A 56,091-nucleotide genomic window follows, 5' to 3' on the forward strand; every position below is an offset into this window, starting at 1 on the left:
TCGTGCTGGCCCTCGTGGCCGCCCCGCTGCTGTTGCCTGACCTGCGCCGCAAACACTTCACCGCGCCGCTGTTCAGCTGGTTCCAGAAAACCCTGCCACCGATGTCGCAGACCGAACGCGACGCGATCGACGCCGGCACGGTGTGGTGGGACGGCGAACTGTTCAGTGGCCGTCCGGACTGGGACAAGCTGCTGTCCTATCCCAAGGCGCAGTTGAGCGACGAGGAACAGGCGTTCATCGACGGCCCGACCGAAGAGCTCTGCGCGATGGTTACCGACTGGCAGATCGGCCAATCGATGGACCTTCCACCCGAAGCGTGGACTCACATCAAGGAACACGGTTTCTTCGCCCTGATCATTCCCAAGGAGTTCGGCGGCAAGGGATTCTCTGCCTACGCCCACTCCCAGGTGGCGATGAAACTGGCGACCCGCAGCGGCGACCTCGCCTCCACCGTGATGGTGCCCAACTCCCTCGGCCCGGCCGAACTGCTGCTGCATTACGGCACCGACGAACAACGTAATCATTACCTGCCGCGACTGGCCCGGGGCGACGATATTCCGTGCTTCGCGCTGACCGGTCCGCTCGCCGGCTCCGATGCCGGCGCCATGCCTGACACCGGGATCATCTGCAAAGGCCAGTGGGAAGGCCAGGAAACCCTCGGCCTGCGCCTGAACTGGGAAAAACGCTACATCACCCTCGGCCCGGTCGCGACCTTGCTTGGCCTCGCCTTCAAGGCCTATGACCCGGATCACCTGCTCGGCGACAAGGAAGACCTGGGCATCAGCCTGGCATTGATTCCGACCGATACTCCCGGCGTGGAAATCGGTCGTCGCCACTTGCCGCTGGGTGCGGCGTTCATGAACGGCCCGAACTCCGGCAAGGACGTGTTCATCCCGCTGGATTTCCTCATCGGCGGCCAGGACATGCTCGGCAAAGGCTGGATGATGCTGATGAACTGCCTGTCGGTCGGGCGCTCGATTTCCTTGCCGGCAGTGGGCACCGGCGCGGCCAAGTTCACCAGTCTGGTGACCGGGCAGTACGCGCAGATTCGTGAGCAATTCAACGTTCCACTGTCCGCGTTCGAAGGCATTCAGGAAGCCATGGCACGCATCGGTGGCAACGCCTGGATGATGGACGCCGCACGGATGCTGACCGCCAACGCAGTGGATCTGGGCGAGAAGCCTTCGGTGCTGTCGGCAATCCTCAAGTACCACCTCACCGAACGCGGTCGCGAGTGCATCAGCCACGCCATGGATGTGCACGGTGGCAAGGCGATCATCATGGGCCCGAACAACTACCTGGGTCGCAGCTGGAACGGCGCACCGATCTTCATCACGGTGGAGGGCGCGAACATTCTTTCGCGCAACCTGATGATCTTCGGCCAGGGCGCGATCCGCTGCCATCCGTTCGTGCTCAAGGAAATGGCCCTCGCCGGGCGTGAAGACAAGGATCAGGCACTCAAGGAGTTCGATGGCCTGCTGCTCAAGCACATCGGATTTGCCGTGAGCAACGCTGCCAGCACGCTGGTATTGAACCTTGGTTTCGGCCACTTCGAACACGCTCCGGGAGACAAGCTCAGCCAGGGATATTTCCGCGCGCTCAACCGTCAGGCTGCCGCGTTTGCCATGCTCGCCGACCTGAGCATGATGCTGCTGGGCGGCGAGCTGAAACGCCGCGAACGGCTGTCGGCCCGTCTGGGCGATGTGCTGAGCAACCTGTATCTCGCCTCCGCAGCGCTCAAGCGCTATCACGACCTTGATTCCCCGGCGTACATGGAACCGCTGTTCACCTGGGCCATGGAAGAAAGCCTCGGCCAGTCGGAAAAGGCACTCGATGAACTGCTGACCAACTTCCCGAACCGGGTCTTCGGCTGTCTGTTGCGGGTGATCGTGTTCCCGTTCGGTCGCCGCCACAAAGGCCCGTCAGACAGACTCGGTGCCGAAGTGGCCGCAGTCATCGGTCGGGCCAAGGGCGATCCGGCGCTGGAAGAACTGCTTGCCGGCTGCTATCGCCCACAATCGGCGGATGACGCAGTCGGTGCGCTGCAACACGCCTGCGATCAGTTGAGCGCTGCGCAACCGCTGCACAAAAAACTGCACACGTCGCTCAAGAGCGGTCAGGTCAAACCGGTCGCCGGCGAACACGCCATCGATGCGGCACTGGAAGCCGGCGTGCTGCAAGCCGTGGAAGCCCAGACCCTGCGTGATGCCGAAGCAGCGCGGCGCAAGGTGATCGATGTCGATGACTTTGACAAAGAGGAACTGAAACCGGCGCAAGGGAAAGTCCGCTGATCCCTTCAATCAGTGAAAAACGGGCGCAGGGGCTTTATACTCCCGCGCCCGTTTTGCTCTTGAGGACTTATCTCGTGTCCAATGTCGTTGCCGATCATCTGGTTTTGCTCGACCACCTGCGCAGTATCCTGGTCGCCGTAGGTGAGGCCGATCAGGTTCCCGAAGAAAGCCATGCCCTGTTCCTGGAGCGTTTCGACGAACTGCTGGCGTCACTGCCGATCGAGCCGATCGAAAGCCAATACCTGGGCCAGGACATCCTGACTCAAGTGATTACCCGCTATCCGCAAATTGCCCACCTGATCCCGCGGGATCTGTTGTGGTTCTTCGCCGGCGACTGCCTGCACTACCTGTCCGACGAAGAAATCGACCTGTATCAGACGCTGGAAGAGCGCCGTTACGAAGCCGAACAGAACGACGAACCGTTCGACTGGAACCAGGAAAAACAGCTGCTGGCGATGTCCGCCCAGGACAGCAAGCACTGATTTTCGCCCGATAAAAAAAGGCCCGCATGGTGATCCATGCGGGCCTTTTTCATGTAGTCAAAGCAGCCCTTCACTTTCAGGCAGTTCGTACTCGGCCAAGGCTTTTGAAACGGTGGATTTTCCCGGTTTGCTCAATGTCGGCTCTTTCTCCAGACACTCCACCAGATAATCAATGAACACCCGCAGCTTCGGTGGCAGATAGCGTGTCGGCGAGTGCAGCAACCATAACCCACCGTGATAAGACGCCAGGAATGTCCAGTCCGGCAGGACTTGCACGACCAGCCCCTGTTCCAAGGCATAACGAGCCGTGAAATACGGCAGGCTGCCGATACCGATGTGCTGCAGAACAGCCCCCAGGCGCACGCCGGTGTGATTGGCGGCATACCGGCCACGCACGCCGACCGTCACGGCTTTGCTGCCCTTCTTGAATTTCCAGCGCGCATCGCTCGGGGTTTCGCCCAGATAGATGCAGCTGTGATTGAGCAAGTCATGGGGATGAGTCGGTGTGCCATGTTCGGCCAGGTATTGCGGGGTCGCGCAGAGCAAATGGTCGATGGTCAGCAACTGTCGCCCGACCAGCCCTGCCGGCGGCCGCTCCGTAATCCGAATCGCCAGATCGACATGATCGTCGATCAGGTCCACTTGTCGGTCTTCCAGCAGCAATTCCACATCGACCTTTGGATAGCGACGAAGAAACTCCGGCATGTGCGGATGAATCACGAAGCGCCCGACCGCTTTCGGCACGCTGACCCGCACCAGTCCCTCGGCTTCGTGGGTGAACTGACCGCTGATTTCCATCACCGACCGGGCCGCGCTGACCATTTCCTGACAGCGCTTGAACACTTCTTCTCCGCCATCGCTCAAGCGCAATTTGCGTGTGGTGCGTTGCAGCAACCGTGTGGCCAATGCCTTCTCCAGCCGGGAAATGCTGCGACTGACCGCCGAGGGCGACGAGCCCAGTTGGCGAGCGGCTTCAGAGAAGCTGCCGGTCTCCACGACCTTGACGAAGATCGCCATTTCACCGAGCAACGGCAGAGGGAGATTTATGCTCACAGCGCAACAGTCCTTTGATGTTTGAACGGATTATCACGTTATTGCACGATTCATATAATTAAAAAAGAAACTTTAATAAGGGCATGGAATATGACGCTCCGCCTCTTTTTCCATAGTGATGACCTCAAGGCCAATGTGGAAGTCCTCGACTGCACGCCCCACGAGAACGAATTCGCCGTGGTGCTGCGCGCCACGTTGTTTCATCCGCAAGGGGGCGGGCAGCCTTGCGATACCGGCTGGATTGGCGATGCACAAGTCCTGCGAGTCGTACAGGAACCGGACCGGATCATTCACTTCGTCGACCAGCCGGTGCCACTGGGCATGACCCAAATCCGCATCGATGAAGAGCGTCGTCGCTTCAACACCCGTATGCATTCCGCCGGTCATCTGATCGGCCATTTCGTTCAAGCCATGGGCTGGATGCCGATCAAAGGGCACCATTGGCCTGACGAAGGGCGTGTGCAATTCAAGCCCGGGGATTCGGCTCAGGAAGTCGACGCGCAAACCGTCCAATACGGCATCGGGCAATGGATCGAACACGATCTGCCACGCCTGACGTCCCTGCGCGAAGGCGCGCGGGAAATCGGCTTCGGTGAACTGCCAGCCTATGGTTGCGGTGGCACCCATGTACGCAGCCTGAAGGATCTGGGCACAGTCACGATCGCGTCCCTTTCGCAGAAGAAGGGCACGTTGTCCGTCCACTACAACGTGGATTGAGGATTTCGGGCGCTGCCAGATGCAGCGTCCGACGCCGGGGGAACCGCTCTCGCCGGTTCCGTTGACTACTCGTTAGATGGACCTGAAACCATGATGCTTGACGTCGAGCGTCTCGATGAGACGTGCATAAAAAAACTGGCCAACGAAGAAGTCCTCGCCATCCGCGTCAAAGGCTTCTTGCCTGAAGACCAGGCGATCCGGATTGGCGACAAGATCCTCGCCCCCGGCTTCGAAGGGTATATCAACGCCCCCAGCATCGGCCGCATCGGCATGGCGTTCTACGAGGCGGAAAACCAGCCGCTGCTGATCGAGGACTACTTCGAGCGCGCCACCAGCAACATTGCCGAACTGCGCAACCGCTGCGCACCCTACTCCTCGCCGATCGACACCCTGCGCTGCATGCTCGACGAATCCTGGCCGGCGGGCGCCCATCTGGAAAACCTGTACGGGCGCAAGATGTATGTCGGCCTGTCACGGGTGGTCAAACCTGGCGTCTGCTTCCTCGCCCACCACGACATCTTCGCCAAGGATGCGCCGGAGAGTTTCCAGGCCCGTAGCCTGGAGGCGCAATTCGCCTGCAACGTCTACCTGAACATGCCGACCGAGGGTGGCGCGTTGCAGATGTGGGAAGACGACATTTCACCGGACCGCTTCGACGAAATGCGCGGCGACAGCTATGGCATCGACCCGGTGCTGCTTGGCCCGCCAGCCCTCGAAGTACGCCCGGAACCGGGGGATTTCATCATGTTCAATTCGCGTCGCATGCACTCGGTAACACCGGGTGTGGCAGACCCGCGCTTGAGCCTTTCTTTTTTTGTCGGCTATCGCGGCAATGCATCACCCCTGACTTTCTGGAGCTGAAATGACATCGAATTATCTGGGCGAATTTCTGGCACTGGCTACCATTCACTTTCTGGCCGTGGTCGCTCCCGGCCCGGACTTCGCCGTGACCATCCGCCAGAGTGTGCGTTTCGGTCGACTGGTCGGCATCTGCACGGCACTGGGCATCGGCGCAGGGATTTCCGTGCACGTGCTGTACACCCTGCTGGGTGTCGGCGCCTTGATGCACACCACGCCCTGGCTGCTGACGGTGGCCAAGATCGTGGGCGGTGCCTACATTTTTTACCTCGGCATCAGCCTGATCCGCAGCCAACCCAAGACAACACTCGAAGGCGAAAAGACAACCGATGAACCGCTGGTCGAGCAATCGCTGTTCAAGGCGTTCTCCACCGGTTTCCTGACCAACGCCACCAACCCCAAGGCCACACTGTTTTTCCTGGCGATCTTCACCACGATCATCAGCGCCAGCACACCGTTGGAGATCCAGGCCTTGTACGGATTGTGGATGTGCGGCGTGAACGCGTTGTGGTTTGTGATCGTCGCGCTGTTCTTTTCAAGCAGCAAAGTGCGGGTGCTGTTCATGCGCATGGGGCATTGGTTCGAGCGCAGCATGGGCGTGATCCTGATCCTGTTCGCCGGGCGACTGGTGTTGTCGATGTAAATACGCAGCTCGAAGAAGCCCGGCCCAGACAGATTGGACGGGCTTTTACGATTCTGCGCCGCTTTTGCATTTCTGTGCGACGCGTCCCACTTCGGGGGCTCCCCTATCACTTGCTTGTGGTGTTAGTTTGCGAAACCGTCTGACACATCGATCAGATACTTCCTACTCACCACCTGCAAAGGAATGCCCTTAGCAATGGACTTTTCGCTCAAGCAACTGGCCGCATCGACCCTGATTCTGGCCAGCCTTTCGTGCGTAACACTGCCAGCCCACGCCAACATCACACCGCAGCAAAGCGCGACCATCCTCAAGACATTCAGTGATACCAAGGTTAGCGATTTCCGCCAGTTCCTCGGCGAATTGGCCAAGAGCGATCTAAGCAAGACCGACGACCTGCGCCCCTCCATCAGCGCCTTTCTCGACAACAAGCCCCTGACCGCCGAACAGCAAAACGAAATCTATCGCCTGCTCGGCCTCTACACTCGAGCGAAATACGGCAAGGCCGCTCTGGAAACCCTGCGCGAACTGGTGGAGATCCCGACGGATCGCAAAGAGGGTGTTGCCCAGCACGAAAATCCTGAATTCATCAAGATCGCCGCCAAGATCAAAAGCCTCGCCGAGTCTTTCGGCCTGAACTACCGCAACATCGACAACCGCGTCTACGAAATCTCCCTCGACGGCAGCGGCAAAGAAGTCGTGGGCATTCACGCGCACGCCGACGTTGTACCGGTGACACCGGAAAACTGGGTGCTGAAGGACGGCACCAAGCTCGACCCGTTCAAGGTCACGCTGATCGGCGACCGCATGTACGGCCGCGGCACCGAGGACGATAAAAACGGCATCGTCGTGACGCTGTATGCCATGAAGGTGATCAAGGAAGAGAAGCTGCCACTGGCGCGCAATTTCAAACTGCTGGTAGACACCACCGAAGAAACCACCGGCGACGCGATTCCTTACTACTTCGAGCGCAACCCGACGCCTGAGTACAACCTTGCACTGGATGGCGGCTACCCGGTGGTGATTGCCGAAAAAGGTTACGGCACGGTCATGGCCAAGTTCGCCAAACGCAAGGCCGAGGGCAAAGGCGCGGAAATCATCTCGATGACTGGCGGTATGGCGACCAACCAGATTCCATCGGTTTCGCTCATCACCCTGGTGACAGACAAACCTGCCGAACTGGCCGCCAGCTTGCAAAAGGCTGGCACTGAATACGCCAAACAACATGGCGGCGATTTCGAAGTGAATGCCAAGGTCGATGGCAAAGACGTGAAACTCAGCGTAACCGGCGTTTCTGCGCACTCCTCCGAGCCTGAATCCGGTGTCAACCCGGTCGCCCGCATGCTGGACTTCATCCACAGCGTGGATGGCAAAATCGCGTTCAAACACAACCACATCACCGATGCTGCCCGTTACGCCGCCGACAACTGGGGTCTGGACTACAAGGGTAGCAAGCTGGGCGTCGGTTTCGCCGATGACTTCATGGGCCCGTTGACCACCTCGCTGACGTACGTCGGCATGGATGACAAGACCTTCAAACTTGCGGTCAACCTGCGTGTGCCGAAGGGCAAGTCGCCGGAAGTGCTCAAGACCGAAATCGCCGACAAACTGGCGGCCTGGAGCAAGAAAACCCACGTCGCGGTCAACTTCGATTACTCAATCGCCGAGCCGATGTACCGCAACCCTGAAGGCGAGTGGGTCAAGGCGCTGCTGGCCGTGGCCACCGAAAACCTGGGCATGAAACACGAATTCGGTACGTCGGCCGGCGCCACCTCGGTGCATGAACTGCCTAACGGCGTGCAATTCGGCCTGGCACGACCTGAGGTCAAGTACACCGGTCACACCGACGGCGAGTTCAAGACCGTTGACCAGTTCCTGCTGGACCTGCAGATCGTCACCGAAATGATGGGACGCATCGGGCAGCTGCCGAAGCTCTGATCGCGTATCGGGTCCGCCACATGGGCGGGCCCAAAAAAAAGGACCTCGCGGTCCTTTTTTATTGCGCGACAAAAAACGCACAAACAAAAACGCCGCTCATCACTGAGCGGCGTTTTTGTTGAATATGGAGCGGGAAACGAGACTCGAACTCGCGACCCCGACCTTGGCAAGGTCGTGCTCTACCAACTGAGCTATTCCCGCAATGGCGTCCCCTAGGGGACTCGAACCCCTGTTACCGCCGTGAAAGGGCGGTGTCCTAGGCCACTAGACGAAGGGGACAGGCTACAACTTTCACTAATAAAAACGCCGCTCTTTGCAAAGCGGCGCTTTTTGAATTTGGAGCGGGAAACGAGACTCGAACTCGCGACCCCGACCTTGGCAAGGTCGTGCTCTACCAACTGAGCTATTCCCGCAAATGGCGTCCCCTAGGGGACTCGAACCCCTGTTACCGCCGTGAAAGGGCGGTGTCCTAGGCCACTAGACGAAGGGGACACGCTACCCGGAACACATGGTGTGTGTTTCGGTGTCCAGATCCGCATCCGAAGACTTGGTTCTGGTTTCACTCAGCACCGCCCGAAAGCACTGCCGTTTAAAATTGGAGCGGGAAACGAGACTCGAACTCGCGACCCCGACCTTGGCAAGGTCGTGCTCTACCAACTGAGCTATTCCCGCATTGGCGTCCCCTAGGGGACTCGAACCCCTGTTACCGCCGTGAAAGGGCGGTGTCCTAGGCCACTAGACGAAGGGGACACACTACAACATTCACTCCCTGCCGCGTTTCGCTGTGAGCTTTACGCTGCAAGTGGCGCGCATTCTATGGATGGATTGGAAGGTCGTCAACCCCCTGATATAAATTTATTTAAATCAATGACTTCGAACCGCTTTGCAGGCCGAATCGGACTTTTCCGCTGCCCGACGATTGACGCCTATATTCCGACACTCGCCAAGGCGCTATAGTCCACGGCACAGGTGATGGCAATCTGCACCCCAAGGGCCAGCATTTATATAAGCAGGCCTGCGGCCGATACAGATGAAGCTTCGCTGATCCAACCCGTCGAGCGGCGCTAGGCTCCTATATGCCAAGCCACTACACTCGCACGTGAACCCTATAAAGAGGTCTTACCGGTGACACCACTCATGATCACCCTGCTAGTCATAGCCGGGATTGCAATCTTGATCGCCATTGGCTACATGAACCATGTGGTGGAAAACACCAAACTGGAGAAGGCCCGCACCAAGGTCGAACTCAACGACCGCCTGCGCCGTTGTGGCGAGCTGACCGAAACCTTCCCCGGCCAGTTCATGACCCCGGCCCTCAAGCTTTTGATGACCCGCCTGGAACTGAACGTCTGCCAGCGCCTGCTGAACCTGGAAAAAACCAGCGCTACCGTCAAGGCCCGCATCACCGAACTGAGCGCTCTGGTCGCCCAGGGCGAATCGATCCCGGTCAACAACCCACCGGCGCCGATCCAGACCGAAGCCAAGGCCAAGGACGTCCGCTTCCTGCTCGAAGCCCTGCACGGCCAGATCACCCGCGCCGCCCAGGACGGTTTCCTGCCACCGAACGAAGCCAAGCACTGGATTCGCGAAGTCCGCCATATCCTGGTGCTGCTGCACATCGAGTTCTTCAACAACCTCGGCCAGCACGCCCTGCAACAAAACCAGCCAGGCCAGGCCCGCCTCGCCTTCGAACGCGGCGTGCAGTACCTGCGCAAACAGCAGGACCCGCAGATCTACGCCGAACAACTGCAATACCTGGAAAAACTGCTGGCCCGCGCCAACGCCCAGGTCATGGACAAGATTGCCCCGGTCGAAGGCGAAGAAAACCAACTGACTGCCGGCCTCAAAGATGTCGAGGCTGATGCGGACTGGAAGAAGAAAGTGATTTACGACTGAGTGCAGATGTTGAGAGAAGCCACCGAGAGGTGGCTTTTTTATTGGCCGCTGGAAAGATCAAAATCAAAAGCGCCCTCACCCTAACCCTCTCCCGGAGGGAGAGGGGACTGACCGAGGTGTTTGGGAGAGGTACGCCGACGTGAGATACCGAGTCGAACTCGGTTTTTGAAACGCATGCAACTCGACTCCTGCTTTGGCTTTGGCTTTGCCTTTCACCACTCAACACGATGAGCGTTAGCTCGAGTACCGCTTTTGACGTGCCGGCCCCTTCGGCAGGCTGAGTGGAGGGATTTATCCGGGGGTGGGAGCGCAGCGACCGTGCGGCGAAGCCGCATGCATCGAGAGGAGGTGCAGCGAAGCAAACCGTAGGCGATGCCCCCGGATGAATCCCGGAACGAAGGGACCCCGAGCCTCAGCGAGGGGCCGAACGCCGGGGCCCAGCCTTTTGGTTCCTTTTTGGCGTTTGAAAAAGGGACTCGCCGTAAGGGCGAAACCGCCAGCGGCAGCACCCAAAGAAACGGATATTCACACCAAACAACCAGCAACCTGGTCGGCCCAAAGGCCGCCAAGGTCAAATCCAAATCAAAGCCGAAAGTGCCCCACCATCCCCTTGAGCTCACTCCCCAACTGCGCCAGCTCAACACTCGAAGCCGCATTCCCGCGCATCGCAATCGACGACTGATCCGCACTCGCCCGAATACTGGTCACACTGCGATTGATCTCCTCGGCCACCGAACTCTGCTCCTCGGCCGCCGCCGCAATTTGCTGGTTCATCTGCTGAATCAACGAAACCGCCGCCGCAATACTCCCCAGCGCACTTTCGGTCTGCAGCGCATCGCTCACCGCCAGCTTCACCAGCTCGCCACTGCTCTGGATCTGCTGCACCGACGAATGGGCTGCCGAACGCAAGGCACTGACCAGCCGCTCAATCTCTTCGGTCGATTGCTGCGTACGCCGTGCCAGCGCCCGTACCTCGTCGGCAACCACCGCAAACCCCCTGCCCTGCTCGCCCGCCCGCGCCGCTTCAATCGCAGCGTTGAGTGCCAGCAGATTGGTCTGTTCGGCGACGCTCTTGATCACTTCGAGCACCGTGCCGATGTTCTGGATTTCCGCACTCAGGCTTTCGATGCTCGAGCTGGCCGACGTCGCCGAATCCGCCAACTGCTCGATCCGCGTCATGCTCTGACGCACCACCTGCTGACCGCTCTCGACCTTGCCGTCGGCGGTCTGCGCCGCAAGCGCCGCTTCCTCGGCATTGCGTGCCACGTCGTGGACGGTGGCGGTCATCTGGTTCATGGCCGTGGCGACCTGCTCGGTCTCCTCTTTCTGGCTGCTGACTTCGAGGTTGGTCTGCTCGGTCACAGCCGACAGCGATTGGGCCGAGCTGGCCAACTGCTCAATGCCCGCCTGCAACCCGCTGACAATGCGGCTCAGGCCCGCGCCCATCTGCTGCATGGACAGCATCAATTGACCGATTTCGTCACGACGGGTGACTTCCACCGTCGCACTCAAGTCGCCGTCGGCAATCCGCTGAGCGACCCGCATCACGCTGCGCAACGGCGCGACGATCAGCCGGGTGATCAACCAGGCCGCAATCAGCCCGACCAGAAGCGCCAGCGCCGACGAGCCGATGATCAGCACCGAGTTCTTTTTCAACTCGGCCTGCATCGCGACATCTTGGGCGACATACGCCTGATCGACTCGCTCCACCACCTGCGCAGCACGCTGGTGCAATTGTTCGGACACGGTTTTTTCTTGAGCGAGCAGTCCGGTGTACTCGGCGAGCTTGTCATTGAAACCGGCGATGTGGCCTGACACCTCATTGAGGACCGTCAGATAGCCCTCATCCTTGACCGTGGATTTCAATTGTTCGGCTTGCGTCTGGGCCTGGGCGGCCTGTTCGATATTGCCCTTGGCGCTGTCGTCGCCCTTGCGGCTCTGATCCAGGCGCACCCGTGCTTCATTCATGGCCTGAAGCATCAGACGCGAAACCTGGCTGACCTGGCTGGCCTGCTCGATGAACTGCGCCCCATCCTTGCCTTCGCTGTCTTTCAGGGTATAGGCGCCATCATCGGCGAGCCCGGCCTGCAGGACGTCAAGGTTGTTGGCGACGCTGGAAACCGACCAACTGGCCATTTCCAGCGCCAGATCCTTGGCCTGGGTCAGCGAAACAAATTCATCGAACGCCTTGCGGTACGCACCCAACGACTGCTGGACGTCATTCATGCCCGATTCATTGCCCGGCGACAAAGCCTTGAGTTGGTCGGCCATGGCGATCAGGCCATCCACACCTTCATGCAGGGCATCGACCGTTTTCGGGTTGCCGTGCAGGGCGTAGTCCCGCTCCAGCAAGCGCACATTGAGCAGACCGCTATTGAGCGAGGACATCTGCTTGAGCCCGCCGAAGCGCTGGCTGATGGTTTGCAGGGACCAGACGCCAATGGCCGCCACCAGCGCGGTCAAAAGCAAAACCAGCACAAACCCGATACCCAGTTTTTTCGCCATACCGAGGTTGGCAAAACGTCCTTGCACGGCCGAAATCATTGCGCGTAGTCCTCTGCCAAAGTCTGTTGCCGAAGAGTCGCAATGGCCATGAACCAGCACAAGACTCTGGCGTCGGAATAATGGCAAAAAGCTAGGTCCGCGTCGTTTTCAGAACACTTGAGGTCGATCCACGACTGTACTGCGAAAGAACTGCCGTGCCCTCGGATCACAGGCATAGGCGATATTGATCCGCTGCCAATCGCAGGCTTCGCCACCGGGCCTGAACGATGCTCCGCAGGACAATTGCACGCCAAAGTGCAAGGCCTGCCTGCGCAAGTGCTCTTCATTTGCCAACGGCGAACGGGCCCAGATGAACAGGCCGCCCGTCGGCTTGCCGAACACTTCCCAATCGGCATCCTCCAGCGCCTGAAGGGCTGCGGCACGATCGGTATTGAGCCGCTGACGCTGGCGCTGCACCAGCTTGCGATAGGCGCCACTGGCCAGCAGCGTTGCCAGTACTGCCTCGCTGAACCTCGAGGTGCCCATGCAACTGATCATCTTGATCCGTGCCAGTTGCTCGATCACCTCGAAACCGGCCAGCACGAAGCCTACCCGTAACGAGCTGCTGAGTGTCTTGGAAAAACTGCCGACATAGATCACCCGCCCTTCATCGTCCAGCGCAGCCAGTCGCGTGCCGCTGCCATTGTGCAGATCGGCAAAGACGTCATCTTCGATCAGCCGCAGGTCGTAGGTTTTGCTCAATTGCAGAATGCGGCGCGCGACCGCCGGCGTCAGACAACTTCCGGTGGGATTGTGGTGATGACTGTTGATGAACATCGCCGCCGGCCGGAACTGCCGCAGCAGAATCTCGAGCGCTTCGATGTCCGGCCCGCTGGGTGTGCGGCTGACCTCCAGCATGCGCACGCCGTGCAGCCGCAGGAGATCGAACAGCGGTGCGTAACCCGGTGTCTCGACCACCACACAATCGCCGGCCCGAAACAGGGTCCGCACGATCAGGTCAAGCGCGTGGCTGGCACCGGTCGTGGTCAGCACGCGATCGTCATCAGCCTGGATTTCCAGCAACCCGAGGCGTTTGACGATTTGTTCGCGCAACGCGGGCAGCCCCAGGGGCGTGTTGTAGTTGAACAGACTGAACATGTCGGCGCGGGCCACCTGACGGATCGCGTAGCTGAGATCGTCAGGTTCTCGCCAGCTCTGCGGCAAGACACCATCACCCAGTTTCAGGCCTGCACGCCATTGCGGATCCGTATCACCGCCGCGGTGTTCGCCCGCGAAAGCCGGACTGTCAAAGGCCTTGCAACACACTGGCAACGCGCTTGCGACCATGAAACCGGCACCCTGCCGTGAGGCGAGAACGCCCTGCGCTACCAGACGCTCGCAGGCTTCCACGACATTCGACTGGCTGAGCAGATTCGATCGCGCGATTTGCCGTACTGAAGGCAGGCGCGTCGTCGGCGGTACCTGACCCCGCACGATCCACTCGGTCAATCCATCAACAATCTGCTGTACGACCGGCACCATTGCCTGTCGGTCAATTCTCAATTCCATGAGTGGCCAAACTCCTGTCCGTTTTACTCGCGGCAGTAAATCACAGCCGCGTCGGTCAGGCTGTGCGACAACGCCGTCAAAAGCCACCGTTCTAACCATTTGAAACACAATGTTTATCAATCACATGGAGCCGGGCGCAGGCGAAAAAAAAACCGCGAGCGGGCGGGTCTTTTTCCTGCAACAACGGATGCCTTTTCAGAACGCGGTCACACCCCCGTCCACGGCCAGTGAATGGCCGGTGGTGAACGCTGCACCATCGCTGCACAGGTACAGCACGGCACTGGCGATTTCCTCGACCTTGCCGATACGGCCGACGGGGTGCATGGCGTTGGCGAATTCGCCTTTCTTCGGGTCGGCCTCATAGGCGCGACGGAACATGTCGGTATCGATCACTGCCGGGCATACGGCGTTGACGCGGATTTTCTTCTTGGCATATTCGATAGCAGCCGATTTGGTCAGGCCGATCACCGCATGCTTGGAGGCGGCGTAGATGCTCATCTTCGGCGCAGCGCCCAGTCCGGCCACCGACGCGGTGTTGACGATCGCCCCGCCCCCCTGAGCCAGCAGCAACGGCAGCTGATACTTCATGCACAACCAGACGCCCTTGACGTTGACGCCCATGATTGCATCGAACTCATCCATAGAGCCCTCAGCCAGCTTGCCCTTCTCGATCTCGATCCCGGCGTTGTTGAAGGCATAGTCGAGACGGCCGTAGGTCTTGATCACCTCGTCCATCAGATTTTTCACTTCGCTCTCGACGGTCACATTACAACGCACGAAGGTCGCTTCCCCTCCGGCTGTACGAATCAGCGCCACGGTGCCCTCGCCCCCGGCCGCATCCAGATCGGCCACCACCACTTTCAGACCTTCGGCAGCGAATGCCTGGGCCGTCGCGCGGCCGATGCCGTTGGCCGCGCCGGTGACGACGGCGACCTGACCGGAAAACGTCATGCTCATTGTTATGTCCTCGAATGCGGGGGAATTGATGAAGGCAGCATAGCCACAGGGGCCTGAGTGACGTCAGCACTATCAAAAGGCCGGTTAGCCTTTCATGAATCGCAGTGATGAAACCCCGCCGGGGACTATCACCGTACTGGATCAACCTGCATTCGCCCCGTGAGCCAACCTTGCGGCATCGCCCATGAAGGTCTATCAACAAGGCTTCATTCAATTCGAGTGCCTGTCATGACCAACCAGACCAATCGCCAGTTCCTGCTCGCCAAACGCCCGGTGGGCGCCGCCACCCGCGAGACCTTCACCTATCAGGAAGTACCGGTCGGCGAACCGGCGGCGGGGCAGATTCTGGTCAAGAACGAATACCTGTCCCTCGACCCGGCCATGCGCGGCTGGATGAACGAAGGCAAATCCTACATCCCGCCGGTGGGTCTGGGTGAAGTCATGCGCGCGCTGGGCGTAGGCAAAGTCATCGCGTCAAACAATCCGGGGTTCGCGGTCGGGGACTACGTCAACGGTGCCTTGGGCGTGCAGGATTATTTCCTCGGTGAGCCGAGAGGTTTCTACAAGGTCGATCCGAAACTGGCACCGCTGCCGGTTTACCTGTCCGCACTGGGCATGACCGGTATGACCGCCTACTTCGCCCTGCTCGATGTCGGCGCACCGAAGGCCGGCGACACCGTGGTGTTGTCCGGCGCTGCGGGCGCGGTCGGCAGCATTGCCGGGCAGATTGCCAAGATCAAAGGTTGCCGGGTGGTCGGGATTGCCGGCGGCGCGGACAAGTGCAAGTTCCTGATCGATGAACTGGGTTTTGACGGCGCCATCGACTACAAGAGCGAAGACGTACTCGCCGGACTCAAGCGCGAATGCCCGAAAGGCGTGGACGTGTATTTCGACAACGTCGGCGGCGACATCCTCGACGCCGTACTCAGCCGTATCAACCTGAAAGCACGCGTGGTGATCTGCGGCGCGATCAGCCAGTACAACAACAAGGAAGCGGTCAAAGGCCCGGCCAACTACCTGTCGCTGCTGGTCAACCGCGCGCGGATGGAAGGTTTCGTGGTGATGGATTACGCCGCGCAGTACGCCAGCGCCGCCCAGGAAATGGCCGGCTGGATGGCCAAGGGTCAACTCAAGAGCAAGGAAGACATCGTCGAAGGCCTGGAAACCTTTCCGGAAACCCTGGGCAAACTGTTCAGCGGAGAGAACTTCGGCAAGCTGGTATTGAAAGTCTGAAAACAAGGAAGGGAGCCATCGGGCTCCCTTCCTTGATACTTCAGCTGTTCGCTCAGGCCAGTTCGGCAACCACCGAGGCCAGCGCCTTGGCCGGATCCGCTGCCTGGCTGATCGGACGGCCGATCACCAGATAATCGGAACCGGCATCCAGCGCCTGACGCGGGGTCAGGATGCGACGCTGGTCGTCCTGGGCGCTGCCGGCCGGACGAATCCCCGGAGTCACCAGTTGCAGCGACGGGTGCGCGGTTTTCAGCGCGGTGGCTTCCAGCGCCGAGCACACCAGACCGTCCATCCCGGCCTTCTCGGCCAGTGCCGCCAGACGCAGCACCTGCTCCTGCGGCTCGATGTCCAGACCGATACCCGCCAGATCCTCACGCTCCATGCTGGTCAGCACGGTCACGCCGATCAGCAGGGGTTGCGGGCCGCTGCGCTTGTCCAGCTCTTCACGGCAGGCCGCCATCATGCGCAGGCCGCCGGAGCAGTGAACGTTGACCATCCACACCCCCATCTCGGCAGCGGCCTTGACCGCCATTGCGGTGGTGTTGGGAATGTCGTGGAATTTCAGGTCGAGAAACACTTCAAAACCCTTGTCACGCAGGGTGCCGACGATTTCCGAGGCACAGCTGGTGAACAGTTCCTTGCCCACTTTGACCCGGCACAGTTTCGGGTCCAACTGGTCGGCCAGCTTCAGTGCGGCGTCACGGGTGGGGAAATCCAGGGCGACGATGATAGGAGTCTGGCAGGCGGACATGGATGGGCTCTCAGGCAAGTCGAAATCGGCGCGCATTGTAGCGGAACCGGCGGCGGCGCGGCACCCGATGATCGGTAAATCGTCGCGCCGGACGTGATCAGCATAGCCTTGCCGGGTATTGTGTCGAAGCCGATACACAACCGACACGCCGACAACATGCGTCCGCGCTAGCCTCGCCAGCCGCAACATGTCCTTACAGCAGCCCTTCCCGCCTCACGGCCGGACGCCTATGCTGAAACCACAACCTCGCAGCCTATCTTTGTGGTTGGCGGCCTACTGGCAGATGAACAGCCTCATGCACAATTCCCAAGCCTCCGTGAATGAAGAGCAGAAAGACGACAAGCGCTGGAGCATCCGGGCCCTGATCGTCGACGATGACGTGCCGATCCGCGAACTGATGATCGACTACCTGGCGCGCTTCAACATTCACGCCAGCGGCGTCACCGACGGCGCGGCCATGCGCCAGGCGATGCAGGCCGAACATTTCGACGTGGTGGTACTCGACCTGATGCTGCCCGGCGAAGACGGCCTGTCGCTGTGCCGCTGGCTGCGCGCAGAGTCTGACATCCCGATCCTGATGCTCACTGCGCGCTGCGAACCGACCGACCGCATCATCGGCCTGGAACTCGGCGCCGATGACTATATGGCCAAACCGTTCGAACCCCGCGAGCTGGTGGCGCGGATCCAGACGATCCTGCGTCGGGTGCGCGACGACCGCACCGAACAGCGTGCGAACATTCGCTTCGACAACTGGCGCCTGAACAGCGTCCTGCGCCAGTTGATCGCCGACGATGGTCTGGTGGTGCCGCTGTCCAACGCCGAATTCCGCCTGCTCTGGGTGTTCATCGAACGTCCGCGCCGGGTGCTCAGCCGCGAACAACTGCTGGACGCCGCCCGTGGCCGTTCGATCGAAGCCTTCGACCGCAGCATCGACCTGCTGGTCTCGCGCCTGCGGCAAAAACTCGGCGACGACCCGAAAGCCCCCCAACTGATCAAGACCGTACGCGGTGAAGGTTACCTGTTCGACGCACGGGACATCGGCTGATGCGGGTGCGCTTCGACACGCTGTTCGGCCGCCTGTTTGGCATGCTGTTTGTGGCGATCGTCCTGGCGCACCTGTTGGCCTTCGCCTGGTTCCACCATTACGGCCCGCCTCCGCCCCCTCCGCCGCCGGAATTTTCCCAAGGCGTCGAAGGACAACGTCCGACACCAGATCCGCGCTTCGCCCATCGACCGCCGCGTCCCTGGTTCGGCGGGCCGCTGGTGCCACTGACCTTTCAGTTCATCTCACTGATGATCGCTGCGTGGTACGGCGCCAAACTCTTGAGCCGGCCGATCCAGCGTCTGAGCGACGCCGCCGAACGCCTCAGCGAAAACCTCGACAGCCCGCCGCTGGATGAATCAGGCCCGCGAGAAGCCCGACAGGCCGCTCACACCTTCAACCTGATGCAACAGCGGATTCGCGAACAGGTTCAGCAACGCGCACGAATGCTCGGCGCCGTCTCCCACGACCTGCGCACGCCACTGTCGCGGCTGAAACTGCGCCTGGAAAAGATCGACGACGACAAGCTCCAGGGCCAGATGCGTCAGGACCTGAACGACATGATCGGCATGCTCGATGCCACCCTCACCTACCTGCACGAACAGCGCACCAGCGAAGCGCTGCAGATGATGGACGTGCAGGCGCTGGTCGAATCACTGTGCGAAAACGCCCAGGATCAAGGCGCCGACGTACAGGTCAGCGGCCACTGCGCGCCCTTGCAAGTGCAGCCGATGGCACTGCGCTCGTGCATCAACAACCTGATGGACAACGCCCTGCGCTACGCCGGCCAAGCTCACATCGAACTGCAGGATCAGCGCGAACACCTGCTGATCCGCGTCATCGACCACGGCCCGGGCATCGCCGCCGACAAGCGCGAAGCGGTGTTCGAACCGTTCTTCCGCCTCGAAGGCTCACGCAACCGCAACTCCGGTGGCGTGGGCCTGGGCATGACCATCGCCCGGGAAGCCGCGCAACGCCAAGGCGGACAACTCAACCTCGAAGAAACTCCCGGCGGCGGCCTCACCGCCGTAATTCGCCTGCCCCGCCACTGAAGCCGACTGTGTACCGCCCGGTACAAAATCCACATACCCACGACACCTCCCGCCTTGACGCTGCATAAGCCGGTACACAAACCGGTTTCCAGCCCAAGGAGAGAGCCCGATGATCAGTAGCGTGAGCAACTACACGAGCTACACCAGCACCAGCAGCACCACCACGCAAAACGCCCGCAGCCAGCAACTGCAAAAAGAACTGTTCGCCAAACTCGACAGCAACGGCGACGGCGCGGTGGATCAGGACGAACTGAGCAGCGCCCTGTCGCAAAAATCCAGTGACGGTTTGCTGGTCAACCTGAGCAAACAATTCGGCGACCTGGACAGCGACAGCAGCGGCAGCCTCAGCGCCGACGAAATGGCCGCCATGGCGCCCCCACCGCCACCCGACCACAACCGGGCCCCCAACACCGACCTGGCCGACGCCCTGATCAAAGCCCTCGACACCGACGGCGACGGCGCCATCAGCGGCGACGAACTGAGCAGCGCGTTGCAGGCCAGCGAAAGCACCTCGTCCTCCAGCAGCGATAGCAGTGCGGCGCTGCTCAAGGTACTGGATAGCGACAGCAGTGGTGGCGTGAGCAGTGACGAGTTGAAGGTGGCGTTACAGGCGGGGCGCCAGCGTCCGGGCGATGAACAGACTGCCAGTACTACTCAAACCACTACCGAAGCGTTGAACCGGATGATTGCCAACTTGAGCAAGCAGTATTCGCTCGATAGTGCGGCGTCGGTGGGCAAGTATTTGAATGTGGCGACTTGAAGTAATGCGGTGAAGTGATCGCTGGGCGATCAGAGCTTGCCGGGTTAGTCGTTTGCCTTCGTTTTGCGGGGTGTCAATGAAAGCCCCCCCCTCACCCTAGCCCTCTCCCATAGGGAGAGGGGACTGACCGAGTTGTTTGGGAGAGGTACGCCGACGTGACATACCGAGGTGAACTCGGGTCTTTAAAAGCACACATCCCGCACCGGCCTCCTCTACCTCTACCTCTACCTCTGCTTCTGCCTTGGCTTTGGCTTTGGCTTCCCACCACTCAACACGATGAGCGTTAGCTCAAGTACCGCTTTTGACGTACCGGCCCCGTTGAGAGGCTGAGTGGAGGGATTTATCCGGGGGTGGGCGCGAAGCGCCGTTTGGCGAAGCCAAACACATCGAGAGGAGGTGCAGCGAAGCAAACCGTAGGCGATGCCCCCGGATGAATCCCGGAGCGAAGGGACGCCGAGCCACAGCGAGGCGCCGAACGTTGGGGCCAAGCCTTTTGGTTCCTTTTTGGCGTCTGAAAAAGGGACTCGCCGTAAGGGCGAAACCGCCAGCCGCAACACCCGAAGAAACGGATATTCACCCAAAACAACCCAAAGCCTGGCCGGCCCGAAGGCCGCCAAGGCTAACCTTCAACGCCGATCCTCAACCCGCCCCTGACTCTTGCTCCAATCCGTCAACAAACTATAAGCAACCGCCAAAAGCGTAGGCCCGATAAACAACCCGATAAACCCAAACGCAATCAACCCGCCAAACACCCCGAGCAACACAATCACCAGCGGCAGATTCCCGCCACGGCTGATCAGATACGGCTTGAGCACGTTATCCACGCCACTGATGATGAACGTCCCCCAGATTCCGAGAAATACCGCCATCCCGTACTCGCCCTTCCAGGCCAGCCAGGCCGTGGCCGGAATCCACACCAGCGGCGGCCCCATCGGAATCAGACTGAGCAGGAACGTCACGATCCCCAGCACTAAAGCCCCCGGCACCCCGGCAATCAAGAAACCGATCAGCGCCAGCACCGCTTGCGCCGCCGCCGTACCGATCACCCCGTTGACCACCCGCTGCACCGTACCGGCCACCAACTCGATGTAATACCCGGCACGATCACCGATCAAGCGCTCCAGCAGACCGTGCACGAACGCCGCCAGCCGCGGCCCGTCACGGTAGAAAAAGAACACGAAGACAATGCTCAGGGTCAGCTCGAGAATCCCGCCGCCGATCTGCGCACTGCGCGCCAGCAGCCAGTTGCCGACCTGCCCCAGATAAGGCTTGAGCGATACCATCAGCGCCGCCCCCTGCTGATCGACGCTGTTCCAGAACCCGACCAGCCGCTCCCCCACCAGCGGAATCGTGCCGAGCCAGGCCGGCGCCTCCGGCAGGCCATCAACCTGCACATCCTTGATGAACACTGTGGCATCGCGCACGTGATCGGCCAGGTTGAACCCCAGCCATACCAGCGGTGCCGCCACCAGCAACATCCAGCCCAGGGTCAGGATGCCTGCCGCCAGTGATTCGCGGCCACCGAGCCAGCGCGTCAGCAGAAGCATCAACGGCCAACTGGCGAACGCCAGCACCGCGCCCCAGAACAGCGCCGACCAGAACGGCGCCATCACCCAGAAACTGGCACCGAACAACACCAGCAACAGGATCTGCACCAGCAGACGATCATTATTGGGCATGTGAAATCTCGAAAAAGTCAGTCAGGCAAAGAGTAGGCGAACACGCCGGGCGTGTCCGCCAGAGACACCTTATCGCAACAGATCGATGCGCAGGCCGGCACCTTCGACATTGCCGGTCTCCATGCGTGCCGCGCGCACACCCTGCGCGATCAGCGCCTGACGCCAGGCTTCGGCTTTGAGCCCGGAAACCGTCACCCGCAAAGTGGTGTCGAGGTTCAGGCCACGAGACAGCAGACGCAACCAGGTGTCATCCGGATCACCGGCCAGTTTCGGCAATTTCAGCTCACCGGTGTCTTTCAACTGGCGCAACAGGGTCGCGGATGTCGGCAGCAGCTCACCCAACGGCGTGGCGGCCTCGAATTGCTCGACGTGCAGATAGGCTTTGCGATTGCCGCGAGTGATGCTGTACAGCGCCACCAGCGTGTTGTCGCGAGGTGCCGCCAGCCTCAGCAGCAGATAGGCCTGCTGCTCGTCGGCTCCGTACAGCTTGGCATTGCCGAATACCTCGTTGGCCCACAGGCTGCTTTCGCCGCAATCCCTGGCCTGACACCAGAACAACAGTTCAGCGTCCTGTTTTTGCAGGGCCTCGCGGGCGACGGTGAAGGCTTCGTTGGCGGAGTGTTCGGGTGGCAGTTCGTAGGTGACCGAGGTGGTCTGCCCCCGGGCGCCGACCTGACCGTCGAAACGCAACTGGCCGCTGATCTTGCGGATCGAGCCCATCGGGTAGATCCGCTCCAGCGTCGCGGACGGGCGATAGTCAACGATCTGCGCATCGGCCAGACGCGGCACGATCGGCAGATCCTGACTGCCCGGCAGGTCGGCAGCGAGCAACACGGGACTGAAACAGCACAGCGCCAGCAGACTGAAAGTTCGCATGGACAGGCTCATCGGATCGGCATGGCCGGAGCGCCTTTCTGGCTATTCGGGTTCGCAGCGGTGTAGAAATCCATTGTGGTTGTCTCCCATTTCAACCCGCCCAGCCTCGACAGTTGCCCGGGGCAAGTCAAGGAATGGCGAAGAACCGATTGAAACAGTCTGCGACAAGGACCGCACCCGACTCGTCGTTCAGGTGCAAATGGTGCCCGCCGGGCAGCTGTTCCCGGCTAAAGGGTAGACGTTCCAGCAGCTCTGGATGCTTGGCCAGCATGCCGTCGGCCGCCACCACCAATTGTGCAGGACAGGCGATCCGCTGGATGAAGGCCATCGCCTGCTCCTGGGTCAGACGCAATGGCGATGGCAGGGTCAGCCGGTTGTCGGTGCGCCAGGTGTAACCGCCGGGCACTGGCATCAGGCCTCGTTGCGCCAGCAGTTCGGCGGCCTCCCGGCTGACCGCCACCAGGCCTTTCATGCGCACTTCGATGGCCCGGTCGAGGGTGGCGTAGACCGGTTTGCGTTTTTCTCGCAAATCAAGCTGCGCCTGCAGGGCCATGCCCATGCGTTCGGCGGCGTTTTCGCCTTTATCCGTGGGAGGAATCACCCCGTCGATCAATGCCAGATGGGTGATGCGCTCCGGCAACGACCCCGCCAGCACCAGTGAAACTACCGCCCCCAGCGAATGGCCGAGCAGGCCGAAGCGCTTCCAGCCCAATTGTTCGGCCACTTGCAGCACGTCATAGGCGTAGTCCCACAACGCGTAACCTGCGCCGACCGGACGATGCCCCGAATGACCGTGGCCGGCCATGTCCAGCGCAACAATGCGCAAGCCTTCAAGCCTGGGCGCAAGGCGGGCGAAGCTGTTGGCATTGTCCAGCCAGCCGTGCAGGGCGATCACCGGCAACCCGTCTTCCGGGCCGAAAATATGCGCCGCCAGTTCGATATGCGGCAGGCTCAGGCGCACTTCCTCGACCACAGGGCTCATGCACAATCCTTTTGCTGGCGGTTTTCCCAGCGACTGAACAGTTTTTTCAGCAGCTGCGCGGTGTCCTGCGGACGTTCAAGGGGAAACATGTGCCCGCCCGGCACTGTGAGCGACTCGCCCTGAGGCAGACGGCCGACGAACCGGGTGTGATGGTTCATCACCACACGACTCTTGTGCCCGCGCACCACCGCCAGCGGCACCTGAAGCTGCCGGGTACGCCCGGGACTGGTGTGCGGCACGCCTCGATAGATGCTGATCTCGGTGGCCGGATCGAAGCGCAGGCGCAACTTGTCACCGACCTTGTGCAAACCGTGTTGCAGGTAGGCGTCGAAGCACTCGGGATCGAAGCCGCGGAACAGGGTCTTGCCGGCAAAGTAGCTGCGGGCACTGTCAAGGTCGGCGAACTCTTCACGCCGCCCCAGGGTGCGACCGGCCGGGGTGAGTTTGTCGATGAAACCAAAGCGTTTGGCAGCGCGGATCACCCATTGATCGGTGCGGGTCAGCACTGGCGAATCGAGCATCACCACCCCGCGATACAGCTCCGGGCAACGCAGTGCGGCGTGCAGATGCAGCATCCCGCCGAAGGAATGGCCAACGCCCCACACCGGCTCCTCCTGCTGTTGCAGGTGATGAATCAGCTCGTCGACCAGGTGGTACCAGTTGTCACCCGCCGGGAAACGCGGATCGTGGGCATGTTGCTCCAGATGCGTCACCCGGAACTCGGGCGCCAGCGCCGAGAACAGCTTGCCGTAGGTGCCCGACGGGAAACCGTTGGCATGAGCGAAAAAGATCGGTTGCGACATACCGGTAAATCCATGAGCGGTAAACAGGCGTTGATTGTCCGCAAGACCGCGTTGCACAGCAATGACCGTAACTGCCAGGAATGATGACAGTCCGGTCAGGGCCATGACGGATCGGTCAGCGTGCGGGTGGCTGTTCGCCCAACGGCACCACCGCCATGGTCAGCCGCGACACGCAACTGGCCTTGCCTTCATCGCTGGTCAGGCGGATGTCCCAGACGTGAGTGGTGCGGCCGATGTGAATCGGCTTGGCCACCGCCGTCACCCGCCCACTGCGCAGGCCCCGCAGGTGGTTGGCGTTGATCTCCAGACCCACGCAATAGAACTTGCTGGCGTCGATGCACAGGTAACTGGCCATCGAACCGACGGTCTCGGCCAGCACCACCGAGGCGCCGCCATGCAGCAAGCCATAAGGCTGGTGGGTGCGATGGTCGATCACCATGCTGGCCGTCAGGGACTCTTCGTCGAAGGACTCGAAACGGATGTCCAGCACTTCGCCGATGGTGTTTTTCTGGATTGCGTTCAACTGCTCGATGTTCGGAGTGGTGCGCCACAAGGTCATCGCAGGCTTTCCTTTGTTGTTTTGATCGTCGCTCAATCCTGCCACAGCACCGCCTCGCTGCGCTCGCTCCATTCTTCGAAGCGCGCGCCGTAGGTGTCTTCGATGACGTTGCGCTTGATTTTCAGGGTCGGCGTGAGGAAGCCGTTCTCCACCGCCCAACTGTCCTTGACCACCACCAGACGGCGCAGCCGCTCATGCTTGTCGAGCGCGGCGTTGACCTCCTCCAGCAGCTTTTCCAGGCTCGAATGCAGTTGTGGCCGTGCGTCTTCATGCCCGGCTGCCGAGATCACACACAGCCCCAGCGGTGCACTCAGACCATCGCCGACCACACAGACCTGCTCGATCCGGGTGTGTACGGCGAGGCGGTTTTCGATCGGCGCCGGGGCGACGTACTTGCCTTTGCTGGTCTTGAAGATTTCCTTGAGCCGCCCGGTCAGGCGCAAACGGCCTTCGGCGTCCTGCTCGCCCTTGTCACCCGTGCGCAGGAAACCGTCGGCGGTCAGGGTTTCGGCGGTTTTCTGCGGTTCCTTGAAATAGCCAAGCATGTTGGCCTGGCTGCGCACCTGCACTTCGCCGGATTCGTCGATTCGCACCTCGACGTCAGGACATGGCCGGCCGATCCAGCCTTCCTTGTATTGCCCCGGCAGGCAGATATGCGAATAGCCGCAGCTCTCGGTCATGCCGTAGACCTCCAGCACGTCGAGCCCGAGCTTCTGATACCAGCGCAACAAGGTCAGCGGCACCGGCGCGGCACCGGACAACGCCACGCGCAAGGCATCCAGCCCCAATCCGACCAACACTTTGTGGCCGATCCGTTTGCCGATAAAGGGCAGACCCAGGAGGAAATCCAGACGTTTCGCCGGGATCTTGCTGTAGACGCCCATCTGGAATTTGGTCCAGATCCGCGGCACGCCAAACATCGCCGTGGGCCGCGCGCGCTTCAGATCGGTGAGAAAGGTATCGAGGCTCTCGGCAAAGAACACCGTCTGCCCGGTATAGATCGACGCCAGTTCGACGAACATTCGCTCGGCGACATGACACAACGGCAGATAGGACAACAGTCGGTCGTTTTCATTGAGGCCGAACAACTGCGTGCCGCGGGTGGTGGCGAAACCGAGATTGGCGAAGCTGTGCATCACGCCTTTAGGCAGGCCGGTGGTGCCGGAGGTGTAGATGATCGTCGCCAGTTGATCGGCGGCGGGACGTGGATCGTCCTGGATCGGGGAATAGCGTTGCAGGTCGCCCCAGTTGAAATCGAAGTCGCCCGGCGGGTGCAGCGGCAGGCTGATGGTCGGCAGATCAGCCGGAACACCGGTCGACATCCCCGGCCAGTCATCCAGTTTGCCGATAAACGCCAGTACGCTTTGCGAGTGAGTGAGTACCTGATTGACCGAGTCGGCCGTGAGATTGGGATAGAGCGGCACCGAAACATGCCCGGCCATCCAGATGGCCAGGTCGGCGATGATCCAGTGGGCGCAGTTTTTCGAGATCAGCGCGATGTGGCTGCCCTGTGGCAACTCCCGGGAGCGCAGCCAGTGTGCGGCACAACGGGCCTGATGACCGACGTCGGCCCAGGTCAGCGTCTCGACCTGCCCGCCGCCGACGGGTTGCACCAGAAAGCGTTGGCGCGGGTGCCGGGCCTCGCGTTCGTAGAACACGTCCAGCGGCAATCGAAAAGCAGCAGACATGCGACTCGCTCCTTTCTTTTTGGGATGGAGCAAGCGTAGTCAACCAAGCAAGTGCTTGGTTGACTATTTCATACAAAAAATTTCACGGATGCTTGAGGCTGTTGAGCGTCATCGACCCGATCAGCAACTCGCTGTGTTCGAGCTCGGCGAGCCCGGCGGTGCTGACCTTTTCCGGCGGATAGCCGGCGCCGTGTTGCAGGTAGCTGAGCAGATGCCCGACCAGCGGATTGTGGCTGACCAGCAGCACATTGCTTACCGACACCAGTTGCTCGGCGACACGGTCCGGATCGACTTCCGGTGTCAGCCATTCGACCGTGCGGATCTCCGGTTCGAAGCCCAGCGCCTCGCGCACCAGCTGTGCGGTCTGCTGCGCCCGCAAGTACGGGCTGGCGTAGATCGCCGTCAGTGGCTGGCCCATCAACCGGGCGGCGCTGCTGAGCACTTCCTTGCGGCCGCGAGCGGTCAGTTCCCGCTCCGAATCGGGGCGTGAGCCATAGGGCTCGGCCTCGCCGTGACGCAATACCCAGAGTTTCATAGCTTGGGTTCCTCATCGCGGGCCGGATGCGGTGCTGGCGCGACAACGTGTGGCGCTTCACCTTCCGGGGTACGCGGCGCCGGCCAGTCGGCGAACGGCCAAGGCTTCTGGTCGCTGTGGAAACTGCCGAACCGGCCGATCTGGGCCAGGAACTGGCTCAGGCTGTCGCCGAAATTCATCAGACCGGCGCTCGGGGCGCCATAGATCAAACGATAGATCAACTGCACCAGCACCACCGCGCCGAGGATGAACTGCGCCACCTGCCAGACCAGGATGTAGACAATCATCCACAACACCCGCAGGAGGATGGATTCATATTTGGCTTCGGTTTTCGGATCGTTCATGGCCTGTTCCCTGCTGAATCAGTTGAAACCACTGGTGGAAATAAAGTCGACATCGGTTTTCGGCTCGGCACGCATCAGCAGACCGATCACCTGCTCAAGCGTGCGCCCTTCGAACAGGATCGCATGCAGTCCGGCGACCAGCGGCATGTACACGCCAACCTCCTGAGCCTTGGCCTTGAGCACTTTCAGGGTGTTGACGCCTTCGGCCACTTCACCCAGGCGCGACACCGCTTCGTCGAGACTCAAGCCCTGACCGAGGGCGAAACCGACCTGGTAGTTGCGGCTCTTGGGCGACGAGCAGGTGACGATCAGATCGCCGACACCGGCCAGACCGAGGAACGTCATCGGGTTGGCACCCTGATTCACCGCAAACCGGGTCATCTCGGCCAGGGCGCGGGTGATCAGCATGCTCTTGGTGTTTTCGCCCATATTCAGTGCCACCGCCATGCCGGCGATGATCGCGTAAACGTTTTTCAGTGCGCCGCCCAGCTCCACGCCGAAGCGGTCGGCGCTGGCGTAAACGCGGAAGGTACGGCCATGCAGCGCGGCCTGCACGGCCTTGCAGAGTTCTTCGTCTTCGCTGGCAACCACCGTGGCGGTCAGCGCGTGCTCGGCGATTTCCCGTGCCAGGTTCGGCCCGGAAAGCACGCCGATGCGCGCCTGGGGGGCGATCTCTTCGAGAATCTGGCTCATCAGTTTGAAGGTGTGGGCTTCGATGCCCTTGGTCAGGCTGACCAACATCTTGCCGCTCAGGCGCTCGGCATGCGGCGCCAAAACCGTGCGCAGCGCGCTGGACGGCAACGCCACGAAACACAAATCGCAGGCATCGAGGGTTTCCTGCAGGTCGGTGACGGCAGTCACGCCCGGCAGAATCTTGATGCCCTTGAGATAACGCGGGTTCTCGCGATTGACCCGGATGGCCTCAGCCTGCTCGGGGTCACGCATCCACTGCCGGACTTGATGGCCGTTCTCGGCCAACAGATTGGCCACGGCGGTACCGAAACTTCCGCCTCCCAGGACCGCAATCGGGCGCTGTTCAGTCATATGTAATCCGTTAATCCATACCAGTGGCGATGCGGGCATTATACGGAGCGGCCCCTTCTCGGACAGCCCCGGCGTCAATTACCCGCACTTGTAGGAAGAAGACCAATAAAACCGAGGAAAATGCCCGCAACGTGACTGGAAAAGTCACTGTCCTCGGTTAACATGCGCGCCAATTCTTTGCTATCAAGGCTGCGTCGTGTTTTCTGGCATTCCCTCCCCGCGTTCGTCCCTGCTGCTGGCGCTGGTGTTCAGCCCGATGCTGCTGGCGGACGACCTGTTTGTCGACAGCGAGGCCTTGCCCCAGATCCTCACGGCCACGCGCCTGAAACAGTCGCCGGCGGAAGTCCCCGGCAGCATGACCGTACTCGACAGCGAACTGATCAACGCCAGCGGCGCCAGGGACATCAGCGAACTGCTGCGCCTGGTGCCGGGGATGATGGTCGGCAACATCAGCGGCAATCAGGCGGTGGTGAACTATCACGGCACCAACGCCACCGAAGCGCGGCGCATGCAAGTGCTGATCGATGGCCGCTCGGTGTACCGCGCCGGCCTGGCCACGGTGGACTGGAGCGACATCCCGGTGGCCATGGAAGACATCGAGCGCATCGAAGTCTTTCGCGGCCCGAACACCGTCAGCTATGGCGCCAACGCGCTGATGGCGGTGGTCAACATCATCACCCGCAACCCCGCCGACAGCCACGGCACACGGCTGAAAATCACCCGTGGCCAGCGTGGCATCAACGATTTCTATGCCAGTCAGGGAACAGGCTGGAATGGCGGCGACCTGCGCCTGTCGCTGTCGGGTCAGGAGGACGACGGCTTCGACAGCGATCGCACCGGCGCCGATTACCGCGACAGCCGCCGTTTGAACCGCTTCAGCCTTGCAGTCAGCCAGACGCTGAGCGACAACCAGAGCGTGGACTGGCAACTCAATGCCAAGGACGGGACCAACCAGCGGCCCTACACCTACCGCCCGGTGTTCTCCGGGATTACCGCTGCCGGAAACAATTCCGACGTGATCGCCAAGGACTACGCCGGCTCGGTGCGCTGGAACCTGGACATCAACCCCGATCACAGCCTTTATGTACAAGGCTCGGCGCAACACTGGGATCGTCAGCAGACCTGGCGCGCCTGCGACGCCGAGGTCTCGTTCAGCCCGCAACTGACGGAGCTGTGGCAACTCAACCCCAATTACACCGAGCAACTGGCGCGCAACATCACCCGCTTCACCGGACCCGGTGCTGCGCCCGGCACACCCGCGGAAATGGCCCTGGCCAATCAGGTGCTCGATCAATGGCGCAATGGCGCCAGCCGTACCCTGTGCGGCGACATCGACCAGAGCGCCCGGGAATCGCGCTATGACCTGGAATTACAGGACACTCTCAGCCTGTCCGACAGCCTGCGTCTGGTCAGCGGTTTGAACTATCGTTACGACCGGGCCGACTCCGAGACCTATTTCAACGGAACGCTGGACGACACCACATGGCGCGCATTCGGCCAACTGGAGTGGCGCGCCAGCGAACACTGGCTGTTGCAGGGCGGCGCCATGTTTGAAAACACTCAACTGATCGGCAGCTCGCTGACGCCCAGGTTTGCCGTCAATTACCTGATCAACCCGCGACACAGCCTGCGCGCGGTGTACTCGGAAGCCATCCGTTCTCCGGACATGTTCGAAAACAACGTCAACTGGAGTTATCAGGTAACCAACCTGCGCCCCTCCGCCTATGGCCAGACATCGGCCCGCTACTTCGTCAAGACCCGGGGCCCCGGCGATCTGGACCAGGAACACATGCGCTCGCGAGAACTGGGCTACAACGGCTTTTTTCCGGAATGGGGCCTGGCGCTGGACGTGAAGCTGTTCTACGACGAAATCACCGGGATGATCAGTGAGCCGCTGCGCAACAATCAGTACATCGCCAGCAACGCCAACGACTCGCGCTTTCGCGGCACCGAAACCCAGGTTGACTGGCGCGTGAGTGCGGCCGATCGACTGCGCCTGACTTACGCCTACGTCGACGCCGAAGCAAGCAACCCGCTGGACCAGCAATTCACCGCGCGCAACAGCGGATCGGCCGGCTGGCTGCGCGATTGGGGCCAGGGCTGGAACAGTGCCCTCTTCTATTACGGCGACAACGCACTCAATGGCTATCGCTTCGAGCGGGTCGACACGCGCATTGCCAAACGTATCCCGCTGGGCAAGGCCCAACTGCAACTGGCCGGGGTGCTGCAGCAGCGTCTGGACAGTGAGCCGACCACCTTCGTCGACAACAATTACGACGAACGCCGGGTGATGTATTTCAGCGCAGAGCTGGAGTTCTAGATGCGATACGCCCTGTCACGGAAGATGCCAACGGCCGGCCAATGGCTGGCCGGGCTGTGTCTGTTCGTGACGGCCTGGCTGCACGGCGTGGCGGTGCAGGCGGCCGACATTCTGCTGACCGGTGCCGAGGAAAGCCCCGGCGTGCAGTCCTTCGTCCAGGCCCTGAGCGAACTGCGCCCCACCGACCGTGTGCATTTCCAGCCGCTGGCGAGCCTGCCGGCGCCGGGCAAGTTGCCGTCCAGCCTGCGCCTGATTCTGCTCGACCTGCCGAGCCTCGACTGGCGCATGCAGGAAAGCCAGGGCCCGGCGACTCTGGTTCTGCGCATCAGCCGATTGCAGGCCCGGCAACGCTTTGGCGCCGCGCAACCGCCGCACTTGAGCCTGCTGTGGAGCGATCCGCCGCTGAGTCGCCAGTTGCAGCTGATCCGACGGATCCTGCCTCAGGCCCGGCGTGTCGGTGTGCTGTTCGATCAGCACAGCGAGTTCCTGCTCAAGGAGCTGCTCGCCGCTGCACAACCAATGAACCTGCACGTGGTCCCGCAACGCTGGGACAACACCCACGACAACCGTCCCTTGCAGACCGTGCTGAAAAACAGTGATGTGCTGCTGGGCCTGGACGACCCTGACCTGTACAACCCGAAAACAGCAAAGAACCTGCTGCTGAGCAGCTATTCACGGCAACTGGCGCTGGTCGGCCCCAACGTCTCGTTCGTGCGCGCCGGCAGCCTCGCCAGTACCTACAGCGATCAGAGCGATTGGCTGGCAGTACTCGACGAACTGCTCGACCGCCCACCGACCGCCTGGCCGCGATCGCTCTACCCCGGGCGCTTCAAAGTCTCAAGCAATGCGCAGGTGGCTCGTTCATTAGGGATAGAGCCGATAAATGAAGCGTCTGTCGCCGCAGAGCTGGCCGAAGGAGAGCGCCGCCCATGATTTTCCGCCGTTGGGACATCAATACCCGCACCCAGTTGATCAGCCTGGGCCCTGCGCTATTGCTGACCTTGCTACTGATCAGCTTTTTCACCTTCGTGCGTATCCAGGATTTGCGCCAGGAGCTGAACCACACTGGCCAACTGATCGCCAACCAGCTCGCGCCCGCTACCGAGTACGGGGTGATTTCCGGCAACAACGAAGTATTGGAAAGCCTGCTCAAAGCCACACTGGCCACGCCCAATGTGCGGTTCCTCGAAATCCAGGACAGCGCCAACCGGATTCTGGCGTATGTCGAACAACCGTCGGACACCCACAAACGCCCGCATCAGGTCGAAGTGTTCCAGTCGCCGGTGCGGCTGCAACGGATTGCCTTGCACAATGATTTCTTTCAGGACGGCAAAAGCACCAACGGCGGTGCCGCCGAGGATTATCTGGGGCGGGTGATCGTCGGCCTGTCCAACGATGCGTTCAGTCAGCGCCAACAGGAGATCCTGCTCAAGGCCGGGATCCTGGCGCTGTTCGCCCTGCTCTTCACCTTTGTCCTCGCACGACGTCTGGCCGGCAGCCTGTCGCAGCCGATCCGCGATATCGGCGATGCGGTCAAGGCGATTCAGGACGGCGACTACAAGACCCCGTTGCCGATTGTCGATGACACCGAATTGGGGGCCTTGTCGCAGCACATCAACAATCTGGCCCAGGCGCTGGAACAGGCCAGTCGTGAACAGCATCAAGCCATGGCGCAACTGATCCAAACCCGCGAAGAGGCGGAGAAGGCCAACAACGCCAAATCGGATTTCCTGGCAATGATGAGCCATGAACTGCGCACCCCGATGAACGGTGTCCTGGGCATGCTGCAACTGCTCGAAACCACCGACATGACCGAGGAGCAGATCGAATACGCGGCGCTGGCTTCCGAGTCCACCGAGCATTTGCTCAAAGTGATCAACGACATTCTGGATTTCTCGCGTATCGAGCGTTCGGAGCTGGAGCTGGAACATATTCCGTTCAACCTCGCCGACCTGATCGGCGCCTGCGCTCAGTCTTTCCAGCACAGCGCGGCACAGCGTGGCCTGGCCCTGCAACTGCGGATTCCCGAAGACCTGCGCGGCTTGCAGGTGCAGGGCGACCCGACGCGAATCCGACAGATTCTGGTCAATCTGGTGGGCAACGCGTTGAAGTTCACCGAACAGGGTCGCGTCAGCATCGAGGCGCAGTGGCAGTCTCTGGATCACGAATTGCTGTGGTTCACCTGCTCGGTGCGCGACAGCGGCATCGGGATTTCTTCGCAAAGCCTGGAATTGATGTTCAACGCGTTCCAGCAGGCCGACAGCTCGATTTCGCGCCGTTATGGCGGCACCGGCCTGGGCCTGCCGATCGCCCGTACCCTGGCCGAACGCATGGGCGGCACCTTGCGCGCGCAAAGCGAAGAAGGTCGCGGCTCGGTGTTTACCCTGGAAATTCCGCTGGCTCTATATAAACAGGCCTTGCCGACACTGGCCGCGCCACGAGCGGCGAATGGCGACGGTCACGGCGAAGGTCGCAACGTGCTGTTGGTGGAAGACAACCCGGTCAACCAGACTGTGATCGAAGCCATGCTGCGCAGCCTGGGCTTTACTGTCAGCGTTGCCACCGATGGCATGCAGGCAGTGCACAGCGCCGGGGGCAATCGGTTCGAGGCGATTCTGATGGACTGCCGTTTGCCGATCATCGACGGTTACGAGGCGACCCGACAGATTCGTCGTCTGCCCGGCTGCGGCCAGGTTCCGATCATCGCCCTGACCGCCAACGCCTTGCAGGGCGACCGGGAAAACTGCCTGTCGGCAGGCATGAACGATTACCTGGCCAAGCCGTTCAAACGTAATGACCTGCAGCAGATTCTGCAGCGCTGGGTGCAGTAGGAAGGCCCTTTCGAGCATCTGCGACTGGCGTGAAAAGCGAAAGTGCGGCAGTCTTAGGCACCCAATCGGGCCTCAAAAGGGGCTTGAATAAAAATTTCAGTGCACAAGTGTACATTCATGTCCTTGGTGCTGTGACTTTCACCACAACGCAATAGTCTATGAGTAGGCTGCCGGTTCGAGGCATGAACGCGTCGATCGGTCGGGAAGATTTGCCCCACCTGCCGCATGGGATTATTGAGGAGCTCGCATGACCAAACAAAACGCCTTTACTCGGGAAGACCTGCTGCGCTGCAGTCGCGGTGAGCTGTTCGGCCCAGGTAACGCGCAACTGCCCGCCCCGAACATGCTGATGGTGGATCGCATCACCCTGATCAGCGAAGAAGGCGGCAAGTACGGCAAAGGTGAATTGGTCGCCGAGCTGGATATCAACCCTGACCTGTGGTTCTTCGCCTGTCACTTCGAAGGCGATCCGGTGATGCCGGGCTGCCTGGGTCTGGATGCCATGTGGCAACTGGTCGGCTTCTTCCTGGGCTGGCAAGGCCTGCCGGGCCGCGGCCGTGCGCTGGGTTCGGGCGAAGTGAAATTCTTCGGCCAGGTCCTGCCGACCGCCAAGAAAGTCACCTACAACATTCATATCAAACGCGTCCTCAAGGGCAAGCTGAACCTGGCCATCGCCGACGGTTCGGTGACTGTCGACGGTCGCGAAATCTACACCGCCGAAGGCCTCCGGGTCGGCGTGTTCACCTCCACTGACAACTTCTAAGGGTTATCCGCATGCGCCGCGTCGTTATCACTGGTCTGGGCATTGTTTCTTGCCTGGGCAATGACAAAGAGACCGTCTCCGCTAACCTGCGTGCAAGCCGCCCTGGCATCCGGTTCAACCCGGAATATGCCGAAATGGGTCTGCGTAGCCAGGTTTCCGGCTCCATCGACCTCAACCTTGAAGAACTGATCGATCGCAAGATCTATCGTTTCGTCGGCCACGCAGCGGCTTACGCCTACCTGGCCATGAAAGACGCCATCGCCGACTCCGGTCTGACCGAAGAGCAGGTGTCCAACCCGCGTACCGGCCTGATCGCAGGTTCCGGTGGTGCGTCGACCCTGAACCAGATGGAAGCGCTGGATATCCTGCGCGAGAAAGGCGTCAAGCGCGTCGGCCCATACCGTGTTACGCGGACCATGAGCAGCACCGTTTCGGCATGCCTGGCCACTCCGTTCAAGATCAAGGGCCTGAACTACTCCATCGCTTCTGCCTGCGCCACCAGTGCTCACTGCATCGGTACCGCCATGGAACAGATCCAGATGGGCAAGCAGGACATCGTGTTCGCCGGTGGCGGTGAAGAGGAACACTGGAGCCAGTCGTTCCTGTTCGACGCAATGGGCGCCTTGTCCAGCAAGCGCAACGACACCCCGGAAAAAGCCTCCCGTGCCTACGACGCCGACCGTGACGGTTTCGTCATCGCAGGCGGTGGCGGCATGGTCGTGGTCGAGGAGCTGGAGCACGCTCTGGCCCGTGGCGCGAAGATCTACGCGGAAATCGTTGGCTACGGCGCGACCTCCGACGGCTACGACATGGTGGCCCCAAGCGGCGAAGGCGCCATCCGCTGCATGCAGATGGCAATGTCCACCGTCGACACCCCGATCGACTACCTGAACACCCACGGCACTTCGACTCCGGTCGGCGACGTCGCGGAAATGAAAGGTGTGCGTGAAGTGTTCGGCGACAAGGCGCCGGCCATCAGCTCCACCAAGAGCCTGTCGGGTCACTCCCTGGGCGCTGCCGGCGTTCACGAAGCGATCTACTGCATGCTGATGATGGAAGGCAACTTCATTGCCGGTTCCGCCAACATCGACGAACTGGACCCTGAAGTGGCCGATCTGCCGGTGCTGACCAAGACCCGCGAAAACGCCACCATCAACACCGTGATGAGCAACAGCTTCGGCTTCGGTGGCACCAACGCCACCCTCGTGCTGAAACGCTGGGAAGGCAAGTAATTCCCTTCCGTTGAGCCGCACATGAAAACGCCCCGACTGGTCCGGGGCGTTTTTTTTCGCCAGCCATAAACACAACCTCCTGTGGGAGCGGGCTTGCTCGCGAAAGCGGTGGGTCAGTCGACAAAAATGTTGAATGTTAAATCGCATTCGCGAGCAAGCCCGCTCCCACAGGGTCGGTGTATTGCTTGAAAATCGCCGTCAGGAACATGAAGCTTTTGTCATGGAACTCAATGCCCTGCGACCGAATGTCGCGTATTTGGCGGGCTCCAGGACTGTTGCAGATTTCGCAAGGATACGTTGCACAAATCAAGCGTTTACTTAGCAGGCTAACAAATTCTATAAAAGAGCCCTGCACACGCCTTGCTGCAGATAACAGAGATTGGAGCTAGCAGATGACTGTAAAAGTAACTGAACGCGACGATTCACACATGTCCCATGAAGGCGTAGCCGCCGGTGTACGGATCTGGGATGTGCATCAACAAGACTTGCTGGTCGGCATGTTCCACAACGAGACAGACGCCCACAACTACAAGGCCGAACTGGAACTGCAAGAGCGGCAGCGGGATCTGAAATCCGCTTGAACCGAAAACCACAGCATTGAAAACGACAAACCCCGCCATGAGCGGGGTTTGTCGTTATCGGGTTTCAGGGCCGCTTCGCAGCTGGCCGCAAGCCGCTTACCACATCAGATCATCAGGGATCACATAGGCCGCGTACGGATCGTCCTCGGCATTGACCTCTTCGACCTTCTCGTTGAGCTGCACGATGCGCTGTGGATCGCGCTCCTGAATCTTCAGGGCCGCCTCACGAGGAATCACTTCGTAGCCGCCGGCATGGTGCACGATCGCCAGCGAGCCGCTGCTGAGCTTGTTGCGCATCAGCGTGTTGACGGAGATGCGCTTGACCTTCTTGTCGTCGACGAAGTTGTAGTAGTCCTCGGTGGTCAGCTTCGGCAACCGCGAGACTTCGATCAACTGCTTGACCTGAGCAGCGCGGGCCTTGGCTTCCGCCTTCTCCTGCTGCTGACGGTTCAGTTCCTGATCGCGCTTGACCTTCTCGGCCATGGCTTCCTGAGCGGCGCGCTGCTGGGAGTCATCCAGTTCGATCTGACCCTTGTGGGCCAGGCGCTGTTGCTTCTGTTTGTCTTTGCTGACCTGCTTGGCCTGCTTTTGGTTGACCAGTCCTGCCTTGAGCAACTGGTCGCGAAGGGAAAGGCTCATTGATGCTTACTCACTTGGGCAACGGCTCAGCCGCAGCTGGGCAAATTCTTTTCCTGACGTTTGGCTTCGCCCCACAGGGCGTCCAACTCTTCGAGGGTGCAATCTTCCATGGGTCGGTGGGTGTCGCGCAATGCCTGTTCGATAAAACGGAAGCGCCGCTCGAACTTGCCGTTGGCGCCACGCAACGCGGTTTCCGGATCGACCTTCAGATGCCGGGCCAGATTGACCACGGAAAACAGCAGATCGCCGATCTCGTCCGCCACCGCTTGCGGGTCATTCTCGGACATGGCTTCGAGCACTTCATCGAGCTCTTCGCGCACCTTGTCCAGCACCGGCAAGGCATCCGGCCAGTCGAAACCGACCTGCCCCGCGCGCTTCTGCAACTTGGCCGAGCGGGACAGTGCCGGCAAAGCGGCCGGCACATCGTCGAGCAGTGACAGTTGCTGCGGCTCGGCGGATTTCTCGGCGCGTTCTTCGGCCTTGATCTCCTCCCAGCGCTGCTTGACCTGCTCTTCGTTCAGACGCGGCACGTCCAGCGGCGCATACAGATCGCCAGTGGGAAACACGTGCGGATGGCGACGGATCAGCTTGCGGGTGATGCTGTCGACCACTCCGGCGAATTCGAACCGTCCCTCCTCCCGCGCCAGCTGACTGTAATACACCACCTGAAACAGCAGATCGCCCAACTCGCCCTGCAAGTGGTCGAAGTCGCCGCGCTCGATGGCGTCGGCGACTTCGTAAGCCTCTTCAAGGGTGTGCGGGACGATGGTCGCGTAAGTCTGCTTGATGTCCCATGGGCAGCCGTACTGCGGGTCGCGCAGACGGTTCATCAGGTGCAGCAGGTCTTCAAGGCTGTAGATCGGTTTCATGGAGTCCGGTTACGCCGTGTCTCGATGATGTTCGGCAACTGGGAAATCCGCCCCAGCAACCGGCCCAGCGCGTCCAGCCCCGGAATCTCGATGGTCAGGGACATCAGCGCCGTGTTGTCCTCCTTGTTCGAGCGGGTGTTGACCGCCAGCACGTTGATCCGCTCGTTGAGCAGCACCTGCGAGACATCACGCAGCAGACCGGAACGGTCATAGGCGCGAATGACGATGTCCACCGGATAGGTGAGCACCGGCACCGGCCCCCAGCTGACCTGGATGATTCGCTCCGGCTCGCGCCCGGCCAGTTGCAGCACCGAGGCGCAGTCCTGACGGTGAATGCTCACGCCGCGGCCCTGGGTGATGTAACCGACAATCGCGTCGCCCGGCAACGGCTGGCAGCAGCCGGCCATCTGGGTCATCAGGTTGCCGACGCCCTGGATCTGGATGTCGCCGCGCTTGCCCGGCTTGTAGCCGGTGGCCTTGCGTGGAATCAGTTCCAGCTGTTCGTTGCCGCGTTCCGGCTCGACCAGTTGCTGGGCCAGATTGACCAGTTGCGCCAGACGCAGGTCGCCGGCCCCGAGGGCGGCGAACATGTCTTCGGCGGTTTTCATGTTGGCCTTGTCGGCCAGCTTGTCGAAATCCACCGCCGGCAGACCGAGGCGATTGAGCTCGCGCTCGATCAGGGTCTTGCCCGCTGCGACGTTCTGGTCGCGAGCCTGCAGCTTGAACCAGTGAACGATCTTCGCCCGCGCCCGGGACGTGGTGACGTACCCCAGGTTCGGGTTCAGCCAGTCACGGCTCGGCGTACCGTGCTTGCTGGTAATGATCTCGACCTGCTCGCCGGTCTGCAGGCTGTAGTTGAGCGGCACGATGCGCCCGTTGATCTTCGCGCCGCGGCAGTTGTGACCGATTTCGGTGTGCACGCGGTAGGCGAAGTCCAGCGGCGTCGCGCCCTTCGGCAAGTCGATGGCGTGACCGTCCGGGGTGAAGATGTAGACCCGGTCCGGTTCGATGTCGACCCGCAGCTGTTCGGCGAGACCACCGATGTCGCCCAGCTCTTCGTGCCACTCGAGCACCTGACGCAGCCAGGAGATTTTCTCTTCGTAGTGATTCGAGCCAGATTTGACGTCGGTACCCTTGTAGCGCCAGTGCGCGCAGACGCCGAGTTCGGCCTCTTCGTGCATCGAATGCGTACGGATCTGGACTTCCAGCACCTTGCCTTCGGGGCCGATCACCGCCGTGTGCAACGAGCGGTAGCCGTTCTCTTTCGGGTTGGCGATGTAGTCGTCGAACTCTTTCGGAATGTGCCGCCACAGGGTGTGGACGATACCGAGCGCGGTGTAGCAGTCGCGCATTTCCGGCACCAGCACGCGCACCGCACGCACGTCGTAGATCTGGCTGAACTCCAGTCCCTTGCGCTGCATCTTGCGCCAGATCGAATAGATGTGTTTGGCCCGGCCGCTGATGTCGGCATCGACGCCGGTGGCCTGCAATTCGTCCTTGAGCTGGGTCATCACGTCGGCGATGAAACGCTCACGGTCGAGCCGCCGCTCGTGCAGCAGCTTGGCGATCTGTTTGTATTGATCGGGCTCAAGGTAACGGAAGGACAGGTCCTCCAGTTCCCATTTGATATGGCCGATGCCGAGACGGTGGGCCAGTGGCGCATAAATGTCGAAGACCTCCCGGGCGACCCGGTTGCGCTTTTCGTCATCGGCGGTCTTCACCGCACGGATCGCACAGGTACGTTCGGCAAGCTTGATCAGCGCGACGCGCACGTCGTCGACCATCGCCACCAGCATCTTGCGCAGGTTTTCCACCTGCCCCTGAGTGCCCATCACCATCGACTGGCGCGGGCTGAGACTGGCGCTGATGGCGGCCATGCGCTGCACGCCGTCAATCAGCTTGGCAACCACCGGCCCGAAGCGCTGGCTGACCGCCGCCAGTTCGATCTGACCTTCGCGTACGCCACGGTAAAGCACCGCCGCGACCAGCGAATCCTGATCGAGCTTGAGGTCGGCGAGAATCTCTGCGATCTCGAGGCCGGTGCTGAAACTGCCGCTGCCTTCGGACCAGAGATTCTTCGCCGCGTTGGACTGTTGCTCCGCCTGGCGAGCGTACTCGCAGGCCTCCTTCAAGGCTTCGCGATCCAGTGCCAGATCGACACTGACCGCATGATCGAGCCAAGCCTCGAGATTGATACTGCCGTCGGTGTTGATCGGCTGGTGTGCTCTCACCTGTACCATCTTGCTTTACCTTCCCTACGACGCAGACTCAATGCGTCAAATCACTGACCTTGATTGCCCGTTCGCACTCGTGGGGCTAAGACAAGTGCTGCACGGGCCGATCAGTCGGATCAGACGAGCCGTCCTGGCTCGCTTCAAATAACGCCATGGCCTCGACATGTGCCGTCTGAGGAAACATATCGAGAATCCCGGCACGTTTTAACCGGTAGCCCTGCTTGATCAATTCGACCGTATCGCGCGCCAGAGTTGCAGGGTTGCACGACACATACACCAACCGCTCGGCACCCAGTGTCGCTAGCTTGCGCACCACCTCGAAAGCACCGTCACGCGGTGGGTCCAAGAGTACCGCAGAAAAGCCGTTTCCGATCCACTCGGCATCGGTCAAAGGCTGGGATAAATCGGCTTGAAAAAACTTTGTGTTATGCAAATTGTTACTAGCGGCATTGGCTGCGGCGCGATCGACCATCGTCTGCACGCCCTCGACCGCCACCACTTCGCGCACGATTTTGGCCAGCGGCAGGGCAAAGTTGCCCAGACCACAGAACAGATCGAGCACGCGCTCATCGGCGGTTGGTTTCAGCCACTGCAGCGCCTGGGCAACCATGCCTTCGTTGACGCCGGCATTGACCTGGATGAAATCCCCCGGTCGCCAGGCCAACTCGAGATCCCACGGCTCCAGGCGATAGCCCAGCGACTGCGTGGCGTCGACCGGCTGCGGTTCACCTTCGCCGTGCAGCCACAACTGCGCTTCATGGAACACGCAGAAATCCTTGAGGATCGTCAGGTCGGCCTCGGACAACGGCGCCATGTGACGCAGCAGAACGGCCAAGGACGAGCCACTGAACAATTCCACATGCCCCAGCGCCTGCGGTTTGCTCAGGCGACGGAGCATCTCCGGCAAGCGGGTCATGATCGGTTGCAAGGGCTGTACCAGCACCGGGCATTCGTTGATCGCGACGATGTCCTGGCTGCCGGCGGCACGGAAACCCACTTCGAGCTTCCTGGCTTTGCTGTCCCAGCGCACGGCGATCCGGGCGCGACGACGGTAGCCGAATTCCGGACCGGTCAAGGGTGCGGCCCATTCCTCGGGTTCAACACCGGCGACTCGCGACAACTGCTCGGCGAGCATGCGCTGTTTCAGGGCAAGCTGTTCGTTGTGGGGCAGATGCTGAACACTGCAACCGCCACAGCGGCCGGCGTGCTGGCACGGTGCGGGACGACGCAATTCACTGGCGCTGAACACGCGTTCGGTACGCGCCTCGACCACTTTGCCGTGGGCGCCGAGCACCCGCGCTTCGACCTCTTCGCCGGCGAGAGCGCCGAGGACGAACCAGGTTTTGCCTTCAAAAAACGCGATGCCGCGACCGTCATTGGCCAGGCGCTCGATGCTCAGGCGCTGCTTTTTGCCGGTCGGGATTTGCGGGGCCTTGCTGCCACCGGTGGGCTGGAAGCGCAGGCCTCTCTCATGCTTGGCCATCAGTTGGGCGCGTCGAAAATGCCGGTCGACAGGTAACGGTCGCCACGGTCGCAAATGATCGCGACGATCACCGCGTTTTCAACTTCTTTGGACAGGCGCAGCATTGCTGCCACTGCACCGCCCGAGGACACGCCACAAAAGATGCCTTCTTCGCGGGCCAGACGCCGGGTGACGTCCTCGGCTTCGCTTTGCGCCATGTCGACGATGCGGTCGACGCGGTCGGCCTGATAGATCTTCGGCAGGTATTCCTGCGGCCAGCGGCGAATGCCGGGAATGGCCGAGCCTTCCATCGGTTGCAGGCCGATGATCTGCACGTTGTCGTTCTGCTCTTTCAGGTAGCGCGACACGCCCATGATGGTCCCGGTGGTCCCCATGGAGCTGACGAAATGGGTGATGGAGCCCTGGGTCTGACGCCAGATTTCCGGGCCGGTGGTGGTGTAGTGCGCTTCGGGGTTGTCCCCGTTGGCGAACTGATCCAGCACCTTGCCACGGCCTTCGGCTTCCATTCGCTGAGCCAGATCGCGAGCACCTTCCATGCCCTCTTCCTGGCTGACCAGAATCAGCTGCGCGCCATAAGCGGTCATCGCCGCCTTGCGCTCGGCGCTGGAGTTGTCCGGCATGATCAGGATCATCTTGTAACCCTTGATCGCGGCAGCCATGGCCAGCGCGATCCCCGTGTTGCCCGAGGTCGCTTCGATCAGCGTATCGCCGGCGTGGATCTGCCCGCGCAACTCGGCACGGGTGATCATCGACAGCGCCGGACGATCCTTCACCGAACCCGCAGGATTGTTCCCTTCGAGCTTGAGCAATAGGGTGTTGCTGGTGACACCGGGCAGGCGCTGCAAACGCACCAGCGGCGTGTTGCCGACGCAATCGGCGATGGTTGGGTACTGCAAGGTCATGGCGTTTTTCGCAATCCGGACAGCGGGGGCGCCTATCATACCGGCAAACCTGCGCAGGCCATATCACGCAAAGTGTGGTGCTTATGGTTTCTTGGAATAAGCAGTAAAAGTCGCGCCAGTGGTGCGACTGTTGTGCTGCTCACACAATCTGCGGGCGCCCCATGTCCACAGCGGGCACCGGCGTACCAGCAAACGCGTCGGGACTGACAGCACTGTCATCCGCCACCAAGCGCAGATTCAAGCGCAATCCCGAAGGGCCGTTCTCGGCCCAAAGAGTTCCGCCCTGGCGTTGCACCGCGTTCCTCGCGATGCTCAGCCCCAGACCAAATCCACCGTCCCCCGGCCGCGAGCCGTCGAGTCGGATGAACGGCGAGAAGATCCGCTCCAGATCCGCTTCCGCCACGCCGCCACCCTGGTCCTCCAGCCACAAGTGCCAGTGATCGCCGTCCCGTCGCCCGTCGAGCCGCACGATGCCGCCCGGTGGCGAATGACGAATGGCGTTGCGCAGGATGTTTTCCAAGGCCTGGGCCAGGGTGTTGAGATTGCCGCGCACCCAGCAGCAAGCTTCTACCCCACACTGCAACTGCCCCACCGGACAGCAGCTTTCGTAGCAGGCGTTTTCGGTGAGCATTTCCCACAGGGCCTGGATCTGGATCGCTTCATCCGGCAACGGTGCGCGTTCGGTGTCGAGCCAGGCCAGTTGCAGGGTGTCCTCCACCAGTCGCTGCATCACGTCAACTTCACGACCGATACGTTCGCGCAGCGATTGCAACTGCTGCTCGCTTTCGCTGGCGACTCGCAACCGGCTCAGGGGTGTGCGCAGCTCGTGGGACAGGTCGCGCAACAGTTGCTGTTGCAGGGCCACGGTGGATTGCAGGCGTTCGGACATCGAGTCGAAAGCACGGGCCAGTTCGCCAAGCTCGTCGGGGCGCTCGGTGATACCGCTCGACAACCGCACATTCAGTTGATCGGCGCGCCACGCATTGGCCTGCTCGCGCAGATTGTTCAGCGGCACCACCAGCAGGCGATACAGGCCGACGCACAGCAGCAGGGTGAACAGACCGGGAATCACACCGTTGGTGATGACCCGCCAGAACACCCGGTATTTGCCCGGCAGAAATCGCTCTGGCAACTCGATGACCAGACTTCCGGCGGTCGGGTCAGTGGGAAATGGAACCCGCAGCCACGGCCGGCCCTTTTTGTGAATCGGCCACTCAAGGCCGCGCAGGAAGGTCAAGTGCTGAAGCTCTTGAGCGTTCAACGGCTGGCTGCCGAGCGACTGCAGATTGCCACCGATCACCCCGACCCAGCCGGCTTCGCGCAGCTCCATGCTTTGCAACCAGCTATCGATGCCATCGCGCTCGCCCTGCTGCCAGGCGCGCTCGGCTTCGGCGGCATAACGCGTCAGCGTGCCCCGCGCCTCGTCGGAGAGGAACTGGTTGCGCTCCTCCATGTACCGGCCCCAGGACCAGCTCAGCCAGATCATCAGCAGACAGAACGCCACCAGCAGACACGCCAGTTTCCAGAACAGTGAATGCCGTCCCGGCAGGTCAGACACCTTCATCGACGGCGCTCAGCACGTAGCCCTTGCCCCACACCGTGCGCACTTCCCGTTCGGTGTAGCCGATCGATTTGAGTTTGCGCCGGATCTGACTGATGTGCATGTCGAGGCTGCGGTCGTGAGCCGCGTAGCCACGCTGGAGAACTTGCTGATAAAGGAAAGCCTTGCTCAGCACCTCTTCATCATTGCGATTGAGGGTTTCCAGCAGACGGAATTCGCTGCGGGTCAGGCCGACGGGCTGGTCGAGGTAGAAAACGTCGCACTGCTCGTCGTCGAAACGCAGCCCGCCGACCGGCACCACCGGGGCGACGGCCGCCGGACGACGGTCGAGGGCGACCCGGCGCAGGATCGCTTCGATCCGCACATGCAGCTCGGCCATGCTGAAGGGTTTGGGCAGGTAGTCGTCGGCACCGAGGCGAAATCCGCTGATGCGATCGGCCTCGGCCCCCAGCGCCGACATCAGCAGCACCGGCGTCGAATGGCTCTGGCGCAGTTGAGTCAGCACGTTCAGACCGTCGAGGCCCGGCAGCAGAATGTCCATCAACACCACATCGAACGGCTGGCGACGGGCGATGCTCAGGCCTTCGCTGCCGTTCTGGCACCAGGTGACCTGAAAACCGCTGCGTCCCAGTTGTTCGTGAACATAGGCACCGAGCACGGGATCGTCTTCGATGGAAAGAATGCGTGGCTGGCCAACAGAGACAGGAGTCATGACTATCTGCAAATAATTCTCAGTTGAGCGATTATTCAAGATTGCCCGCTGCCGGGCAACCCCAGGTTGACCCGTCGGACAAATGACCGATGTCAGGAAGGACGAACCACGACATCATTTTTCCCGGGAATGCCCGCAAGCAAATCGCTACACTGCGCCCATGTCGCGTGCTGGAAGCACGTGTGAGTCAACGATCGGCGGGATGCAGGAGAAAGGCGTGCTCAAGAAACTGGGGATCAAAGGTCGCGTATTGTTGCTGACCCTGTTGCCGACCAGCCTGATGGCACTGGTGCTGGGCGGCTATTTCACCTGGATGCAGCAATCGGACCTGCAGGCCCAACTCATGCAGCGCGGCGAAATGATCGCCGAACAACTGGCCCCATTGGTGGCGCGAGCCATGGGCCACGGCGATGCCGAGCTGCTCGAACGCATCGCCACCCAGTCGCTTGAACAACCGGATGTCCGTGCGGTGACCTTCCTCGGCCCGGACCGTTCGCCACTGGCCCACGCCGGCCCGACCATGCTCAATCAGGCGCCGAGCGGCGACAGCACGCATTTGCTGCGTCGCAGCGGCAACGATGCCACTCGCTATCTGCTGCCGGTATTCGGCAAGCACCGCAATCTGGCCGGCGAGATGATCCCTGACGAGTCCGAACGGTTGCTCGGCTGGGTCGAGCTGGAACTCTCGCACAACGGCATGTTGCTGCGCGGTTACCGCAGCCTGTTCGCCAGCCTGTTGCTGATTGCCGCAGGACTGGCCGGCGCCGCATTGCTGGCCCTGCGCATGGGGCGCACGATCAACCGCCCGATCAGCCAGATCAAACAAGCGGTCGCGCAGCTCAAGGACGGTCATCTGGAAACCCGCCTGCCACCCCTCGGCAGTCAGGAGCTCGATGAACTGGCGTCCGGCATCAACCGCATGGCCGGCACCCTGCAGAACGCCCGGGAAGAACTGCAGCACAGCGTCGACCAGGCCACCGAAGACGTGCGCCAGAACCTGGAGACCATCGAGATCCAGAACATCGAACTGGACCTGGCCCGCAAGGAAGCCCTGGAAGCGAGCCGGATCAAGTCCGAGTTCCTCGCCAACATGAGCCATGAGATCCGCACACCGCTCAACGGCATTCTCGGCTTCACCCACCTGCTGCAGAAAAGCGAGCTGACCCCGCGCCAGCTCGACTACCTGGGTACCATCGAAAAGTCCGCCGACAGCCTGCTGGGGATCATCAACGAAATCCTCGACTTCTCGAAGATCGAGGCCGGCAAACTGGTGCTTGATCACATCCCGTTCAATCTGCGCGACCTGTTGCAGGACACCCTGACCATCCTCGCCCCCGCTGCCCATGCCAAGCAGCTGGAACTGGTGAGTCTGGTGTACCGTGACACGCCGCTGTCGCTGGTCGGCGATCCGCTGCGACTCAAGCAGATCCTCACCAATCTGGTGAGCAACGCCATCAAGTTCACCCGCGAGGGCACCATCGTCGCCCGCGCCATGCTCGAAGAAGAACACGAAGACAGCGTGCAACTGCGCATCAGCATTCAGGACACCGGCATCGGTCTGTCGAACCAGGACGTGCGGGCGTTGTTCCAGGCGTTCAGCCAGGCCGACAATTCGCTGTCGCGCCAGCCTGGCGGCACCGGTCTGGGGCTGGTGATTTCCAAGCGCCTGATCGAACAGATGGGCGGCGAAATCGGCGTCGACAGCACCCCGGGCGAAGGCTCGGAATTCTGGATCAGCCTGAGCCTGCCCAAGACCCGCGACGATGCCGAAGACCTGCCCGTCGCACCATTGCTCGGGCGTCGGGTCGCGGTACTGGAAAACCACGAACTGGCGCGTCAGGCATTGCAGCATCAACTGGAAGACTGCGGTCTGGACGTCACCCCGTTCAATACCCTGGAAAGCCTGACCAATGGCATCACCGGCGCCCATCAGACCGATCAGGCCATCGACCTCGCGGTGCTCGGCATCACCAGCAACGACATGCCGCCGGAACGACTCAACCAGCACATCTGGGATCTCGAACACCTCGGTTGCCGGGTACTGGTGCTGTGCCCGACCACCGAACTGACGCTGTTCCATCTTTCGGTGCCCAACCCCCACAGCCAGCTCCAGTCCAAACCGGCCTGTACCCGCAAGTTGCGCCGGGCATTGTCGGACATGGTCAACCCGCGGCAAATACGCAGCGAGCCCGGTGAACCGCTGTCGAGCCGTGCACCGAAAGTGCTGTGTGTCGACGACAACCCGGCCAACCTGCTGCTGGTACAGACGCTGCTTGAAGACATGGGCGCCAAGGTGCTGGCCGTGGAAAGCGGGTATGCGGCGGTCAAGGCCGTACAGAACGAATCCTTCGACCTGGTGCTGATGGACGTGCAGATGCCTGGCATGGACGGACGTCAAAGCACCGAGACCATCCGCCAGTGGGAAAGCGAGCGCCATTGCACGCCGCTGCCGATCGTCGCCCTCACCGCCCACGCCATGGCCAACGAAAAACGTGCTCTGCTGCAAAGCGGCATGGACGACTACCTGACCAAGCCGATCAGTGAGCGGCAACTGGCGCAAGTGGTGCTGAAGTGGACCGGCCTTGCGCTGCGCAATCAGGCACCGGACCGTGGTGGTGAAAACGCGACGGGGCATCAGGACCTGCCGGTACTCGATCATGAAGAAGGCTTGCGTCTGGCTGCCGGCAAGGCCGATCTGGCGGCGGACATGCTCGCGATGCTGCTGGCCTCGCTCGAGGCCGACCGCGAAGCCATTCGCACAGCCCGTGACAACCAGGACCAGAACGGTCTGCTCGAACGGGTCCATCGCTTGCACGGCGCGACCCGCTACTGTGGCGTTCCACAATTGCGCGCAGCCTGCCAGCGCAGCGAAACCCTGCTCAAACAGGAAGACCCCAAGGCTGCCACCGCCCTTGATGAACTGGAGCGGGCGATCAATCGTCTGGCGGCGCAGGCGAAGATCAGCGCCTGATCCACGGCAATGCCGACCCGTGCCGACACGGCTAAAGTGGTCGCGGGTGATTTGCTCCCGCGTCGATGCTTCAGGAGGATTGCATGCGCACGATCGTTTTCAGCAGCCAGACCTACGACCGCGACAGTTTCCTAGCAGCCGATTGCCCGGCCGGCATCGAACTGCATTTTCAGCCGGCCCGGCTCAGTCTCGACACGGCACCACTGGCCGAGCGGCACGAGGTGGTCTGCGCCTTCATCAATGACGACCTCAGCTCTCCCGTGCTGGAGCGCCTGGCGGCCGGCGGCACCCGACTGATCGCCCTGCGCTCGGCCGGTTACAACCATGTCGACCTGAACGCGGCCAAACGCCTGGGGCTGATGGTCGTGCGTGTTCCGGCCTACTCGCCCCACGCGGTGGCCGAGCATGCCGTGGCATTGATTCTCGCGCTCAACAGGCGCCTGCACCGCGCCTACAACCGCACCCGCGAAGGCGATTTCAGCCTGCACGGCCTCACCGGTTTCGATCTGGTGGGCAAGACCGTCGGGATTGTCGGCACCGGCCAGATCGGCGCGACATTCGCCAAAATCATGCACGGTTTCGGCTGTGAGCTGCTGGCCTTCGATCCGTATCCGAACCCGGCGGTCGAAGCGCTGGGCGCACGCTACCTGAGCCTGGCGCAACTGCTCGAACAATCGCAGATCATCAGCCTGCACTGCCCGCTCAACGAACAGAGTAAACACCTGATCAATCGTGATTCGCTGGCGCACATGCGGCCGGGGGCGATGTTGATCAACACCGGCCGCGGCGGTCTGGTGGACACACCGGCACTGATCGATGCCCTGAAGGACGGTCAGCTGGGTTATCTGGGGCTCGATGTCTACGAAGAAGAGGCGCAGCTGTTTTTCGAAGACCGTTCCGACCTGCCGTTGCAGGACGATGTGCTGGCGCGATTACTGACCTTTCCCAACGTGATCGTCACGGCGCACCAGGCATTCCTGACCCGCGAGGCGCTGGGGGCGATTGCCGCGACCACCCTGCACAACATCGCGACCTGGGCGGCGGGATCACCGCAGAACCAGGTCGAAGGCTGAACGATCAGGCGTCAGGCAGGTGGCGACTCTGGAGAAATCGCCACACACAGAATCAACAGACCGAGCCAGCCGAAGCCGATCAGTCGCTGCTGGAAAGAGTGACCCCGGCGCAGCAGGAACCAGACAAAAACCATCGGCATCAGAAACGCCATGATCTTCAGCCAGCCTTCCACCGGGCGCACGCCCTGCTGATCCCACGCGGGCTCAACCAGCCGGGCTGCCTGCGCACGGCGCCTGCGTCCGGCGGCGGCCGGCAGCACTTTCGGTTCAGGCTGCGCGGCGGGCGTAGCGACGAAGGCTTCGGGAACAGCCTTGTTGCGGGGCAGACTGCCGAAGGAAATCGTCGATGCGGCGCTGGCCGGTCGTGCAGCCTGTGCCTGTCCCTCCGCTATCGGAGCCCCGCAATGAATGCACGTCCTGGCTTCGGAACTGATGCTCCGCTTGCATTCATAACATTCGATCAGCGCCATGTTCCGTTCCTTAGAGATGAAGGCGGCAGTTTGCCACGACTGTGCTGTCGATTTGAACCTGATCGAAGGTCACACGCCCGCATCATTCTGCAATCAAGCCCGTGCTAGCATGTCGCGCATATTTGGAGGACCCATGGTCGAACACGATTTCCGCTACACCCTGATGAACCCGCAACACACCCTCACCGAATGCCGCGCCCTCGTGCCGGGCCGTTATCAGGTCACTGGCAACGGTGGCTCGATCCGTATCGGTGACGTGCTGGTCGTGACCCTCAAGGGCAGCAAGGACTTGTCCATGCGCCTGACCGTCGACACCGTGCGTCACCTGATCAACCCGCCGGGACAATGGACCGCGATGACCACCGGCCCGGTGTTCGGCGAGCTGGCGATCCATACCTGGCAGGTCAACTGTGACAGTTGCGCCAAGGAACTGAGCTTCGAATTCGCAGTAGACGCCAAGCTCGGCAAACCGGCAGAGAAACCGGCCGCCACGGCACGCATCGCCGAATTGGGCTGGAAAGCCGTCGGTGACAAGCACCTGTGCCCGAAATGCCAGGAGCCTGCATGATGAAACACCTGGCCCTGACCGCCGCTGTCGGCGCCGGCCTGATGGGCTGCGCCGCGGAGCCTGTGCAACTGCAACAGGACCGCAGCTACATTCTGGAATGGATCGGTGAACGGCCGCTGATGGACTACAGCCACCTGACCGTGACCCTCGGCGATGATGGCCGGGCATACGGCAACGGAGGCTGCAACCACTGGTTTGCGCCCTACACCCTCGATGGCGACAAGCTCAGCTTCGGCAAGATCGGCAAGACCCGCAAACTGTGTGCTCCGGCGCTGATGGAGCAAGAGCAACGCTTCCTCCAGGCTCTGGAGAAAGTGGAGCGCTGGGACGTTTCGCCCATCGAACAGATGCGTTTCTGGCCGGCTGAAGGCAAGCCGTTGCGCTGGTGGCTGGAAGAAGGCTGAGCCTGCTGCACTGAATGATCGTTCCCACGCTCTGCGTCACAGCGGACGCGGAGCGTCCGGGGCGGCGTTACCACGCGGAGCGAGGGAACGATCCCTCAGTTGGTCGCCTGCAACGCCTCAAGCTTCGCCATCACCCCCGCCGCCGTCTGCTCGCCCATCAGCTGTTCCCGCACCTTGCCCTTGTTGTCGATGATATAGGTCACCGGCAAGGCTTCACTGCGCGGCAGTTCGAACAGTTCCGCCGGATCCTGCGCCAGCACGGTGAACTTGATGCCCAGTTTTTCGCTGGCGCTCTTCAGCTCTTCACCCTGCACGTTGTCGAAATTGACCCCGAACACACCGATCTTCTTGCCCTTGAGCTCTTCGGCCAGATGATTGAGTTCCGGGATTTCCGTGCGGCACGGGCCGCACCATTCGGCCCAGTAATTGAGTACCACCCATTGCTTGTCCAGGCGCTCGGACGCGACTTTCTGCCCGTTCTGATCGATGCCGTAGTCGTTACCGCAGCCCCCCAGCATCAACGCCCCGATGATCGTCAATGCCGCTGCCAGTGCCCGTGTCATGTCGTGTTCCTTGTGAAAAATTGAATGCGCCTGCGACCCATCGCCTCCCAAGGTTCTGGATTGCGCGCTGCACAGTTAGAATAGCCGCCACTCTACGCAAGAAGCGACCCGCCCATGACCGATCTGACGCTTTATCACAACCCGCGCTGCTCGAAATCCCGCGGTGCGCTCGAACTGCTCGAAGCCCGTGGCCTGACGCCGAACGTGGTGCGCTACCTCGAAACCCCGCTGGACGCCGCGCAGATCAAGGCCTTGCTCGGCAAGCTGGGAATCAGCGCCCGGCAACTGCTGCGCACCGGCGAAGACGAATACAAGACCCTGAACCTGGCCGATGCCAGTCTCACGGAGAAACAATTGATTGAAGCGATCGCGGCGCATCCGAAATTGATGGAGCGACCGATTCTCGAAGCCGGCGACAAAGCCGTCATCGGCCGTCCACCGGAGCAGATCCTGGAGCTGCTGCCGTGAGTGCGCCGTACATTCTGGTTCTGTACTACAGCCGCAGCGGCTCGACCAACGAGATGGCCCGGCAGATTGCCCGCGGTGTCGAGCAAGCCGGCCTCGAAGCGCGTCTGCGCACCGTGCCGGCGATCTCCACCGAGTGCGAAGCCGTATCGCCGGACATTCCGGATGAAGGCGCGCTGTACGCCACGCTGGATGACCTGAAAAACTGCGCCGGCCTGGCCCTCGGCAGCCCGACCCGTTTCGGCAACATGGCCGCGCCGCTCAAGTATTTCCTCGACGGCACCAGCAACCTATGGCTGACCGGCGCGCTGGTCGGCAAACCGGCCGGGGTATTCACCTCCACCGCCAGCCTGCACGGCGGTCAGGAAACCACGCTGCTGTCGATGATGCTGCCGCTGTTGCACCACGGCATGCTGATCACCGGCCTGCCCTACAGCGAATCGGCGCTGCTGGAAACCCAGGGTGGCGGCACCCCTTACGGCGCCAGCCATCACGCCGGAGCCGACGGCAAAAGCGGTCTCGATCAGCACGAAGTGGCGCTGTGCCGCGCCCTCGGCGCACGTCTGGCCAAGACGGCCCAGAAGCTGGGGAACTGAGATGGCCAGAAAGCCGAAAGTCCTGCCCGCCGTCGAATGGCTGGAGCCACGGGTACGGGCGATGCGGGTGATCAGTCTGCTGTGCTTTTTCGGCCTGGCCGGATTGCTCGCCGCTTATTACCTGGTGTTCGCCGACCTGCATGGCGCGCGGCCGTGGGTGATTCTGCTGATCGAACTGATCCCGTGGATTGTGCTCGCACCGGGCATGATCATGGGCAGCGCACGCGGGCATTCGTGGATGTGCTTTGTGGTGAATCTGTATTTCATCAAGGGCGCGCTGGCGGCGTATGACCCGAGCCGTCAGCTGTTTGGCGTGCTGGAGATGATCGCCAGTCTGGCGGTGTTCTGCTCGGCGCTGCTGTATGTGCGGTGGCGGTATCAGTTGAATCGCAAGCTGGCGGGCGAAGGCGAAGTCTCCGTCGCCTGACACAACGCCATCGCCAGCAGGCTGGCTCCCACACTGAATCTGCGTTATTCACAAATCTTCTGTGGGAGCTAGCCTGCTAGCGATGCGGGCGACTCAGTCTCAATGGTTAACGGTATAGGCCAGCATCATCGAGATCTGGCTCATCGGCCGTCCACCGCTCTCTTCATGCCACTGGTTGAACGCATTCTGCACCGTCGCCAGATCCCGCAGACTGCTCGGCACCTTGTCGACAATCTTTTGCGCATTCAGCGCCGCGACCACGTCGTAGCTCGGCACAAACGTATCCTTGCCGACCATGCGCAAGAAGCGTGGCGCCGACAGCCCGCCCAATTGATGGCCGTGCTTTTTCAGGTACGTCCACAAACCGACGATGTCGGTCACCGGCCAGTCGGCCAGCAACGCGCCGAAGCTGCCCTTCTCTTTCTCGACGTCCAGAATGAACTGCGCATTGCGCGGCACGCTTTTGAGCTTGCCCAGGTGACGGATGATCCGCGCATCCTGCATCAACCGCTCAAGGTGTTCGGCGCTCATCAGCACGACCTTTTCCGGGTCGAACTTGAAGAACACTTCTTCAAAGGCTGGCCACTTGGCGTCCACCAGACTGTGCTTGAGGCCGGCGCGAAACACCCGCAGGGCCATGGTCGAGAGGTAACGGTCGTCGCTGATCTTGCGCAATTGCGCCGGGGTCTTGGGAACGGGCAGATGGGCTTCCAGTTCAGCCGCCGAACCGAAGCGGTTCAGACAGTATTCGTGCAGCCACTTGTAGTCGCGCATGCCCTCTCCTAAAAAATGAATTGAAAACGGCGCCCGCGAGCGCCGTTTCTTTCGAGCGATCAGATCGCTTACAGGTTCACCACGTTGACGAATCGCGAAGCCGCCGTCTCGTCGATCTTCAGGCTGGTGAAGTCAAACAGGTTACGGTCAGCCAGTTGCGACGGGATCACGTTCTGCAGGCTGCGGAAAATGCTCTCGGTACGGCCCGGGGTCTTGCGCTCCCAGTCCTGGAGCATTTCCTTGACCACCTGACGTTGCAGATTTTCCTGAGAACCGCAGAGGTTGCACGGAATGATCGGGAATTGCTTGAAGTCCGAATAGGCCTGAATGTCTTTCTCGTTGCAGTAGGCCAGTGGACGGATCACCACGTTGCGCCCGTCATCGGCGCGCAGCTTGGGCGGCATGGCCTTGAGGCTGCCGTTGAAGAACATGTTGAGGAAAAACGTCTCGACGATGTCGTCGCGGTGATGACCGAGAGCCATTTTGGTCGCACCGATTTCGTCGGCGAAGGTGTACAGCGTGCCGCGACGCAGCCGCGAGCACAGCGAGCAGGTGGTCTTGCCTTCCGGCACCAGCTCCTTGACCACCGAGTAGGTATCCTTCTCGACGATGTGGTACTCGATGCCCAGCTCTTTGAGGTAGGCCGGCAGCACGTGTTCGGGGAAACCCGGCTGCTTCTGGTCCATGTTCACGGCGACGATATCGAACTTGATCGGCGCAACCTTCTGCAGGTGCATCAGCACGTCGAGCATGGTGTAGCTGTCCTTGCCCCCGGACAGGCAGACCATGACCTTGTCGCCGTCTTCGATCATGTTGAAGTCGGCGACCGCTTCGCCGGCCAGGCGGCGCAGGCGCTTTTGCAGTTTGTTCTGGTTGACCGTAAGAGTGCCCATGACGCGAAATCCGTGAGGTGTGACGAAAGGCGGGCATTTTACGCAAAAACACTTGGCTTGTGGCCACAGGTTGTCGCCCCCTCGAATGCCCGCTTGCACAGACCCCGACGCGATTACCCCGCCGGTTTACAGCGCGATTTGCTCTAAGACCCTAATACCTGTGCGGTTAAGACCTTTCTATACTGCGACATAAGGTCGCACACAATCTGAAGACCTGTATTTGCTCGGCCACATTGGCCCGTAGGCGCTCCGCTGGGGGGCGATGGCAATAACGAGAGGAGTGACTGGCATGATCCATCACGTAGTGGGACTTTTTACCCACCCCGATCAGGAATGGAAGGAAATCCGTGGCGACCAGGAAGAAAGCATCAGCCACATGTACCTGACGCACACGCTGATTCTGGCGGCGATCCCCGCTGTTTCGGCGTTTATCGGCACCACCCAGGTCGGCTGGGTGATCGGCAACCGCGCGCCGGTCATGCTCACCGTCGAAAGCGCAATCTGGATGACGGTCATGTCGTACCTGGCAATGCTCGGCGGGGTCGCGGTCATGGGTGCCTTCGTGCACTGGATGGCCCGCACCTATGACGCCAACCCGAGCCTGGCCCGTTGCGTCGCGTTTGCCACTTACACCGCGACACCGTTGTTCGTCGGCGGCCTGGCGGCGCTCTATCCGCACATGTGGCTGGGCATGATCGTCGGCACAGCGGCCATTTGCTACACGGTGTACCTGTTGTACGTGGGGCTGCCGACCTTCATGAACATTCCGTCCGATGAGGGTTTCCTGTTCTCCAGTTCGGTGCTGGCGGTGGGTCTGGTGGTGCTGGTGGCCATCATGGCGTTTACCGTGATTGTCTGGGGACTGGGCGTGGGCCCCGTCTACACCAATTAGCGACCGGTTCCTTCCGAGAAGAACAAGATCCGCCAACACAGGCCGCCGCAAGGCGGCCTTCTCATGCCTGAAACAGACGTCGCGACCATTCGGCAGACGGGTGATTCGCAAGAATGGACGGTTGCGGCATACTCCAAACCTCTGGAGATCCATCAAGCATGCCCGAGCAACTCAATACCCGCGTCGAAGACTGTTTCCAACTCGCTGAATCCTTTTTCAAACGTCCTTTCAAACGCCCCGTGGTGAGCCTCAAGCTGCGCGGGCAAAAAGCCGGGGTCGCGCATCTGCACGAGAACCTGCTGCGCTTCAATCCGCAGCTGTACCGGGAAAACGCCGAACACTTCCTCAAGCAGACCGTGGCCCATGAAGTCGCGCACCTGATCGCCCATCAACTGTTCGGCGATCGCATCCAGCCCCACGGCGAGGAGTGGCAACTGATCATGCGCGGCGTTTACGAGCTGCCGCCGGACCGCTGCCACACCTATGAAATCAAACGCCGAAGCGTGACCCGCTACATCTACAAATGCCCGTGTGCGGACAGCGATTTTCCGTTTTCGGCGCAGCGCCATAGCCTCGTCAGACAGGGGCGGCGGTATTTGTGCCGACGCTGTCGCAACACGCTGGTGTTCAGTGGCGAAACGCGGGTCGAGTAAGCCCCACCTCGTTCCCACGCAGAGCGTGGGAACGATCTATAAAACCACTTTCGCGGCACGCAGTTCGGCAATCCGCTCAGGACTTAAACCCAACTCCCCCAACACCTGATCCGTATGCTGCCCCAGCGCCGCACCGACATATCGAGGCGCCGGCAACGCTTCGGAAAACTTCAGCGGACACGCCATCTGCGCCTGCACAGAGCCATCGCCACGGGGCACCTGCGTCACCAGTTCCCGGGCCTGCAATTGCGGATGCTGCACCGCCTCGCCCAGGTTCAACACCGGTTCGACACAGGCGTCGATCCCGGCGAACAGCTCGCACAGTTCAGCAAAGTCGTGCTTCTCGAACTCGATCTTCAAGGCGTCCTTGAGCGCGCGCTGTTGCTCGGGCTTGGGTGACAAACCCTGCGCCGCCAGTTCCGGCCGGCCCAGCGCCGCACACAATGGCTGCATGAAGGCCGGTTCCAGACTGCCCACCGACATCCAGCGCCCGTCCCGGGAACGGTAATAGTCATAGAAACTGCCGCCATTGAGCATCTGATCCTCCCGGCCCGGTTCCTCGCCGCAGGCCAGATACCCGGCGCCGGCCATGGCGTTCAGGCTGAACGCACAGTCGGTCATGCTCACGTCCAGGTGCGTGCCCTGCCCGGTCTGTTGGCGAGAGATTACCGCTGCCAGCAGACCGATCACCCCGTGCAGCGAGCCACCCGCGATATCCGCCACCTGCATGCCCAGCGGCAACGGCCCGCTGTCGGCGCGCCCGGTGTAGCTGGAGAGCCCGGCCAGCGCCAGATAGTTGATGTCGTGGCCGGCGCGGTCCCTGAACGGCCCGGTCTGGCCGTAACCGGTGATCGAGACATAAATCAGTCTCGGATTGATCGCCTTCAGCGCCTCGTAACCCAGCCCCAGCCGCTCCATCACGCCGGGACGAAACTGCTCCAGCACGATGTCGTAGTCCGACAGCAACCGCTTGACCAGCTCC

52 protein-coding genes, 6 tRNA genes and 1 pseudogene (2 of these 59 running past the window's edge) are annotated in these 56,091 nt (G+C 61.3%); 26 read left to right on the forward strand and 33 right to left on the reverse strand.

The features are described 5' to 3' along the window. Both ACSPX5_RS15880 and ACSPX5_RS15885 read left to right on the forward strand, forming a co-directional pair. On the forward strand, positions 1-2,291 hold the 3' portion of the coding sequence (locus ACSPX5_RS15880; protein ID WP_323161332.1) for an acyl-CoA dehydrogenase. The gene continues 157 nt to the left of window position 1, outside the view; only the last 2,291 of its 2,448 coding nucleotides appear in the window; its start codon lies beyond the left edge, outside the window; the stop codon is at positions 2,289-2,291. A 74-nt stretch (positions 2,292-2,365) separates the two neighbouring features. Continuing rightward, positions 2,366-2,773 (forward strand): PA2817 family protein, encoded by a 408-nt coding sequence (locus ACSPX5_RS15885; protein ID WP_169431451.1) that lies wholly within the window; start codon positions 2,366-2,368, stop codon positions 2,771-2,773. 57 nt (positions 2,774-2,830) lie between these two features. Here ACSPX5_RS15885 and ACSPX5_RS15890 read toward each other — a convergent pair whose 3' ends face one another. Further along, a complete protein-coding gene (locus ACSPX5_RS15890; protein ID WP_169431452.1) occupies positions 2,831-3,826 on the reverse strand; it encodes a LysR family transcriptional regulator in 996 nt (331 codons plus the stop codon). A 90-nt stretch (positions 3,827-3,916) separates the two neighbouring features. On the opposite strand from ACSPX5_RS15890, the gene ACSPX5_RS15895 reads away from it, so the two are divergent. The 4 genes from ACSPX5_RS15895 (at position 3,917) to ACSPX5_RS15910 (ending at position 7,979) form a co-directional block, all read left to right on the forward strand. Beyond that, positions 3,917-4,543: an alanyl-tRNA editing protein gene (locus ACSPX5_RS15895; protein WP_169431453.1), complete on the forward strand. Its 627-nt coding sequence runs from the start codon at positions 3,917-3,919 to the stop codon at positions 4,541-4,543. Positions 4,544-4,633: 90 nt separating this feature from the next. Next, entirely contained in the window at positions 4,634-5,404 is a 771-nt protein-coding gene (locus ACSPX5_RS15900) for a 2OG-Fe(II) oxygenase (protein ID WP_207865558.1), read from the forward strand. A gap of 1 nt (position 5,405) precedes the next feature. Further along, on the forward strand, positions 5,406-6,044 hold the full coding sequence (locus ACSPX5_RS15905) for a LysE family translocator (protein WP_439819887.1): 639 nt from the start codon (positions 5,406-5,408) through the stop codon (positions 6,042-6,044). A 195-nt stretch (positions 6,045-6,239) separates the two neighbouring features. Beyond that, a complete protein-coding gene (locus tag ACSPX5_RS15910) occupies positions 6,240-7,979 on the forward strand; it encodes a dipeptidase (RefSeq protein WP_169431456.1) in 1,740 nt (579 codons plus the stop codon). Between the two features lie 125 nt (positions 7,980-8,104). On the opposite strand, the gene ACSPX5_RS15915 is transcribed toward ACSPX5_RS15910, so the two are convergent. The 6 genes from ACSPX5_RS15915 to ACSPX5_RS15940 form a co-directional block, all read right to left on the reverse strand. Next, positions 8,105-8,180 (reverse strand) — tRNA-Gly (locus tag ACSPX5_RS15915). Between the two features lie 2 nt (positions 8,181-8,182). After that, positions 8,183-8,258 (reverse strand) — tRNA-Glu (locus ACSPX5_RS15920). A 58-nt stretch (positions 8,259-8,316) separates the two neighbouring features. Then, positions 8,317-8,392: transfer RNA gene (locus tag ACSPX5_RS15925), tRNA-Gly, on the reverse strand. Positions 8,393-8,395: 3 nt separating this feature from the next. After that, positions 8,396-8,471 (reverse strand) — tRNA-Glu (locus ACSPX5_RS15930). 104 nt (positions 8,472-8,575) lie between these two features. Beyond that, positions 8,576-8,651: transfer RNA gene (locus tag ACSPX5_RS15935), tRNA-Gly, on the reverse strand. A gap of 2 nt (positions 8,652-8,653) precedes the next feature. Then, positions 8,654-8,729, reverse strand: a tRNA-Glu gene (locus ACSPX5_RS15940). A 387-nt stretch (positions 8,730-9,116) separates the two neighbouring features. Between ACSPX5_RS15940 and ACSPX5_RS15945 the strand changes: the two genes are divergently transcribed. Then, a complete protein-coding gene (locus tag ACSPX5_RS15945) occupies positions 9,117-9,875 on the forward strand; it encodes a hypothetical protein (RefSeq protein WP_207865560.1) in 759 nt (252 codons plus the stop codon). Positions 9,876-10,457: 582 nt separating this feature from the next. On the opposite strand, the gene ACSPX5_RS15950 is transcribed toward ACSPX5_RS15945, so the two are convergent. The 4 genes and pseudogenes from ACSPX5_RS15950 to ACSPX5_RS15965 form a co-directional block, all read right to left on the reverse strand. Further along, on the reverse strand, positions 10,458-11,339 hold the full coding sequence (locus ACSPX5_RS15950; RefSeq protein WP_439822034.1) for a methyl-accepting chemotaxis protein: 882 nt from the start codon (positions 11,337-11,339) through the stop codon (positions 10,458-10,460). 27 nt (positions 11,340-11,366) lie between these two features. Further along, positions 11,367-12,419 (reverse strand): annotated as a pseudogene (locus ACSPX5_RS15955) (methyl-accepting chemotaxis protein); the annotation flags it as partial. 108 nt (positions 12,420-12,527) lie between these two features. Beyond that, positions 12,528-13,928, reverse strand: a complete 1,401-nt coding sequence (locus ACSPX5_RS15960) for a PLP-dependent aminotransferase family protein (RefSeq protein WP_439819888.1) — start codon at positions 13,926-13,928, stop codon at positions 12,528-12,530. Between the two features lie 195 nt (positions 13,929-14,123). Then, positions 14,124-14,885 carry an SDR family oxidoreductase gene (locus ACSPX5_RS15965; RefSeq protein WP_085710959.1) on the reverse strand — a complete coding sequence of 254 codons (762 nt, stop codon included), beginning with the start codon at positions 14,883-14,885 and terminating at the stop codon, positions 14,124-14,126. A 228-nt stretch (positions 14,886-15,113) separates the two neighbouring features. Between ACSPX5_RS15965 and ACSPX5_RS15970 the strand changes: the two genes are divergently transcribed. Then, positions 15,114-16,118, forward strand: a complete 1,005-nt coding sequence (locus tag ACSPX5_RS15970; protein WP_439819889.1) for an NADP-dependent oxidoreductase — start codon at positions 15,114-15,116, stop codon at positions 16,116-16,118. Between the two features lie 52 nt (positions 16,119-16,170). Here the strand turns inward: ACSPX5_RS15970 and pyrF are convergent, their stop codons facing one another. Further along, positions 16,171-16,869, reverse strand: a complete 699-nt coding sequence (gene pyrF, locus ACSPX5_RS15975; protein WP_065258867.1) for an orotidine-5'-phosphate decarboxylase — start codon at positions 16,867-16,869, stop codon at positions 16,171-16,173. A 295-nt stretch (positions 16,870-17,164) separates the two neighbouring features. On the opposite strand from pyrF, the gene ACSPX5_RS15980 reads away from it, so the two are divergent. From ACSPX5_RS15980 to xopAW, 3 genes are all read left to right on the forward strand, one after another. Then, positions 17,165-17,914, forward strand: coding sequence for a response regulator (locus ACSPX5_RS15980; protein WP_169431461.1), 750 nt, complete (start codon positions 17,165-17,167; stop codon positions 17,912-17,914). Then, complete coding sequence (locus ACSPX5_RS15985) at positions 17,914-18,963, forward strand: sensor histidine kinase (RefSeq protein WP_439819890.1); 1,050 nt, start codon at positions 17,914-17,916, stop codon at positions 18,961-18,963. Before ACSPX5_RS15980 ends, ACSPX5_RS15985 begins: the two co-directional genes overlap by 1 nt. Before the next feature lie 109 nt (positions 18,964-19,072). After that, positions 19,073-19,723 carry a XopAW family type III secretion system calcium-binding effector gene (gene xopAW, locus ACSPX5_RS15990; RefSeq protein ID WP_439819891.1) on the forward strand — a complete coding sequence of 217 codons (651 nt, stop codon included), beginning with the start codon at positions 19,073-19,075 and terminating at the stop codon, positions 19,721-19,723. A 626-nt stretch (positions 19,724-20,349) separates the two neighbouring features. Here the strand turns inward: xopAW and ACSPX5_RS15995 are convergent. From ACSPX5_RS15995 to ACSPX5_RS16035, 9 genes are all read right to left on the reverse strand, one after another. Then, on the reverse strand, positions 20,350-21,402 hold the full coding sequence (locus ACSPX5_RS15995; protein ID WP_207867658.1) for an AI-2E family transporter: 1,053 nt from the start codon (positions 21,400-21,402) through the stop codon (positions 20,350-20,352). A gap of 69 nt (positions 21,403-21,471) precedes the next feature. Beyond that, positions 21,472-22,278 (reverse strand): DUF4892 domain-containing protein, encoded by an 807-nt coding sequence (locus ACSPX5_RS16000; protein WP_439819892.1) that lies wholly within the window; start codon positions 22,276-22,278, stop codon positions 21,472-21,474. A 127-nt stretch (positions 22,279-22,405) separates the two neighbouring features. After that, on the reverse strand, positions 22,406-23,260 hold the full coding sequence (locus ACSPX5_RS16005; RefSeq protein WP_439819893.1) for an alpha/beta hydrolase: 855 nt from the start codon (positions 23,258-23,260) through the stop codon (positions 22,406-22,408). After that, positions 23,257-24,063: an alpha/beta fold hydrolase gene (locus ACSPX5_RS16010; protein ID WP_207867651.1), complete on the reverse strand. Its 807-nt coding sequence runs from the start codon at positions 24,061-24,063 to the stop codon at positions 23,257-23,259. The genes ACSPX5_RS16005 and ACSPX5_RS16010 overlap by 4 nt, the downstream gene beginning before the upstream one ends. A 115-nt stretch (positions 24,064-24,178) precedes the next feature. Continuing rightward, positions 24,179-24,622 carry a hotdog fold thioesterase gene (locus ACSPX5_RS16015; RefSeq protein ID WP_007957810.1) on the reverse strand — a complete coding sequence of 148 codons (444 nt, stop codon included), beginning with the start codon at positions 24,620-24,622 and terminating at the stop codon, positions 24,179-24,181. Between the two features lie 32 nt (positions 24,623-24,654). Next, the gene (locus ACSPX5_RS16020; protein WP_169431469.1) at positions 24,655-26,310 is read right to left on the reverse strand and encodes an AMP-binding protein; all 1,656 of its coding nucleotides are present in this window, start codon (positions 26,308-26,310) and stop codon (positions 24,655-24,657) included. Positions 26,311-26,392: 82 nt separating this feature from the next. Then, on the reverse strand, positions 26,393-26,845 hold the full coding sequence (sixA, locus tag ACSPX5_RS16025; RefSeq protein WP_323160616.1) for a phosphohistidine phosphatase SixA: 453 nt from the start codon (positions 26,843-26,845) through the stop codon (positions 26,393-26,395). Then, positions 26,842-27,189, reverse strand: a complete 348-nt coding sequence (locus ACSPX5_RS16030; RefSeq protein ID WP_323160617.1) for a DUF4389 domain-containing protein — start codon at positions 27,187-27,189, stop codon at positions 26,842-26,844. Before ACSPX5_RS16030 ends, sixA begins: the two co-directional genes overlap by 4 nt. An 18-nt stretch (positions 27,190-27,207) precedes the next feature. Further along, positions 27,208-28,233, reverse strand: coding sequence for an NAD(P)H-dependent glycerol-3-phosphate dehydrogenase (locus tag ACSPX5_RS16035; RefSeq protein WP_169431471.1), 1,026 nt, complete (start codon positions 28,231-28,233; stop codon positions 27,208-27,210). Between the two features lie 256 nt (positions 28,234-28,489). Here ACSPX5_RS16035 and ACSPX5_RS16040 point away from each other — a divergent pair, with 256 nt between their 5' ends. The 6 genes from ACSPX5_RS16040 (at position 28,490) to ACSPX5_RS16065 (ending at position 35,960) form a co-directional block, all read left to right on the forward strand. After that, the gene (locus tag ACSPX5_RS16040; RefSeq protein WP_439822035.1) at positions 28,490-30,553 is read left to right on the forward strand and encodes a TonB-dependent receptor plug domain-containing protein; all 2,064 of its coding nucleotides are present in this window, start codon (positions 28,490-28,492) and stop codon (positions 30,551-30,553) included. After that, positions 30,554-31,486: an ABC transporter substrate-binding protein gene (locus ACSPX5_RS16045; protein ID WP_323160619.1), complete on the forward strand. Its 933-nt coding sequence runs from the start codon at positions 30,554-30,556 to the stop codon at positions 31,484-31,486. After that, positions 31,483-33,384, forward strand: a complete 1,902-nt coding sequence (locus tag ACSPX5_RS16050; RefSeq protein ID WP_323160620.1) for an ATP-binding protein — start codon at positions 31,483-31,485, stop codon at positions 33,382-33,384. The genes ACSPX5_RS16045 and ACSPX5_RS16050 overlap by 4 nt, the downstream gene beginning before the upstream one ends. A 247-nt stretch (positions 33,385-33,631) precedes the next feature. Then, positions 33,632-34,147 (forward strand): 3-hydroxyacyl-[acyl-carrier-protein] dehydratase FabA, encoded by a 516-nt coding sequence (gene fabA / locus ACSPX5_RS16055; RefSeq protein ID WP_003227150.1) that lies wholly within the window; start codon positions 33,632-33,634, stop codon positions 34,145-34,147. Positions 34,148-34,158: 11 nt separating this feature from the next. Further along, positions 34,159-35,379 (forward strand): beta-ketoacyl-ACP synthase I, encoded by a 1,221-nt coding sequence (gene fabB / locus ACSPX5_RS16060; RefSeq protein WP_207867642.1) that lies wholly within the window; start codon positions 34,159-34,161, stop codon positions 35,377-35,379. 392 nt (positions 35,380-35,771) lie between these two features. Next, positions 35,772-35,960 carry a hypothetical protein gene (locus ACSPX5_RS16065; protein ID WP_169431476.1) on the forward strand — a complete coding sequence of 63 codons (189 nt, stop codon included), beginning with the start codon at positions 35,772-35,774 and terminating at the stop codon, positions 35,958-35,960. A 96-nt stretch (positions 35,961-36,056) separates the two neighbouring features. On the opposite strand, the gene ACSPX5_RS16070 is transcribed toward ACSPX5_RS16065, so the two are convergent. The 7 genes from ACSPX5_RS16070 to ACSPX5_RS16100 form a co-directional block, all read right to left on the reverse strand. Continuing rightward, a complete protein-coding gene (locus tag ACSPX5_RS16070) occupies positions 36,057-36,599 on the reverse strand; it encodes a DUF2058 domain-containing protein (RefSeq protein WP_011335479.1) in 543 nt (180 codons plus the stop codon). Between the two features lie 26 nt (positions 36,600-36,625). Further along, on the reverse strand, positions 36,626-37,459 hold the full coding sequence (gene mazG, locus ACSPX5_RS16075; RefSeq protein WP_115079987.1) for a nucleoside triphosphate pyrophosphohydrolase: 834 nt from the start codon (positions 37,457-37,459) through the stop codon (positions 36,626-36,628). A gap of 5 nt (positions 37,460-37,464) precedes the next feature. Continuing rightward, the gene (relA, locus tag ACSPX5_RS16080; RefSeq protein ID WP_085710978.1) at positions 37,465-39,708 is read right to left on the reverse strand and encodes a GTP diphosphokinase; all 2,244 of its coding nucleotides are present in this window, start codon (positions 39,706-39,708) and stop codon (positions 37,465-37,467) included. A gap of 76 nt (positions 39,709-39,784) precedes the next feature. Then, on the reverse strand, positions 39,785-41,185 hold the full coding sequence (rlmD, locus tag ACSPX5_RS16085) for a 23S rRNA (uracil(1939)-C(5))-methyltransferase RlmD (RefSeq protein WP_439819894.1): 1,401 nt from the start codon (positions 41,183-41,185) through the stop codon (positions 39,785-39,787). After that, the gene (gene cysM, locus ACSPX5_RS16090; RefSeq protein ID WP_169432681.1) at positions 41,185-42,087 is read right to left on the reverse strand and encodes a cysteine synthase CysM; all 903 of its coding nucleotides are present in this window, start codon (positions 42,085-42,087) and stop codon (positions 41,185-41,187) included. The genes rlmD and cysM overlap by 1 nt, the downstream gene beginning before the upstream one ends. Before the next feature lie 139 nt (positions 42,088-42,226). Further along, positions 42,227-43,651: a histidine kinase sensor domain-containing protein gene (locus ACSPX5_RS16095; protein WP_439819895.1), complete on the reverse strand. Its 1,425-nt coding sequence runs from the start codon at positions 43,649-43,651 to the stop codon at positions 42,227-42,229. Continuing rightward, positions 43,638-44,360, reverse strand: coding sequence for a response regulator transcription factor (locus ACSPX5_RS16100; protein ID WP_323160624.1), 723 nt, complete (start codon positions 44,358-44,360; stop codon positions 43,638-43,640). Before ACSPX5_RS16100 ends, ACSPX5_RS16095 begins: the two co-directional genes overlap by 14 nt. Before the next feature lie 217 nt (positions 44,361-44,577). Between ACSPX5_RS16100 and ACSPX5_RS16105 the strand changes: the two genes are divergently transcribed. Further along, positions 44,578-47,331, forward strand: a complete 2,754-nt coding sequence (locus ACSPX5_RS16105; protein ID WP_439819896.1) for a response regulator — start codon at positions 44,578-44,580, stop codon at positions 47,329-47,331. Between the two features lie 83 nt (positions 47,332-47,414). Further along, on the forward strand, positions 47,415-48,404 hold the full coding sequence (locus ACSPX5_RS16110) for a 2-hydroxyacid dehydrogenase (RefSeq protein WP_439819897.1): 990 nt from the start codon (positions 47,415-47,417) through the stop codon (positions 48,402-48,404). A gap of 11 nt (positions 48,405-48,415) precedes the next feature. On the opposite strand, the gene ACSPX5_RS16115 is transcribed toward ACSPX5_RS16110, so the two are convergent. Then, positions 48,416-48,874, reverse strand: coding sequence for a hypothetical protein (locus ACSPX5_RS16115; RefSeq protein ID WP_439819898.1), 459 nt, complete (start codon positions 48,872-48,874; stop codon positions 48,416-48,418). A 133-nt stretch (positions 48,875-49,007) separates the two neighbouring features. Between ACSPX5_RS16115 and ACSPX5_RS16120 the strand changes: the two genes are divergently transcribed. Both ACSPX5_RS16120 and ACSPX5_RS16125 read left to right on the forward strand, forming a co-directional pair. Further along, entirely contained in the window at positions 49,008-49,442 is a 435-nt protein-coding gene (locus tag ACSPX5_RS16120) for a hypothetical protein (RefSeq protein ID WP_007957770.1), read from the forward strand. Then, positions 49,442-49,846, forward strand: a complete 405-nt coding sequence (locus tag ACSPX5_RS16125) for an META domain-containing protein (protein ID WP_169432682.1) — start codon at positions 49,442-49,444, stop codon at positions 49,844-49,846. Before ACSPX5_RS16120 ends, ACSPX5_RS16125 begins: the two co-directional genes overlap by 1 nt. A 95-nt stretch (positions 49,847-49,941) precedes the next feature. Here ACSPX5_RS16125 and ACSPX5_RS16130 read toward each other — a convergent pair whose 3' ends face one another. After that, on the reverse strand, positions 49,942-50,409 hold the full coding sequence (locus ACSPX5_RS16130; RefSeq protein ID WP_039772883.1) for a TlpA disulfide reductase family protein: 468 nt from the start codon (positions 50,407-50,409) through the stop codon (positions 49,942-49,944). Between the two features lie 114 nt (positions 50,410-50,523). On the opposite strand from ACSPX5_RS16130, the gene arsC reads away from it, so the two are divergent. From arsC to ACSPX5_RS16145, 3 genes are read left to right on the forward strand one after another with little or no spacing between them, the layout of a single operon-like run. Further along, the gene (arsC, locus tag ACSPX5_RS16135; protein WP_011335489.1) at positions 50,524-50,877 is read left to right on the forward strand and encodes an arsenate reductase (glutaredoxin); all 354 of its coding nucleotides are present in this window, start codon (positions 50,524-50,526) and stop codon (positions 50,875-50,877) included. Next, a complete protein-coding gene (gene wrbA / locus ACSPX5_RS16140; protein ID WP_085683574.1) occupies positions 50,874-51,470 on the forward strand; it encodes an NAD(P)H:quinone oxidoreductase in 597 nt (198 codons plus the stop codon). Before arsC ends, wrbA begins: the two co-directional genes overlap by 4 nt. Position 51,471: 1 nt before the next feature. Next, complete coding sequence (locus tag ACSPX5_RS16145) at positions 51,472-51,897, forward strand: DUF2069 domain-containing protein (protein ID WP_011335491.1); 426 nt, start codon at positions 51,472-51,474, stop codon at positions 51,895-51,897. Between the two features lie 99 nt (positions 51,898-51,996). On the opposite strand, the gene ACSPX5_RS16150 is transcribed toward ACSPX5_RS16145, so the two are convergent. Both ACSPX5_RS16150 and ttcA read right to left on the reverse strand, forming a co-directional pair. After that, positions 51,997-52,671, reverse strand: coding sequence for a DNA-3-methyladenine glycosylase I (locus ACSPX5_RS16150; RefSeq protein WP_085683575.1), 675 nt, complete (start codon positions 52,669-52,671; stop codon positions 51,997-51,999). Positions 52,672-52,739: 68 nt separating this feature from the next. After that, positions 52,740-53,564 (reverse strand): tRNA 2-thiocytidine(32) synthetase TtcA, encoded by an 825-nt coding sequence (gene ttcA / locus ACSPX5_RS16155; protein WP_439819899.1) that lies wholly within the window; start codon positions 53,562-53,564, stop codon positions 52,740-52,742. A 289-nt stretch (positions 53,565-53,853) separates the two neighbouring features. Here ttcA and ACSPX5_RS16160 point away from each other — a divergent pair, with 289 nt between their 5' ends. Together ACSPX5_RS16160 and ACSPX5_RS16165 are read left to right on the forward strand one after the other, a co-directional pair. Further along, positions 53,854-54,456, forward strand: a complete 603-nt coding sequence (locus ACSPX5_RS16160) for a Yip1 family protein (protein WP_007917515.1) — start codon at positions 53,854-53,856, stop codon at positions 54,454-54,456. 158 nt (positions 54,457-54,614) lie between these two features. Then, entirely contained in the window at positions 54,615-55,109 is a 495-nt protein-coding gene (locus ACSPX5_RS16165) for a SprT family zinc-dependent metalloprotease (RefSeq protein WP_207867626.1), read from the forward strand. A 36-nt stretch (positions 55,110-55,145) separates the two neighbouring features. Here the strand turns inward: ACSPX5_RS16165 and ACSPX5_RS16170 are convergent, their stop codons facing one another. After that, positions 55,146-56,091: the 3' portion of a CaiB/BaiF CoA transferase family protein gene (locus tag ACSPX5_RS16170; RefSeq protein ID WP_439819900.1), read on the reverse strand. It continues 236 nt past the right edge of the window; the window shows 946 of its 1,182 coding nt (coding positions 237-1,182); its start codon lies beyond the right edge, outside the window — the gene reads right to left on this strand; the stop codon is at positions 55,146-55,148.

The organism is Pseudomonas sp. HLG18 (genome assembly GCF_051903985.1).
Taxonomy (GTDB): domain Bacteria; phylum Pseudomonadota; class Gammaproteobacteria; order Pseudomonadales; family Pseudomonadaceae; genus Aquipseudomonas; species Aquipseudomonas fluorescens_BT.

What these genes read in the sequence shown, in the direction of transcription:
- ACSPX5_RS15895 (WP_169431453.1), top strand. Translation starts at nt 3,917, where the DNA reads ATGACGCTCCGCCTCTTTTTCCATAGTGATGACCTCAAGGCCAATGTG.
- ACSPX5_RS15900 (WP_207865558.1), top strand. Translation starts at nt 4,634, where the DNA reads ATGATGCTTGACGTCGAGCGTCTCGATGAGACGTGCATAAAAAAACTG.
- ACSPX5_RS15905 (WP_439819887.1), top strand. Translation starts at nt 5,406, where the DNA reads ATGACATCGAATTATCTGGGCGAATTTCTGGCACTGGCTACCATTCAC.
- ACSPX5_RS15910 (WP_169431456.1), top strand. Translation starts at nt 6,240, where the DNA reads ATGGACTTTTCGCTCAAGCAACTGGCCGCATCGACCCTGATTCTGGCC.
- ACSPX5_RS15945 (WP_207865560.1), top strand. Translation starts at nt 9,117, where the DNA reads ATGATCACCCTGCTAGTCATAGCCGGGATTGCAATCTTGATCGCCATT.
- ACSPX5_RS15950 (WP_439822034.1), bottom strand. Translation starts at nt 11,339, where the DNA reads ATGCTGTCCATGCAGCAGATGGGCGCGGGCCTGAGCCGCATTGTCAGC.
- ACSPX5_RS15960 (WP_439819888.1), bottom strand. Translation starts at nt 13,928, where the DNA reads ATGGAATTGAGAATTGACCGACAGGCAATGGTGCCGGTCGTACAGCAG.
- ACSPX5_RS15965 (WP_085710959.1), bottom strand. Translation starts at nt 14,885, where the DNA reads ATGAGCATGACGTTTTCCGGTCAGGTCGCCGTCGTCACCGGCGCGGCC.
- ACSPX5_RS15970 (WP_439819889.1), top strand. Translation starts at nt 15,114, where the DNA reads ATGACCAACCAGACCAATCGCCAGTTCCTGCTCGCCAAACGCCCGGTG.
- pyrF (WP_065258867.1), bottom strand. Translation starts at nt 16,869, where the DNA reads ATGTCCGCCTGCCAGACTCCTATCATCGTCGCCCTGGATTTCCCCACC.
- ACSPX5_RS15980 (WP_169431461.1), top strand. Translation starts at nt 17,165, where the DNA reads ATGCACAATTCCCAAGCCTCCGTGAATGAAGAGCAGAAAGACGACAAG.
- ACSPX5_RS15985 (WP_439819890.1), top strand. Translation starts at nt 17,914, where the DNA reads ATGCGGGTGCGCTTCGACACGCTGTTCGGCCGCCTGTTTGGCATGCTG.
- xopAW (WP_439819891.1), top strand. Translation starts at nt 19,073, where the DNA reads ATGATCAGTAGCGTGAGCAACTACACGAGCTACACCAGCACCAGCAGC.
- ACSPX5_RS15995 (WP_207867658.1), bottom strand. Translation starts at nt 21,402, where the DNA reads ATGCCCAATAATGATCGTCTGCTGGTGCAGATCCTGTTGCTGGTGTTG.
- ACSPX5_RS16000 (WP_439819892.1), bottom strand. Translation starts at nt 22,278, where the DNA reads ATGCGAACTTTCAGTCTGCTGGCGCTGTGCTGTTTCAGTCCCGTGTTG.
- ACSPX5_RS16005 (WP_439819893.1), bottom strand. Translation starts at nt 23,260, where the DNA reads ATGAGCCCTGTGGTCGAGGAAGTGCGCCTGAGCCTGCCGCATATCGAA.
- ACSPX5_RS16010 (WP_207867651.1), bottom strand. Translation starts at nt 24,063, where the DNA reads ATGTCGCAACCGATCTTTTTCGCTCATGCCAACGGTTTCCCGTCGGGC.
- ACSPX5_RS16015 (WP_007957810.1), bottom strand. Translation starts at nt 24,622, where the DNA reads ATGACCTTGTGGCGCACCACTCCGAACATCGAGCAGTTGAACGCAATC.
- ACSPX5_RS16020 (WP_169431469.1), bottom strand. Translation starts at nt 26,310, where the DNA reads ATGTCTGCTGCTTTTCGATTGCCGCTGGACGTGTTCTACGAACGCGAG.
- sixA (WP_323160616.1), bottom strand. Translation starts at nt 26,845, where the DNA reads ATGAAACTCTGGGTATTGCGTCACGGCGAGGCCGAGCCCTATGGCTCA.
- ACSPX5_RS16030 (WP_323160617.1), bottom strand. Translation starts at nt 27,189, where the DNA reads ATGAACGATCCGAAAACCGAAGCCAAATATGAATCCATCCTCCTGCGG.
- ACSPX5_RS16035 (WP_169431471.1), bottom strand. Translation starts at nt 28,233, where the DNA reads ATGACTGAACAGCGCCCGATTGCGGTCCTGGGAGGCGGAAGTTTCGGT.
- ACSPX5_RS16040 (WP_439822035.1), top strand. Translation starts at nt 28,490, where the DNA reads ATGCTGCTGGCGGACGACCTGTTTGTCGACAGCGAGGCCTTGCCCCAG.
- ACSPX5_RS16045 (WP_323160619.1), top strand. Translation starts at nt 30,554, where the DNA reads ATGCGATACGCCCTGTCACGGAAGATGCCAACGGCCGGCCAATGGCTG.
- ACSPX5_RS16050 (WP_323160620.1), top strand. Translation starts at nt 31,483, where the DNA reads ATGATTTTCCGCCGTTGGGACATCAATACCCGCACCCAGTTGATCAGC.
- fabA (WP_003227150.1), top strand. Translation starts at nt 33,632, where the DNA reads ATGACCAAACAAAACGCCTTTACTCGGGAAGACCTGCTGCGCTGCAGT.
- fabB (WP_207867642.1), top strand. Translation starts at nt 34,159, where the DNA reads ATGCGCCGCGTCGTTATCACTGGTCTGGGCATTGTTTCTTGCCTGGGC.
- ACSPX5_RS16065 (WP_169431476.1), top strand. Translation starts at nt 35,772, where the DNA reads ATGACTGTAAAAGTAACTGAACGCGACGATTCACACATGTCCCATGAA.
- ACSPX5_RS16070 (WP_011335479.1), bottom strand. Translation starts at nt 36,599, where the DNA reads ATGAGCCTTTCCCTTCGCGACCAGTTGCTCAAGGCAGGACTGGTCAAC.
- relA (WP_085710978.1), bottom strand. Translation starts at nt 39,708, where the DNA reads ATGGTACAGGTGAGAGCACACCAGCCGATCAACACCGACGGCAGTATC.
- rlmD (WP_439819894.1), bottom strand. Translation starts at nt 41,185, where the DNA reads ATGGCCAAGCATGAGAGAGGCCTGCGCTTCCAGCCCACCGGTGGCAGC.
- cysM (WP_169432681.1), bottom strand. Translation starts at nt 42,087, where the DNA reads ATGACCTTGCAGTACCCAACCATCGCCGATTGCGTCGGCAACACGCCG.
- ACSPX5_RS16095 (WP_439819895.1), bottom strand. Translation starts at nt 43,651, where the DNA reads ATGAAGGTGTCTGACCTGCCGGGACGGCATTCACTGTTCTGGAAACTG.
- ACSPX5_RS16100 (WP_323160624.1), bottom strand. Translation starts at nt 44,360, where the DNA reads ATGACTCCTGTCTCTGTTGGCCAGCCACGCATTCTTTCCATCGAAGAC.
- ACSPX5_RS16110 (WP_439819897.1), top strand. Translation starts at nt 47,415, where the DNA reads ATGCGCACGATCGTTTTCAGCAGCCAGACCTACGACCGCGACAGTTTC.
- ACSPX5_RS16115 (WP_439819898.1), bottom strand. Translation starts at nt 48,874, where the DNA reads ATGGCGCTGATCGAATGTTATGAATGCAAGCGGAGCATCAGTTCCGAA.
- ACSPX5_RS16120 (WP_007957770.1), top strand. Translation starts at nt 49,008, where the DNA reads ATGGTCGAACACGATTTCCGCTACACCCTGATGAACCCGCAACACACC.
- ACSPX5_RS16125 (WP_169432682.1), top strand. Translation starts at nt 49,442, where the DNA reads ATGAAACACCTGGCCCTGACCGCCGCTGTCGGCGCCGGCCTGATGGGC.
- ACSPX5_RS16130 (WP_039772883.1), bottom strand. Translation starts at nt 50,409, where the DNA reads ATGACACGGGCACTGGCAGCGGCATTGACGATCATCGGGGCGTTGATG.
- arsC (WP_011335489.1), top strand. Translation starts at nt 50,524, where the DNA reads ATGACCGATCTGACGCTTTATCACAACCCGCGCTGCTCGAAATCCCGC.
- ACSPX5_RS16145 (WP_011335491.1), top strand. Translation starts at nt 51,472, where the DNA reads ATGGCCAGAAAGCCGAAAGTCCTGCCCGCCGTCGAATGGCTGGAGCCA.
- ACSPX5_RS16150 (WP_085683575.1), bottom strand. Translation starts at nt 52,671, where the DNA reads ATGCGCGACTACAAGTGGCTGCACGAATACTGTCTGAACCGCTTCGGT.
- ttcA (WP_439819899.1), bottom strand. Translation starts at nt 53,564, where the DNA reads ATGGGCACTCTTACGGTCAACCAGAACAAACTGCAAAAGCGCCTGCGC.
- ACSPX5_RS16160 (WP_007917515.1), top strand. Translation starts at nt 53,854, where the DNA reads ATGATCCATCACGTAGTGGGACTTTTTACCCACCCCGATCAGGAATGG.
- ACSPX5_RS16165 (WP_207867626.1), top strand. Translation starts at nt 54,615, where the DNA reads ATGCCCGAGCAACTCAATACCCGCGTCGAAGACTGTTTCCAACTCGCT.